The 57,671-nt window shown below is 44.2% G+C and carries 54 protein-coding genes, 2 tRNA genes and 2 pseudogenes (2 of these 58 running past the window's edge); 15 read left to right on the forward strand and 43 right to left on the reverse strand.

Going from position 1 to position 57,671, the window contains the following annotated elements:
• The 6 genes from J7W08_RS08015 to J7W08_RS08040 form a co-directional block, all read right to left on the reverse strand.
• On the reverse strand, positions 1-117 hold the beginning of the coding sequence (locus tag J7W08_RS08015) for a phosphoadenosine phosphosulfate reductase domain-containing protein (RefSeq protein WP_233084000.1). 1,932 nt of this gene lie to the left of the window's left edge; 117 of the gene's 2,049 nt are visible here — the first part of the coding sequence; the start codon lies at positions 115-117; its stop codon lies beyond the left edge, outside the window.
• A 146-nt stretch (positions 118-263) separates the two neighbouring features.
• Entirely contained in the window at positions 264-1,634 is a 1,371-nt protein-coding gene (gene gltA, locus J7W08_RS08020; protein ID WP_233084001.1) for an NADPH-dependent glutamate synthase, read from the reverse strand.
• Positions 1,625-2,476: a sulfide/dihydroorotate dehydrogenase-like FAD/NAD-binding protein gene (locus J7W08_RS08025; RefSeq protein ID WP_233084002.1), complete on the reverse strand. Its 852-nt coding sequence runs from the start codon at positions 2,474-2,476 to the stop codon at positions 1,625-1,627. Before J7W08_RS08025 ends, gltA begins: the two co-directional genes overlap by 10 nt.
• A 237-nt stretch (positions 2,477-2,713) precedes the next feature.
• Positions 2,714-2,786 (reverse strand) — tRNA-Asp (locus J7W08_RS08030).
• Positions 2,787-2,865: 79 nt separating this feature from the next.
• Positions 2,866-2,974, reverse strand: a tRNA-Tyr gene (locus J7W08_RS08035).
• 252 nt (positions 2,975-3,226) lie between these two features.
• Positions 3,227-4,432 carry a methionine adenosyltransferase gene (locus tag J7W08_RS08040; protein WP_048195367.1) on the reverse strand — a complete coding sequence of 402 codons (1,206 nt, stop codon included), beginning with the start codon at positions 4,430-4,432 and terminating at the stop codon, positions 3,227-3,229.
• A gap of 321 nt (positions 4,433-4,753) precedes the next feature.
• Between J7W08_RS08040 and hisG the strand changes: the two genes are divergently transcribed.
• From hisG to hisB, 3 genes are read left to right on the forward strand one after another with little or no spacing between them, the layout of a single operon-like run.
• Positions 4,754-5,608: an ATP phosphoribosyltransferase gene (gene hisG / locus J7W08_RS08045; RefSeq protein WP_233084003.1), complete on the forward strand. Its 855-nt coding sequence runs from the start codon at positions 4,754-4,756 to the stop codon at positions 5,606-5,608.
• A gap of 12 nt (positions 5,609-5,620) precedes the next feature.
• The gene (hisA, locus tag J7W08_RS08050) at positions 5,621-6,361 is read left to right on the forward strand and encodes a 1-(5-phosphoribosyl)-5-[(5-phosphoribosylamino)methylideneamino]imidazole-4-carboxamide isomerase (RefSeq protein ID WP_233084004.1); all 741 of its coding nucleotides are present in this window, start codon (positions 5,621-5,623) and stop codon (positions 6,359-6,361) included.
• A gap of 24 nt (positions 6,362-6,385) precedes the next feature.
• Positions 6,386-6,961, forward strand: coding sequence for an imidazoleglycerol-phosphate dehydratase HisB (gene hisB / locus J7W08_RS08055; RefSeq protein ID WP_233084005.1), 576 nt, complete (start codon positions 6,386-6,388; stop codon positions 6,959-6,961).
• 49 nt (positions 6,962-7,010) lie between these two features.
• On the opposite strand, the gene J7W08_RS08060 is transcribed toward hisB, so the two are convergent.
• The 10 genes from J7W08_RS08060 to argC all read right to left on the reverse strand — a co-directional run bounded on the left by J7W08_RS08060 (position 7,011) and on the right by argC (position 18,169).
• A complete protein-coding gene (locus J7W08_RS08060) occupies positions 7,011-9,113 on the reverse strand; it encodes a MutS-related protein (protein ID WP_233084006.1) in 2,103 nt (700 codons plus the stop codon).
• A 23-nt stretch (positions 9,114-9,136) separates the two neighbouring features.
• Complete coding sequence (locus J7W08_RS08065; protein ID WP_233084007.1) at positions 9,137-9,970, reverse strand: DUF4130 domain-containing protein; 834 nt, start codon at positions 9,968-9,970, stop codon at positions 9,137-9,139.
• Entirely contained in the window at positions 9,967-11,058 is a 1,092-nt protein-coding gene (locus J7W08_RS08070) for a radical SAM protein (protein WP_233084008.1), read from the reverse strand. The genes J7W08_RS08065 and J7W08_RS08070 overlap by 4 nt, the downstream gene beginning before the upstream one ends.
• A gap of 126 nt (positions 11,059-11,184) precedes the next feature.
• Positions 11,185-11,700, reverse strand: coding sequence for an ArsR family transcriptional regulator (locus J7W08_RS08075; protein ID WP_048195380.1), 516 nt, complete (start codon positions 11,698-11,700; stop codon positions 11,185-11,187).
• A gap of 87 nt (positions 11,701-11,787) precedes the next feature.
• Positions 11,788-12,513 (reverse strand): sugar phosphate isomerase/epimerase family protein, encoded by a 726-nt coding sequence (locus J7W08_RS08080; RefSeq protein ID WP_233084009.1) that lies wholly within the window; start codon positions 12,511-12,513, stop codon positions 11,788-11,790.
• A 108-nt stretch (positions 12,514-12,621) separates the two neighbouring features.
• The gene (locus J7W08_RS08085; protein WP_233084010.1) at positions 12,622-13,965 is read right to left on the reverse strand and encodes an ADP-dependent glucokinase/phosphofructokinase; all 1,344 of its coding nucleotides are present in this window, start codon (positions 13,963-13,965) and stop codon (positions 12,622-12,624) included.
• A 9-nt stretch (positions 13,966-13,974) separates the two neighbouring features.
• Positions 13,975-15,435 (reverse strand): ADP-specific phosphofructokinase, encoded by a 1,461-nt coding sequence (gene pfkC / locus J7W08_RS08090; RefSeq protein ID WP_233084011.1) that lies wholly within the window; start codon positions 15,433-15,435, stop codon positions 13,975-13,977.
• Positions 15,436-15,473: 38 nt separating this feature from the next.
• Positions 15,474-16,658, reverse strand: a complete 1,185-nt coding sequence (gene argJ / locus J7W08_RS08095; protein ID WP_233084012.1) for a bifunctional ornithine acetyltransferase/N-acetylglutamate synthase — start codon at positions 16,656-16,658, stop codon at positions 15,474-15,476.
• 10 nt (positions 16,659-16,668) lie between these two features.
• Positions 16,669-17,133, reverse strand: coding sequence for a CBS domain-containing protein (locus J7W08_RS08100; protein ID WP_233084013.1), 465 nt, complete (start codon positions 17,131-17,133; stop codon positions 16,669-16,671).
• A gap of 22 nt (positions 17,134-17,155) precedes the next feature.
• Positions 17,156-18,169 (reverse strand): N-acetyl-gamma-glutamyl-phosphate reductase, encoded by a 1,014-nt coding sequence (gene argC / locus J7W08_RS08105; RefSeq protein ID WP_233085745.1) that lies wholly within the window; start codon positions 18,167-18,169, stop codon positions 17,156-17,158.
• Positions 18,170-18,577: 408 nt separating this feature from the next.
• Between argC and J7W08_RS08110 the strand changes: the two genes are divergently transcribed.
• Both J7W08_RS08110 and J7W08_RS08115 read left to right on the forward strand, forming a co-directional pair.
• On the forward strand, positions 18,578-19,462 hold the full coding sequence (locus tag J7W08_RS08110) for a DUF1616 domain-containing protein (protein WP_233084014.1): 885 nt from the start codon (positions 18,578-18,580) through the stop codon (positions 19,460-19,462).
• 1 nt (position 19,463) lies between these two features.
• Positions 19,464-20,300, forward strand: coding sequence for a CPBP family intramembrane glutamic endopeptidase (locus tag J7W08_RS08115; protein WP_233084015.1), 837 nt, complete (start codon positions 19,464-19,466; stop codon positions 20,298-20,300).
• Between the two features lie 224 nt (positions 20,301-20,524).
• On the opposite strand, the gene J7W08_RS08120 is transcribed toward J7W08_RS08115, so the two are convergent.
• Positions 20,525-20,776, reverse strand: coding sequence for a hypothetical protein (locus J7W08_RS08120; RefSeq protein WP_233084016.1), 252 nt, complete (start codon positions 20,774-20,776; stop codon positions 20,525-20,527).
• A 350-nt stretch (positions 20,777-21,126) separates the two neighbouring features.
• Here J7W08_RS08120 and J7W08_RS08125 point away from each other — a divergent pair, with 350 nt between their 5' ends.
• Entirely contained in the window at positions 21,127-21,555 is a 429-nt protein-coding gene (locus J7W08_RS08125) for a nucleoside 2-deoxyribosyltransferase (RefSeq protein ID WP_233084017.1), read from the forward strand.
• 18 nt (positions 21,556-21,573) lie between these two features.
• On the opposite strand, the gene J7W08_RS08130 is transcribed toward J7W08_RS08125, so the two are convergent.
• The 4 genes from J7W08_RS08130 to acs form a co-directional block, all read right to left on the reverse strand.
• A complete protein-coding gene (locus J7W08_RS08130; protein ID WP_233084018.1) occupies positions 21,574-22,176 on the reverse strand; it encodes a TIGR00296 family protein in 603 nt (200 codons plus the stop codon).
• Between the two features lie 21 nt (positions 22,177-22,197).
• Positions 22,198-23,442: a phosphoglycerate kinase gene (locus J7W08_RS08135; protein ID WP_233084019.1), complete on the reverse strand. Its 1,245-nt coding sequence runs from the start codon at positions 23,440-23,442 to the stop codon at positions 22,198-22,200.
• Between the two features lie 115 nt (positions 23,443-23,557).
• Positions 23,558-24,625, reverse strand: coding sequence for a phosphotransacetylase family protein (locus tag J7W08_RS08140; RefSeq protein ID WP_233084020.1), 1,068 nt, complete (start codon positions 24,623-24,625; stop codon positions 23,558-23,560).
• Positions 24,626-24,674: 49 nt separating this feature from the next.
• Complete coding sequence (gene acs / locus J7W08_RS08145; RefSeq protein ID WP_233084021.1) at positions 24,675-26,765, reverse strand: acetate--CoA ligase alpha subunit; 2,091 nt, start codon at positions 26,763-26,765, stop codon at positions 24,675-24,677.
• A 222-nt stretch (positions 26,766-26,987) separates the two neighbouring features.
• Between acs and J7W08_RS08150 the strand changes: the two genes are divergently transcribed.
• Entirely contained in the window at positions 26,988-27,551 is a 564-nt protein-coding gene (locus tag J7W08_RS08150) for a flavodoxin family protein (RefSeq protein WP_233084022.1), read from the forward strand.
• Between the two features lie 113 nt (positions 27,552-27,664).
• A complete protein-coding gene (locus J7W08_RS08155; RefSeq protein WP_233084023.1) occupies positions 27,665-29,404 on the forward strand; it encodes a chloride channel protein in 1,740 nt (579 codons plus the stop codon).
• 78 nt (positions 29,405-29,482) lie between these two features.
• Here the strand turns inward: J7W08_RS08155 and J7W08_RS08160 are convergent, their stop codons facing one another.
• From J7W08_RS08160 to cgi121, 3 genes are all read right to left on the reverse strand, one after another.
• Positions 29,483-30,775 carry a tRNA (N(6)-L-threonylcarbamoyladenosine(37)-C(2))-methylthiotransferase gene (locus J7W08_RS08160; protein ID WP_233084024.1) on the reverse strand — a complete coding sequence of 431 codons (1,293 nt, stop codon included), beginning with the start codon at positions 30,773-30,775 and terminating at the stop codon, positions 29,483-29,485.
• 10 nt (positions 30,776-30,785) lie between these two features.
• Positions 30,786-31,874 carry a class II fructose-bisphosphatase gene (gene glpX, locus J7W08_RS08165; RefSeq protein ID WP_233084025.1) on the reverse strand — a complete coding sequence of 363 codons (1,089 nt, stop codon included), beginning with the start codon at positions 31,872-31,874 and terminating at the stop codon, positions 30,786-30,788.
• 88 nt (positions 31,875-31,962) lie between these two features.
• Positions 31,963-32,496, reverse strand: coding sequence for a KEOPS complex subunit Cgi121 (gene cgi121, locus J7W08_RS08170; RefSeq protein WP_233084026.1), 534 nt, complete (start codon positions 32,494-32,496; stop codon positions 31,963-31,965).
• 157 nt (positions 32,497-32,653) lie between these two features.
• Between cgi121 and thrC the strand changes: the two genes are divergently transcribed.
• Positions 32,654-33,862, forward strand: coding sequence for a threonine synthase (thrC, locus tag J7W08_RS08175; protein ID WP_233084027.1), 1,209 nt, complete (start codon positions 32,654-32,656; stop codon positions 33,860-33,862).
• Between the two features lie 42 nt (positions 33,863-33,904).
• The gene (gene leuS / locus J7W08_RS08180; protein ID WP_233084028.1) at positions 33,905-36,787 is read left to right on the forward strand and encodes a leucine--tRNA ligase; all 2,883 of its coding nucleotides are present in this window, start codon (positions 33,905-33,907) and stop codon (positions 36,785-36,787) included.
• 168 nt (positions 36,788-36,955) lie between these two features.
• On the opposite strand, the gene J7W08_RS08185 is transcribed toward leuS, so the two are convergent.
• Positions 36,956-37,564 carry a hypothetical protein gene (locus J7W08_RS08185; protein WP_233084029.1) on the reverse strand — a complete coding sequence of 203 codons (609 nt, stop codon included), beginning with the start codon at positions 37,562-37,564 and terminating at the stop codon, positions 36,956-36,958.
• A 239-nt stretch (positions 37,565-37,803) separates the two neighbouring features.
• Here J7W08_RS08185 and J7W08_RS08190 point away from each other — a divergent pair, with 239 nt between their 5' ends.
• From J7W08_RS08190 to J7W08_RS08200, 3 genes are read left to right on the forward strand one after another with little or no spacing between them, the layout of a single operon-like run.
• Entirely contained in the window at positions 37,804-38,313 is a 510-nt protein-coding gene (locus J7W08_RS08190; protein ID WP_233085746.1) for an ArsR family transcriptional regulator, read from the forward strand.
• Positions 38,310-39,098, forward strand: coding sequence for a DUF7839 domain-containing protein (locus tag J7W08_RS08195; protein ID WP_048195435.1), 789 nt, complete (start codon positions 38,310-38,312; stop codon positions 39,096-39,098). Before J7W08_RS08190 ends, J7W08_RS08195 begins: the two co-directional genes overlap by 4 nt.
• Before the next feature lie 38 nt (positions 39,099-39,136).
• Entirely contained in the window at positions 39,137-39,667 is a 531-nt protein-coding gene (locus tag J7W08_RS08200) for a metallophosphoesterase (RefSeq protein WP_233084030.1), read from the forward strand.
• Positions 39,668-39,708: 41 nt separating this feature from the next.
• Here the strand turns inward: J7W08_RS08200 and J7W08_RS08205 are convergent, their stop codons facing one another.
• The 14 genes and pseudogenes from J7W08_RS08205 to J7W08_RS08270 form a co-directional block, all read right to left on the reverse strand.
• Positions 39,709-39,945: a hypothetical protein gene (locus J7W08_RS08205; RefSeq protein WP_233084031.1), complete on the reverse strand. Its 237-nt coding sequence runs from the start codon at positions 39,943-39,945 to the stop codon at positions 39,709-39,711.
• A 104-nt stretch (positions 39,946-40,049) separates the two neighbouring features.
• Complete coding sequence (locus J7W08_RS08210) at positions 40,050-40,616, reverse strand: RPA family protein (RefSeq protein ID WP_233084032.1); 567 nt, start codon at positions 40,614-40,616, stop codon at positions 40,050-40,052.
• Positions 40,617-41,879 (reverse strand): replication protein A, encoded by a 1,263-nt coding sequence (locus J7W08_RS08215; protein ID WP_233084033.1) that lies wholly within the window; start codon positions 41,877-41,879, stop codon positions 40,617-40,619. It lies immediately after the preceding gene.
• Positions 41,880-41,985: 106 nt separating this feature from the next.
• Complete coding sequence (locus J7W08_RS08220) at positions 41,986-43,824, reverse strand: cation:proton antiporter domain-containing protein (RefSeq protein ID WP_233084034.1); 1,839 nt, start codon at positions 43,822-43,824, stop codon at positions 41,986-41,988.
• Between the two features lie 194 nt (positions 43,825-44,018).
• Positions 44,019-45,422: pseudogene (mtbB, locus tag J7W08_RS08225) on the reverse strand ([dimethylamine--corrinoid protein] Co-methyltransferase).
• Between the two features lie 25 nt (positions 45,423-45,447).
• Positions 45,448-46,116, reverse strand: a complete 669-nt coding sequence (gene mtbC / locus J7W08_RS08230; RefSeq protein WP_233085747.1) for a dimethylamine corrinoid protein MtbC — start codon at positions 46,114-46,116, stop codon at positions 45,448-45,450.
• Between the two features lie 123 nt (positions 46,117-46,239).
• Positions 46,240-46,398 carry a hypothetical protein gene (locus J7W08_RS08235; protein ID WP_160174980.1) on the reverse strand — a complete coding sequence of 53 codons (159 nt, stop codon included), beginning with the start codon at positions 46,396-46,398 and terminating at the stop codon, positions 46,240-46,242.
• Between the two features lie 12 nt (positions 46,399-46,410).
• On the reverse strand, positions 46,411-46,707 hold the full coding sequence (locus tag J7W08_RS08240; protein ID WP_233084035.1) for a hypothetical protein: 297 nt from the start codon (positions 46,705-46,707) through the stop codon (positions 46,411-46,413).
• 1 nt (position 46,708) lies between these two features.
• On the reverse strand, positions 46,709-47,755 hold the full coding sequence (locus tag J7W08_RS08245; RefSeq protein ID WP_233084036.1) for a DMT family transporter: 1,047 nt from the start codon (positions 47,753-47,755) through the stop codon (positions 46,709-46,711).
• A gap of 130 nt (positions 47,756-47,885) precedes the next feature.
• On the reverse strand, positions 47,886-48,536 hold the full coding sequence (locus tag J7W08_RS08250; RefSeq protein ID WP_233084037.1) for a cobalamin B12-binding domain-containing protein: 651 nt from the start codon (positions 48,534-48,536) through the stop codon (positions 47,886-47,888).
• A 43-nt stretch (positions 48,537-48,579) separates the two neighbouring features.
• Positions 48,580-50,166: pseudogene (mttB, locus tag J7W08_RS08255) on the reverse strand ([trimethylamine--corrinoid protein] Co-methyltransferase).
• On the reverse strand, positions 50,115-50,414 hold the full coding sequence (locus tag J7W08_RS08260; protein ID WP_233084038.1) for a hypothetical protein: 300 nt from the start codon (positions 50,412-50,414) through the stop codon (positions 50,115-50,117). Before J7W08_RS08260 ends, mttB begins: the two are co-directional and overlap by 52 nt.
• A 474-nt stretch (positions 50,415-50,888) precedes the next feature.
• Positions 50,889-52,511, reverse strand: coding sequence for a methylamine methyltransferase corrinoid protein reductive activase (locus J7W08_RS08265; protein ID WP_233084039.1), 1,623 nt, complete (start codon positions 52,509-52,511; stop codon positions 50,889-50,891).
• Between the two features lie 221 nt (positions 52,512-52,732).
• Entirely contained in the window at positions 52,733-53,338 is a 606-nt protein-coding gene (locus J7W08_RS08270) for a hypothetical protein (protein WP_233084040.1), read from the reverse strand.
• A 336-nt stretch (positions 53,339-53,674) separates the two neighbouring features.
• On the opposite strand from J7W08_RS08270, the gene J7W08_RS08275 reads away from it, so the two are divergent.
• Complete coding sequence (locus tag J7W08_RS08275; protein WP_233084041.1) at positions 53,675-53,989, forward strand: DUF6951 family protein; 315 nt, start codon at positions 53,675-53,677, stop codon at positions 53,987-53,989.
• Positions 53,990-54,044: 55 nt separating this feature from the next.
• Here J7W08_RS08275 and J7W08_RS08280 read toward each other — a convergent pair whose 3' ends face one another.
• Positions 54,045-54,908, reverse strand: coding sequence for an RPA family protein (locus J7W08_RS08280; protein WP_233084042.1), 864 nt, complete (start codon positions 54,906-54,908; stop codon positions 54,045-54,047).
• Between the two features lie 5 nt (positions 54,909-54,913).
• A complete protein-coding gene (locus J7W08_RS08285; protein ID WP_233084043.1) occupies positions 54,914-56,215 on the reverse strand; it encodes a Single-stranded DNA binding protein in 1,302 nt (433 codons plus the stop codon).
• A gap of 221 nt (positions 56,216-56,436) precedes the next feature.
• Between J7W08_RS08285 and J7W08_RS08290 the strand changes: the two genes are divergently transcribed.
• The gene (locus J7W08_RS08290; RefSeq protein ID WP_048195467.1) at positions 56,437-56,658 is read left to right on the forward strand and encodes a histone family protein; all 222 of its coding nucleotides are present in this window, start codon (positions 56,437-56,439) and stop codon (positions 56,656-56,658) included.
• Positions 56,659-56,674: 16 nt separating this feature from the next.
• Here J7W08_RS08290 and J7W08_RS08295 read toward each other — a convergent pair whose 3' ends face one another.
• Both J7W08_RS08295 and J7W08_RS08300 read right to left on the reverse strand, forming a co-directional pair.
• Positions 56,675-57,181, reverse strand: coding sequence for a COG2426 family protein (locus J7W08_RS08295; RefSeq protein ID WP_233084044.1), 507 nt, complete (start codon positions 57,179-57,181; stop codon positions 56,675-56,677).
• 7 nt (positions 57,182-57,188) lie between these two features.
• A protein-coding gene (locus J7W08_RS08300) for a replication factor C small subunit (protein ID WP_233084045.1) crosses the window boundary here: on the reverse strand, positions 57,189-57,671 show its final stretch. 489 nt of this gene lie beyond the right edge of the window; only the last 483 of its 972 coding nucleotides appear in the window; the start codon falls outside the window, past its right edge; it ends in the stop codon at positions 57,189-57,191.

Below are 57,671 nucleotides of genomic sequence, written 5' to 3' on the forward strand. Positions count from 1 at the left end.
CTCCTGTCCGGCAGGTTTCCTGAAACCTTTTTTCTTTTCACGATAACCTTTGTTGCTTTTATTGCCTTTTTTAGAAGGAGATTTATGCATCTGTGAGTCGGCCTTTTTTAAGTGCATTGACATAAAAATGGGAGTTGGTGTTCATAAATACTTCCATAACACATCATTAATACCTGCATTTAATCGAGACTTGCAGTTCATTACTGATAGAAAAATAAAAAGAAATGCAGATCGTTATGACCTGCTTCAAGTATTCCTCAAACTTATTTTGAAAGGTAATCGTTGATGGTCTCTGCAGCCTGTTTGCCTGCACCCATCGCACTGATAACTGTAGCCGCACCGGTCACAGCATCCCCACCTGCGCAGACCCCTTCAAGGGAGGTCACACCAGCCTCGTTCACAACAATGGTTCCCCATGGAGTGACCTCAAGGCCTTTTGAACCATCAAAGATTATAGGATTAGGAGAAGTACCGATCGCAATGATCACAATATCTGCATCGATCACATGCTCAGAGCCTTCCACTGCCACAGGTCGCCTACGGCCCGATTCATCCGGTTCGCCAAGCTCCATCTTGATACATTCCACACCATTGACGGACATGTTCTCACCTTCAAGGATGCGAACAGGGTTGTTCAGAAGACGGAAGATGATACCCTCCTCCTTTGCATGCTCGATCTCCTCGCGCCTTGCAGGAAGTTCTTCATCACTGCGTCTGTACACAATGCTGACCTCATCAGCACCAAGCCTTCGAGCACTGCGTGCTGCATCCATTGCAACATTGCCGCCACCAACCACGATGACATGGCTTCCTCGTTTGATAGGAGTATCAGATTCAGGGAAACGGTATGCTTTCATCAGGTTAACGCGGGTCAGGAACTCATTTGCAGAGTAAACACCGTTCAGGTTCTCTCCCTCGATACCCATGAACTTTGGAAGACCTGCACCGGTTCCAAGGAAAACTGCATCAAACTCATCCTCGAGCTGGTCAAGGGTCTTTATGCGACCGATCACATAGTCGACCTTAAGTTCCGCTCCGAGCTTCATGATGTATTCAACCTCTTCCTTTACAATTGCCTTTGGAAGCCTGAATTCAGGGATACCATAGATCAATACGCCACCAGCCTCATGCAGAGCTTCGAACATGGTCACAGAATGACCTGCCTTTGCAAGATCCGATGCTGCAGTAAGCCCGGCAGGACCGGTACCTACGATAGCAACTTTCTTGCCGGTTGACTCGGCTACCACTGGATCCTTTACACCTGCCTCGCGCTCACGGTCCGCACAGAATCTTTCAAGACGTCCAATGGAAATAGGTTCACTCTTCTTGCCAAGGATACAGAGCTTCTCACACTGCTCTTCCTGCGGACACACACGGCCGCAAACTGCAGGAAGGGTGTTCGTTTTCTTGATAACACCGATAGCTTCCTCGAAATTGCCTTCTTTCATCTTAGAGACAAAGCCAGGAATGTCGATGTTCACAGGGCAACCTTCCACACACTTTGGTGTTTTGCATTCGAGGCAACGTTCTGCTTCAAGCATAGCCTGCTCTTCGGTGTAGCCTAATGCAACCTCTTCAAAGTTATGAATACGTTCATCAGCAGGTTGTTCAGGCATTTCCTGTGTTATTGACATTTGCAATCATCCCCGCAGCCTTTTTTATAAGTATCAAGAGATTCCATTTCCTCTTTGCGATATAATGATAAGCGGCTCATGAGAAGGTTGAAGTCAACATCCTTTGCATTGAACTCAGGACCATCCACACATGCGAACTTGGTCTCGCCACCAATGTTCACACGGCATCCGCCGCACATACCAGTACCATCCACCATGATCGGGTTAAGGCTTACAATGGTCTCCACATCATAAGGATCAGTGACACCTGCAACTGCACGCATCATTATAGGAGGACCAATGGCTACGATCCTGTCTATCTTCTCATCACCATCGAGGAGTTCCTTGACAAGGTCTGTGACAAAACCGTGGTGACCTTTAGAACCATCATCCGTTGCCACAAGAAGCTCGTCACTTACAGCCTTCATCTCACCTTCAAGGATAAGCAGGCTTTCGTTGCGAGCACCAATTATGGAGATCACCTTGTTACCGATCTCGCGGTATGCCCTTGCCTGAGGATAAACAGGAGCAATTCCAACCCCTCCACCCACAAGCACTACAGTGCCGATTTTTTCTATCTCGGATGCTTTGCCCAGAGGACCTACGAAGTCCTGAAGCTCATCCCCTGCAGCCATTTTAGCGAGTTGTTTTGTTGTTTTGCCCATTTCCTGGAAGATAATAGTAACAAAACCCTCGTCTACATCATAATCTGCAATTGTCAGAGGGATCCTTTCACCCTCTTCATCAATACGAAGAATAATGAACTGACCGGGCTTTGCAGCCGCAGCCACATCAGGAGCCTCGATATTCATCAGGTGCACATCCGGCACCAACTGACGTTTCTCTACTATTTTGTATGCCATTAGATCACTTTCATAATGCAATAGGAAGTACGCGTACTTTTCACCAATATATTAATGTTACCCAAGAAATATTCATCTTATTTTAAGCTTTCTGTATTACTCAGAAAACAGTACCCTAAGACTCGTTCAGGGAATAATTAAAGGATGAACTGGAGGTTAATAGTAATAGTTTAAAGTTGATAAACATTTGTAAAAATTAGAAAATGTTTACCGACAAAAATTGCCGGTAAAATTGTACGCCCGAACCGGGATTCGAACCCGGGTCGGAGCCTCGACAGGGCTCCATGATAGGCCTCTACACTATTCGGACATTGCGTTTGATTGCTGTTGTGAGCACACCCTAATACGCTGCCAGATATATATACCTTTCGCGTTTTTAGGATGTTTAGTCCCGCCTCCCAGACTCGAACCGGGGACATCGCGGTGCCTGCGCGGTATGTGCGACAAGTCGCATGAACCATACTACAGCCGCGCACTCTACCACTGAGTTAAGGCGGGCCTCGCTGAACTTAGCATCCATTACACCCCACCACTGTGAGATGCAACCCCTCCATATCCATAATCATACTTATTCTTTTCGCCGCCTGAGCGAAAACAAGCCAAAGAATGGAATAAATAACATGAAATCTCGCAAAAAAGAGTATTAAGTACAAAAGAAAAGGACCACAAATACAAAAAACAAAAAGAAATGGCAGTTACAAGACCTTTTCCCGGTAACTGCCCACTTTTTAAAGAATTATTCAGATATTCTCAGAAGGTCATGACGTCGCCGTTGACGACCATATCAGTGATCTTTGTAATGTTCTCAAGCCAGTCATCAATGACAACTTCTGCCTCAGACCTTATGTTAGCGAAGTTTGCACCTTCTTCAGGAATAATACGGGCATTTGCCACCAATGGCTGGTCAATAGGCTGTCCTATCTGAGAGAGCAACTTCACATGAACATCGCTGACCTCATCCACTGCACTTACGACATCTCTTGCCATCTGTGTGGACAGGATATTGTAGATCTTACCAATGTGATTGATCGGATTCTTACCACTTGTTGCTTCCATGCTCATTGGCCTGTTTGGAGTGATGAGACCGTTAGAACGGTTTCCACGTCCGACTGAACCATCGTCACCCATCTCTGCAGAGGTTCCTGTAACGGTAAGGAAAACACAGTCGCATCCACCTTCAACATCATCCGCAGTATTGATATGGGCGAATACATTCCTTTCAGTATACTTGGTAGCAAGGTCAAGGACATACTCGGTCATCTCTTCCTTTGCATTGATATAGTGGTCCATATCATCAATGTGCTTTCCCACCATACCACAGCAGATGGTAAGGGAAATATCGTCTTTGTCCCTCAGGCCCATTACTTTGATATCTTCACCAATTCCAGGGATCTTCTTCTTTTTAAGATCGGTAAGAAGCTGCCTCTCGGTATTGTAAACGATCTGCTCAAGTTCTGAGAAAGGAGCATGACCTACACCAAATGATGTGTCGTTTGCCATGGGCACATGGTCCCTGTGGAAAACATCCCTGAGATCAGAAGACCCGGTTCCAAGCTTACAGTCGATGATCATGTCGCGCTCCATATCCATGTCAACAATGGTGTTTCGGACATAGTCACGTGCAGCTTCAAGAGCAACTGCCTCAACAGGGATCTCCATGCCATCGAATGTCTTGGTTGCCCTTCCTACAAGGAGAGTATAGATAGGCTTGGTGACCTCTCCGCCACCGAACTGAGGGTTAGACCTTCCTGCAACGATCTGAGTCTCATCAGTGTTGTGGTGAAGTACTGTACCGCACTTGTTGATGTATTCCTTACAGAGGGCACGGCTTACAGCCTCTGCCAGACCATCACTGATACTGTCCGGATGACCTATACCTTTTCTTTCTACAAGTTCGATTTCCTGCTTCTCGATTGGGGTCTCGTGAAGGTGTTCAACTTTGATATTTCGTATCATATTTAGCCTCTTATAGTAAGTTTAAGACGAACAAGATTGAGATTTATATAAATTGAATGGTCTTTGGAATTAGCCTATAAGATGAATAAATTATATAAAATCATTACTACCCGGGTTTTATTTAATTACTATTGGTTATAATGCCACATATATACAAGGAATATGACAAATGAAAGAAACGAGAAAGAGGAAAGTAACTCAGGACTACCCATGCAATACTTATAAAGGATAAATGTGTTTCAGAACATAATTCCCAAAAAAATTAGACTAATCGATCATTATCAAAAATACAGATCGTTCCGATCTTCAGAAGGACTTCAAATGATACGTATTGCAATACCCAACAAAGGGAGATTACACGACCCCACAGTAGAACTGTTCAAAGAAGCAGGACTTCCGGTACTCGGAGGATCTAACAGAAAACTGTTCGCAAAGACCACAGACCCGGAAATAACCTTCCTTTTCGCAAGGGCTGCAGACATTCCTGAATATGTACAGGATGGTGCCGCAGATGTAGGCATCACCGGACTTGATCTTATATCTGAGACCGAATCAGATGTAGAGATCCTGCTTGACCTGAAATATGGAGGAGCAGACCTTGTACTCGCTGTTCCGGAAGATTCGGAGATATCATCTTCAAAGGATCTCGAAGGCATGCGAGTAGCAACTGAATTCCCGGGAATCACATCCAGATACTTTGAGAACATGGGAGTGGATATCGATGTTGTAAAGGTTAGCGGCGCCTGTGAAATGACACCACACGTAGGCATTGCTGACGCAATTGTGGACATTTCAAGCTCCGGAACAACACTCACCATGAATCATCTGAAGATGATCGAAAAAGTATTTACTTCATCCATCTACCTCATAGCCAACCATAAAACACTGGAAGCAGAGGAGAAGATCCAGCATATCAAGACAGCTCTTGAAAGCGTCCTCCATGCCAAGCAGAAGAGGTACCTGATGATGAATGTGCCATCTGACAAGCTTGAGAAAGTAAAAGAAGAACTTCCCGGACTTGCCGGCCCTACGATAATGAAAGTGGAATCCAAGAAGGATATTATGGCAGTCCATGCTGTAGTCGATGCAGACATTATATTTGCCACTATCAACAAGCTCAAAACTGCAGGCGCATTTGACATACTGGTCGTACCTATTGAGAGAATGATTCCCTGATGAGGCTACAAAATGAGCTTTGAAGTTATCCCTGCAGTTGATATGAAAGGTGGGAAATGTGTCCAACTTGTCCAGGGCGTCCCCGGAAGCGAAATGGTTTCCCTTGATGACCCCGTACAAGTTGCTCTTGATTGGGTGTCACAGGGAGCAAAGACATTGCACCTTATCGACCTTGACGGTGCGATCGAAGGAACTCGCACAAATGCACCAATCATCAGGAACATCGTAGAAAAATGCAAGCCACAGGGCATCTACATACAGGTCGGCGGAGGCATACGTTCCTTTGAGGATGCTACCACACTACTCGAGATCGGTGTTGACAGGGTCATCCTCAGTACTGCTGCATTAAAAGATCCCGAACTTATCAGCAAGCTTTCTGCTGAATTTGGAAGTGACAGCATCAATGTTGCCCTGGATTCGAAGAACGGGAAGATCTCCATCGAAGGCTGGACAAAAGAGTCCGAGCACACAGCAGTGGAGATGGGATCCCTGTTCGAAGAGAAGGGAGCTGGCACCATATTGTTCACCAATATAGACACAGAGGGGCTTTTGAGCGGAGTTGACCCTAAACCAACTGAAGAGCTTGTAAAAGCCGTTAACATACCAGTGATCGCATCTGGCGGAGTCACAACACTTGAGGACATAATAACCCTAAAGAACACAGGAGCAAGCGGGGTTGTTGTAGGAAGTGCCCTCTACAAGAAAAATTTCACATTGACGGAAGCAATAAATACGATCACTAATGAAATTTAAGTACAGATCGGCAAGAGGAACACTATGAGAAATGCAAAGATCGAACGAAAGACAAAAGAGACGGACATTCGCATGGAACTTGACCTGGACGGCACAGGGTTATCAGAGATCAATACAGGGATCGGGTTCTTTGACCATATGTTCACGTCCTTTGCAAGGCATGGAAGTTTTGATCTGAAGATCGACGCAACCGGCGACCTGATCGTTGATGAACACCACCTCATAGAAGATACTGCTATTGTCCTTGGCCAGGCGATCGCAAAAGCAGTCGGCGATAAGAACGGGATCGCAAGATTCGGAGAGGCACGCATACCCATGGATGAAGCCCTGGCAGATGTGGTCCTTGATCTGGGCGGTCGAACTTACCTTGTGATGAATACCGAATTCGAATCAGCACGCGTGGGAGAGATGAATACACAGCTGGTCAGGCATTTCTTTGAGTCTTTAACAGAGAATGCAAAAATGAACCTGCATGCAACTGTTACAGGCTACAATGACCACCACAAGATAGAGGCACTTTTCAAAGCCTTTGCCTATGCACTACGCCGTGCAGTAAAAGTCGAAGGTGAAGGTATCAAAAGCACAAAAGGCGTGCTTTAAAGTTAATTATCAAAATGTACTTCCCAGATAAGCCCTGAGTAACAGAGGCTTACTGGAACTTTTCTTTTAATTTCCCATAGAACTCTTGTTCAATGCCATCAGACCTTCTTGAGAGTCTTTCAACTATGAGCTCAGGCGTACTCTTTGCCACATAATTGTATCTTGGAGTCCTCTCCACGATCAAATTAAGGTCCTTGTCAAGACCACTTGCTTCAATTCCATCAACACGTACAGGGCATTCAGTGTTCTCAAGAATCAGCTCCGAAAGATGTGATACGAATATAGACATACTATTGGTGTTCTCTGAAAGGACCTCAAGAATACCGCCGATTATCTTTGCAGAAGCACCCGGCTCAGTAATGGATTCAAGTTCATCCGCAAGCACGATCTTGGGAGAGTTGTTAGCAACTACCGAAAAATCAACAAGCGTAGTTTCAAATGCACCTGCATCAAGTGTTCCCTTAGATTTTCCAAAATAATAGAAACCTTCTGTAAGACCTATCTCAAGATATTTTGCAGGAGTCGGGAAACCCATGTGAGCCAGAATTATGCATTGTGCCACCAACTCGAGCATAGATGTCTTTCCACCGGAATTCACACCACTCAATAATACAACGCCACTTTTGTTCCCATCAGGATCGCGTGTAGTCCCTCCAACTGAATAATCAATAGGTACCACCGAACCATGCCTTGTTTTTATGAAAAGGTTCGTAGCATCTTCAAATGCAATGCCGCAACTTTCGATCAGGTCCGGCATCTGGAGATCGTAATTCCTGGCAAAACAGCCTATGGAAAAACCAACATCGAAATCCAGGGCTTCACGCACCATTTTTTGTGCAATGTCATGGTATCTGGAAAGTGCCTTTGCAATATTGCGTTTGTGCTGGACCTTCTTTCTCTTTATCTGGTTGGCGATCTGTTGCTTGAAGGCATAAAGGTGTTCCTGCTGCACTTCCAGCGGATGCGAGATCTCTTCCGGGAAAAAGGATTCCAGGAGCAATAACTCACCTTTCTCAAGATAAAGTTCATTTACAAGCCTCGCCTTTGCATCCTTTACAACAGAATTATAGGAATGGTAAAGCTCCTTTTCAAGCAGGTCCTTTATCTCTATTTTACCATTCATGACCTTCAGCATATCCTGACCGCTGAGAGTGAGTTTACTTTGTTCAAGACAGGAATCAAGGGTTGTGTTTGCAGCGGATATTACTTCCGAAACACATTCATCCAATTTATCAGAGATCAGAACAAGGCGATCGATAGCAACATCTGACCCGGCTTTCACATCCCCGCTACTATCAATAAGAGAAAGTGTGCTTTTGAGATCCTCAAGGTCATTGTCTCCGATCTCCCCTACAAAGCCGATCCCTGATGCACGCAACATCTGTGCCATTTGGATAGTACTTTCAAGGGAAACGAGATTCTTTGCGAAGAATGCAACCTCTAGTTCAGGGACCATATACCACATATCAACTTTCTGAACATCCATTAGAAATTCAGGATCAATGTCTTCAGGAAGATCGAAAGCCATGCATTTATCATCTGCTGCCACAACATGTGAATAACCTCTTGCGACATCCACAAATTCCCCCCCGCCCTTTACAAGCTGGACGTCCATCAGATCACCATATATCTGCTTTGCGACCTGATACTGTTTGCTGTCGGTCGTCAATATGGCACGATCACGTATCTTCGGGACCGCACATTTGCATTCAAGTGTCTTGATACATGACAGCAGGGATAAAAGATCCTCATTATCACCCATTATGCGAGCTGTTTCCATGTAGCCTGCTGTAGCCGTGCGTACTTCCTCGATCTTATCCCTTTTACTTTCCGGATAGGGTATATAGACATGCAGCTTGTCCTTTGCATACTTTGTATGACTGAACTGCTTAATGATATCAAGAAGACGTTCATAGATATCAACACCCTCTTTTGTCTTTAGAAAATCATTCATGGTAACCCCTTCGAACTGCGCCCGAACCTCATGCACCAGGGAGATAGCATAACGCTGACCGACACCTTCAACTTCGGATATACCTGCAATATCCCCACCCAGAATAGCTTCAAGGGCAGCATCTTCACTGCCAAAATGCTCTTCAAACCTCTTCGCCATCTTCTCCCCTATACGCGGAATATCCTGTAGACCTTTCATAATGTCACCTTATATTCAATCGATCATGCAAAACTGTCCAGCCTGCAACTGGATATACCTCTCTCGACCTTGTACCGGTCCCTCTTCGCCATCTTGCTCATGGAAGCTGAGAACTTTGGCTGCACCTTCTTTGCAAGACCGATATTTCGACGTGACTCTATCATCTGCGAATCGTAATAGACATCCCACAGATCATCAATATTATCTGATTCTGATGTTGACTGGAGACTTTCAATAAAAGCTGACGTTATCTTTGCAAAGCGATCAAGTCCTATGAGATCACCATTGCCTACCCATGCCACGGAATTAACCATAACAGCAACAGGAACATCAGGATTCTTCCTTGCCAGCCAACCGCAGAAAAGTTCGCCTATATCGTGTGGCGAATCGATCACAACAGATAATATCCCACCTTTGAACTCCGGTCGTGAGAACATGCATAGTCTTTCATATGCCCTTGACACATCACGCATGTAATTGTAGTACCTTTTTGCAAGCCGTCCCTTGCCGGAATAAAGCTGATCAGTATCCCCATTGCAGGAAATGATCAATTGTACCAGTTCAACCGGGTCACAGTCCTTGTGCCTGAGAAGAAGATCAACATAACGTTTCGGGTTCGGATCAAAGCGTGCCATTCGTGCCTTTCGTTTGCCAAAGATCTCTTTTGAAAGAGATTCGATTCTTGCGCAAGGAGTAAAACCTAATCTTTGGACTTGCTCATTAGAACCTGAAAAACTAAGTTTGCGATCAAGTTCCGGTACATCCTTTGCAAAAACCAGTTCAGCACCAGGATTATCCCTGAAACAGGAGCAGGCAAGCAGGACACCATCCACAGTAGGACTGAAAGCTATTATCATGAACATGCCCCCATGAAAGATGTCAGATTTGCCTGTCTTGAACCGTTTATCGAGATGTAGGGGCGTGCATGGGTTACAACAACACCCATGCGTGCGAGTTCCTGTTCAGAAGCTATGGGACGTGTACGTATGATCCTGTTCGCACTTATCGGACCGATTCCTGGTACCAGAAGCAGATCGGACATATCCGCAGAATTGATATCCACCGGAAATCGATCAGGTTGTGATTGTGCCAGCATTACTTTAGGATCGGAATTTCCAAGAAAACCATTTTCATCATAGACATCATCAAAATCATTTGCATTCAACCCATAATCCTTCAGCAGGAAAGACATCTGATACAATCTCTGTTCACGCCATTTCGGTGAGGGATTGCCGCCCTCAAGCGGAGTATCAGGAACAGGGTCAAAGCTCATAAAATATGGTCTTCGAAGCTCATATTTATCCATGAACTTATCGACAGTTCTCACAATATCCTTGTCAGATTCCGACACTGCACCAACCACGAACTGGGTATCGTTGGCTCCGACCAACCTGCCCATCCCGGAATATTCTTTCCTCTTCTTTTGTATGAGGTCCTTTGTCCATTTGAGTCTCTGGAGAACATCGTTCTTGTAATCGAAATTCGGGCAGATCTCCGAATAGTTAACTGAATTTGTGGTCTCTGCATTTACACCGAACTTGTTTGCATGTTCAGCTATCTGCTCAAGTAAGTATTTGGGAGTACCCGGCATCACTCGTATGTTGATGTAACCTTTGAATCCCTGCCCCCTCAAAAGCTCAACAACTTCTAATTGCTTCTGCGAGGTTTGCTCGGCATCACCCATTATGCCGGAAGAAAGGAACAAGCCCTCTATAGCATTCCTTCTGTAAAAGGACCAGGTAATCTTTGCGATCTCCTCAGGAGAAATTGTTGCTCTCAGAGTATCCCGTTCACAGCGATTCGGGCAATAAGCACATTCGCCTGCACAGGAATTTGATAATAAGGTCTTATAAAGTTGTATGCATCTTCCATCGGGACCGAACGCATGGCAGACTGCACTCTGGTTGCAACTGTCATATTTAGTTCCTGAGGAGAGTAATTTCATTCTCTCCGATAATGTCAGGTGTTGTTCGTTCCTTCGATCAGCAATCATCAATTGATAGATTGCAGCGTAGCTATATAACCGCCAGCCAAGCGGAGTGAAAGTATTATTACCAAAAAAAAGAGAAGATCATTCCTTCACATGTATGTCAAGCTTGATCTTTGTGACAGGCTCCAGCTTCTTCCATTCTATTGTCGTGTCTTCATCAAGGACACAGTTCTGAACAGATTTTTCCGAGAACTCACCGTTTATCTCATAGACATAAAGGCCTTCTTCGCCATCGGTAGAAACGATGACTTCACGGTCACCTTTCTTCTGGACCTTGATAGCCGCAACCCCTCTAAGAGCATCAAGTAACGTTGTACCTTTTTCGACCTCTATTGATTTTGTAGGTGCGAACACATTCATAGCAAGGTAGATATTCTCCCTGTTTGGCTTCAGTACATGTGTTTTCCCGAAGATCTTTCGCTCAACAAGGTCAGCCTCTTCCAATATCTTAACATGTTTTGCAGCCACAGGTACAGAAATACCTAACATCCTGGCAAGTTCAGATATGTGCTTCTCCCCTTCATCAAGCAATTCAAGCATCCTGACACGTGTATCGCTTCCCAGGGCATGGAAGACTTTATTATCTAACTGACTCATAAGTTTAAAGGTAGTTTTATCATATATAAACTTGTTGTCACGGCGTGAACTCCACGGTTGTTTTTCTAATGTCCATTGAGCAGAGTTTCATTTAATACCCATAATATGAAGTGCTTCCAAACTTTTGAGAACATCCTCTTCACACTTATTTTCTATGACCTTAATCGCTTTATTTTTGTTAAGCAAATCTGAAAATGATGGGAAATCAATATTCCCCCCACCAATAAAGAAATGCTCATCAATTGCCCCATTGTTGTCGTGTAAGTGAAAATGTGAGATAGAGTCCCCCATTTCAAGGAAATCATTCAGGTTTCCCAGTGTGTTCGCATGCCCGACATCCAAAGTGAAACCATTGCCTCCCAGATCAAGATCCGGATTTCTGAGCAAAAAGCAATCCCATTTTGGCATGTTCTCAATACACATCATGACACCCGTATCCCTTGAGATGTCCTCAAGATCAACAATTGACCTCTCAAATGCCCTCTGTGCATGCACAAACTCCACAGGATAGGAAAAATATCCGGGATGAATAACCAGAACATCAGAATCCAGCTCATTGCACATGTCAGCCATCTCTTCGACCAGACCAATGGCTGCAAGGCGTATAGGTTCTCTCAGGCTGGACAGGTTCATATCAGTACTTGGAGCATGGACAGTATACTTCAGATCATATGAATATGCCATTTCTTCCTCGCGGAAGAGATCATGTGCACCTTCAGAGAAGATCTCTGCACAATCTGCAATCGGTTCGATCTTTTCAAGTGCCTCTGAAAGTGGAAGCTCGTGAAAAGCAAAGGATGATATGCCTATCATGTTAAAATTTACTCCTTATAGACATCAAAACTGTGAACCTACTTATGATTAGTGAAAATTAAATATAAAAAGTTAATACTTTCTAGACTAAATTGTTAAAAAAAGACGTTATCTGAATCGATGAAGTTCTAGCCACCTCAAAAAAGTAGCTGAAGACACCGTATCCCCAAGCCCCACAGTGGAAACCGGATCTTCACAGATGATGGTCGGAAGGATGCAAACCGAATAACCCTTGTACTCCCCGCATACACCATCCTCGAACTCATCGCCATGGATGAGGTCCTGCACTTTACCTGCCTGTATCATTCCCTCTTCACTTCTGGCAAGATCACTAACAGAATCCTCGAGTTGTGATCGCCCAGGCAGTTTTCCTGATGTTGCAAAAGCTGCCGCGCACATAACACCGAACTGCATGCCCTCCATCTCATGAACCGGAGTTGAAGCCCCTTCAGCAAAAATACTCATCATGAAATCACGGGTATGCAGGATGATCTTCTTCAAGCCCGTTGATGAAGCACACCTCACACAGGCATCGAGGATCGCACAGGCATCCATTTTTCGTATCATGTCCAATGGAACACCATGCAGTTCAGAAAGCATGACCAGTTCATCCTCGTTCATTCCAATGCTATCCACCGTGCCGGCAAGTTCGTTGAAGATGAACACCCCCATTTCCATGCTCATGAAATGGCCCAGTTCAACATGGATGGGGAGATCAGTATTAAGTGCTTTCCAATCCTTTAATTGCGAATGTGCCCTTTCAAAGCGCTCTCCGTATCCGGAGCCATCAGAATATTCATCCTGCAATTGGTTGAAACCTGAAACGATCGCACCATCCATCTCACTTACATGCTCACGGCTGTATTCCTCGAACTCAGGCGTGATGGTAAGCTCCGTATTGATGTCATCATACGTGGCAATGAAGCGGTTCTCCCGGGGTACTATCACCTCTTTCCTGAGTATCTCGAATCTGGTCCCACTGCTAAAATCAAAAACAAAATGAATTATCTCATTTGAATCTTTGGAAGTTGAAGCATCCTGTGGAGCAGAACCACCTGCAAAAACAAGGTTCTCACCTGACATCAATGGCCTTATTGCACCGATATCACCAACCGCATTCATGACGACCTGCTCTGCACCCATATGGGACATGACGTTTGCCATTATCCCCATATTACCCCCTAGGCGGACCTCGCTTTTCTCGTAATAACGGTCTTTCAGGAAACGGAAGATATCATCCGAATAAATGAACCATTCCCCGCCTGTGCCCTGCTGCATATGAAGCACCAGTCCTGCCACAAGATCGGGAAGCGATCTGATCTCACCCGGAGGATCAAAAATACTGTCAACCATTTCCCCCTTATCCACAAGATCCACAAGGCCGGTGATCTCTTCGGCAGTCATCCGATACACAGCATCGATGTTCACATTATATCCGCAAAGGACCTTCATGCAAATCCCTCACTTAAGCTTAGAAAGAAATCCCACAAATGAAGCCGCAGAAATAGCATCTCCAATACCCACGGTTGCAACAGGTTCACTTACCACCTTTGTCGGGACAATGATCGCATCATACCATGGAGTGCAGATACATCCGTTCTCGAAATCCTCCATGCTGGACATACCGCTTCTTACAAGGTGTTTCTCAAGCTTTTCAAGCTCCCTATGCCCTTCGTCGGATACAGGAACCTTAAGACCTGACTCCGTACTTTCCAGGGAAAGGATCTCACCTAGGGATGCCTTTGCAGCTGCAACCGTTGATCCGAACAACAGGGCATTGCGATGGTCCTCAACGGATACCGGACAGTCTTTCGATACAAGACATATGTAAAACCCAAGGGAATGGATGTGCACCCTTTCAAGTTTAAGGTCTCTCAGGAGCTTCACCGCACCCTCGTAAAGGGAAATGATAGCATTCTCACCCTTATTGATGACAGAATAGGCCAGCTCCTCAAAACCGAGAACGTTAAGTGCATTGGCAACCTCAACGGTGTCAAGTCCAAGGGAATGCACATGCTTCCGGACGATATGGTTGAGTATTGCCGTCCTGATCACCTTGTTCTGTATCGAGGTGAATTCCACATGTATACGGATGTCAGGATTGCCCTCCTTGAGCTCTTCGATGACACTTACGGCCTTCTCAACATAGTCCATGTAGGTGGAACCGTCTTCGTATTCTTCCCTTATCATTTGGTAACCTGCAAGTATGGCACCGTTAATATCCGCCTGCAACTGGGGTATCCTCTCGTAAAGCTCAGGGTCCATCTCGATACGGATCCACTTTGGCCGGGAAGAGATGATCAGACGATTATCCCTTGGAATGACGAAATGCTCTCCCGCGAACTTCACCTCCATTCCCTTTGAGAATTCCAGTATCCAGTTGACCTTTGGACTGTTATCGGGATCAAAGGCCTCTTTTGGATGCTTTAGAACAAGCTCCCCGTTTTCCACCACAGGAAACAGCAGGTTCTCAGAATCAACAAAGTACTCTGCCTGCTCCTCAGAAAGCCATGGTACATAGGTAATGACCTTTTCAACTCCCAGGGATGCAAGAAGATTGGAGATGATTCCTGCCTGCCCACCCATTCGTGCAGAATCAAATACCAGATGGTCAGTAAGCCAGTCATGGATGTCTGTTGTATTCGTCGGCACCTCTGCAGCCTTTCCGTCACGCATAGCGATTATAAGTCTTGCAACAAGATCAGAAGGAGAATCGATCTGGCGCGGATACTCGAAAACCTTCTCCCGGACCTCTGATATATCCACATTCATCAGCAGATGCTCAATATCCTCCGCACCGATGTGCTTGACGGCATCGATATTGCTGTTATATGCAACAAATATTCCCCTGACATTTCCAATAGACGAAAGAATGTCCTCATAGGACTTATGATAAACAGAATCCCACTCCCTTATTTCCATAAGATCACCTTCAAATTTAAAAAGCCGGAACGGCCATTTTACGTAGTATATTCGGCATTGATCTTCACATAATCGTATGTAAGATCACAGCCCCATGCTGTTGCACAGTAATCAGCCATATGGAGACCTACTTTAATAATTACCTCCGGGCTACCCATGATAGAACCAAGCTTTTCTAGCAGCTCATTGTCCTCTGATACGATTTTTCCGTTATCAACCAGAACTGCAGAGTCCGGACCATTAGAAAATGCAAGCGATATCTTACCCTGATCCATCTCTGCACCGGAATAACCTGCTGCTGCCACAACTCTTCCCCAGTTAGGGTCCTTACCGAAGATCGCGGATTTGACAAGTGGAGACCTGACAATAGCCTTTGCAACAAGCCTGGCATCTGCCTCAGAAACCGCGCCTTTTACCTGTGCCTCTATAAGTCTTGTAGCACCTTCCCCATCTTTTGCGATCTGTTTTGCAAGATCTGTCAGGACATGCTCAAGCCCATGCTGGAACTCGTCCATATCAGGCTTTATTCCGGAAGCACCTGTGGCTGTAAGCAACACCATGTCGTTGGTACTGGTATCCCCATCCACCACAACCATATTGAAGCTCTTGTCCACAGCTTTTTTCAGGCAACTATCAAGGACATCGGTAGCAACTTCAGCGTCCGTGTAGACAAAACCGAGCATAGTACCCATGTTCGGTTCGATCATTCCTGAACCTTTGCCAATACCACCAATACAAATGCCAGAATTAAGTTCAACAGCAGCCATCTTCGGAACGGTATCCGTCGTCATAATAGCACGTGCAGCCTGGCTGTTTCCCTGAGGAGATGATGTAAGCGAACCCACAACTTCATCGATGTTGTCCTTTATCCAGCCAACATCAAGTTTTCTTCCGATCACACCTGTGGATGCCACGCCAACAAGCTCACTGTCAACCCCAAGTTTCGTCGAAAGGACAGATGCCATCTCCCTGGCATCGGCCAGACCTTCCTCACCGGTAAAAGCATTTGCGTTGCCACTGTTAGCGATTATAGCAACCAGTTTTCCATTCTTCTGAAGTGCTTCGCGGGTCACGACCAGAGGAGCAGCTATCACTTTATTTCTGGTAAAAACACCTGCTGCATTCCCTTCACCTACGATCACCGCAAGCCCCATCTTTCCCGGCTTGATACCGTAAGAACGTACACCTTTTACTGAACATATCCCGCCATCTATAATTTTCATTTAAACCACATTAAATACCTGCAAGACCGCGAATTATATCCCCACGTGTGATTATACCCACAAGCTTATCGCCATCGAGAACCGGAAGCCTGTTGATTTTATGTTTTGTCATCAATTTGGAAGCATCTTCAACGGAACTTTCAAGGCTCACCGTGAAAATATCTTTCTCCATGATATCGCTGACCGGTTTTGAACCCACATCTGAAAGCATCTTCTTGGTATCCTCCCAGCTGATGAGTTCACGTATGGGTATCTCAATAACCTCAAATGGACTGGGAAGCCACAGACCGCCATGTTCAGGGATCTCCAGAAGTTTTAGAAGGTCGCCTTCTGAGACAATACCCATGACATTACTGCCAGAAACAACAGGAACGCCACTTATGTCCTCTTTCTTCAGCAACTGTGCGACACTACTGATGGAATCTTCAGGACTGCATACAATAACACTGCTGCTCATAATATCCTTTACTTTCATGATCATATCTCCTTTTCGTTATTTATGGTGAAGTTGCCGGAGTCCAGATACCTGTGGTCTCATCAAATCCACACATCACGTTCATATTCTGGATCGCCTGCCCTGAAGCACCTTTTACAAGATTGTCTATCGCTGAGATCACAACAATGCGACCATTATTAGCGTCCACTTCAAATCCGATGTCACAGAAATTAGAACCCCTTACAGCACCAAGGGATGGGATGTCATCCAGTACCCTGACAAAGGGTTTGTCCTTGTAGAAATCAGTATAAATATCTCTGACATCTTCCACTGACAAGCTGTCATTTACGAACAGGTGGGCTGTTGTCAGAATTCCACGAATGGATGGAATAACATGTGGAGTAAAACTAACGTCAGTAAGTTTACTGTCCAGACGATTCAGTTCCTGGAAGATCTCCGCCCTGTGTCTGTGTGTCGTCAACTTATATGCCTGCACATTCTCTGCCATGTTAGGATAATGGGATGCTGGTGTTGGATTGATACCCGCACCTGTAATTCCTGATTTGGAATCGAATATAGCCATTTTGAGAAGCCCGCCAGCAGCAAGTGGAGCTGCAGATAGAGTTGCCCCTGTGGGATAGCATCCCGGATTTGCAATGAATGACTGTTCCTTTATCTCAGGATGAAGCTCGACAAGCCCAAACACCGCATCTCTGGGATCAGCATGTTCCATTCCATAGACCTCTTCGAAAATATCGGTCTTCAAACGATAATCTGCACTCAGGTCAATGACCTTCACATCGTTGTCGATAAGCTCAGGGACTATGTTCATTGCGGTTCCATGAGGAACGGCCACAAAAACAACATCACACCGCTCTTTGATCTCTTCCGGACCAAGATCTTCGAACTTAAGGTCAGAAAAACCACGCAGGTGTTTGTGAGTATCACTTACAGCATCCCCGGACAATCTGCGGGACGTTGCTGCTTCAATGTTAACTTTAGGATGGTTCAAAAGCAGGCGCATCAGTTCGCCACCTGTGTAACCGGAGGCACCGACTATTCCTGCATTGATCATATCGGTCATGCATTTATGTATAGTTCCAAGATTAATTAAGGTTGTTATTTTTACAGTACTTTTATCCAGTTGTGCTTAATCTCTAATCTGGAAATTTATGTCACACATACAACCATGAAAGCAACTGAAAACTTTTGTGACTTGCTTCTTTGAACCAGATAATCAAACCACTTTTCTTTACTTCAACCTACACACGAATATGTAATCTGCTTTTGACTTTATTTCAATTATACAATAATTATAGATAATGTAGTCAAAATGTTTATAATGTAGAGATTCAAATGTACTAGTACCTTTTTGCATTTGAACTGCAAACGCTAAATGCTGTCCAAAACTTTTCAACCATATTTATAAGGCATGACACATAAATTAGGTATGTAGCAAAATACAATCCATTGAGAAGTAACAATGAAATATCGAAATAATATACCCTCTGATATACAGGTTGTCATAGCACTTGTTCTACTTACCTGCATATTCATAATGGTCCCCACTTTGAGCAACACGCCCATACGAACTGCCCTTGGGCTTCCAATAGTGCTGTTCTTACCAGGTTATGCATTGATAGCAGCACTTTTCCCAGCCAAGGATGACCTGGATGGGATCGAGAGATTCGCACTTAGTTTTGGCCTGAGTATTGCAGTAGTTCCCCTTATTGGCCTTGCACTCAACTATACAACATGGGGAATCAGGCTTTACCCCATACTAATATCACTTTCTGCATTCACCATCATAATGTGTATAGTAGCAATGTTCAGGAGAAATTCCTTGCCTGAGGAAGATCAGTTCAATGTACCTTTTTCCTCAGCATATATTTCATTGAAAGATGAGATCTCAAAAAAGCCGGAGAACAAACTTGACCAGATACTGACAATCCTTCTGGTGTTATCAATAGTAGCCTCAATATTAACTCTTGCATACGTGGTTGTCACACCAAAGGAAGGAGAAAAATTTACTGAATTCTATATCCTTGGACCTGATGGAATGGCTGATGGATATCCCACAGACCTACAGCTTGGTCAAAATGGTACCGTAATCATTGGAATTGTAAACCACGAATATGCAGATACTGAATATTCCATAAAGCTAATGCTTGATAATAAGTCACAACAAATTGATCAGGAATTGTTTCACATAACCATTCCGCACAACGAAACGTGGGAGAAAGAAGTAACTTTTACACCACCATCTGTAGGTAAAGACATGAAACTGCAATTCCTGCTCTACAAAGATAAGAACATGGCAGAGTCATATAGAGACCTCCATTTATGGATCGATGTAAGCGAGGTTTGAAATGGAAATTGAAACTGAAGTTGAAGCTATTGTTGTAGAGAACAAACTCCTTAACAAAATAAGGAGAATGGACCAATTACAGATTGATCTTCTTGTTATAGCAATCCCTTCATTGATGATAATAATCGCGGAAATGTCATTGTTTTCTGGCATGACAAAAATCACGATATGGACACATTTGATCCTGCTGATAATGTTAACGTTGTCCACAATGATATTTAACGATAAGAACAGACAGCATATAGCATATGCATTTATTCTTCTGTCCTTACTGAGGATACTCAATCTATCAATGCCAGTGTTCTTTGAGATGACACTTCATTCCTATGCATTCATCTATGCAACTCTAGCAATACCGATATATATTCTTGTAAAGGATCAGGACATCTCACTTTCACAACTTGGCATTAACAAGAATATAAGGTACTATGACCTCCCTCTTGTCCTGATAGCAAGTATTGTGATTGCAGCAGGAGAATTCGTTATCATCAAACCCGGTTACCTCATACCGGATATATCATTATTGAACTTGCTTAAAATATCCATCATCATGATATTTTTTGTAGGTCTTATCGAAGAGCTTGTATTCAGATCAATACTGCAAACGAAGCTTGAAGAAATGATAGGCAAGTACCAGGGACTTATCCTTGCAACTATACTTTTCGCAGTTATGCATTCCGGATATGGTACGCCATATGAAATAGCATTTTCCGGGTTTGCAGGTTTTGTGCTTGGAACCATGTATTTAATAAGAAGAAATCTATTCCTTGTGACGATGACACAGGGATTTGTGAACATACTACTCTTTGGACTGCTCCCTCACATCGTAACTCCCTAATTGAATACTCCAGAGTTAGCTACAGAAAATACCAAGTTGATAGTTGAGCTAGTATTTTTGATCATATCAATTGCTTCAATCGGATTTATTGAATTAAGAAGAAATATATCAATCAAATAAGAACATTCTTTTGACATATCATAGATATATTTTAATTAATGATAAGACATATAATAACAAATATAATTTCATAAAATCCTTATAGTATACTACCAATGATTTAATTAGGAGATAATGTACCAAATGCTAACGAGCATAATTTCAACTACTAGTGTTGTATCATCTACTGTGGTATCAATGATAACAGATATAGGATTAACTGAATATGATATACCAACATTCATTGTTTTTATATTTCTAGTGTCCGCAAAAGAGATCTTATCTGCTTCAAAGTACTGGAAAAAAGCGTTAGCTACATCTCTTAATATGAGCATATTCACACTTCTCGTAGTCTTTACAAGCATTGTGATCTTCAAGATCACAGAAATAATTTAAAATTGGTATCAAATTAGCAGGAAAGTTTTCGCCCCAACTTTTCGACTTTCTTTGCTATTTCTTGCACATGAGCATCTTGAGAAATAGTCCCTACAGGTACATCTTCAAAGGAATTTTTAAAAATAAATTTAACCCTATTTTTAACTACATTTCAAAAATTTGAACGCTCGCCTTGCAAAAGAGATTCAGATCAATAACATCAGTAATCAACTAAAACTAACGATCGGAAATTGAGTTTATCAACAAAAGTTCAACTACAGTTAAAGTCTCCAGAATGATTATGAATCTTAACTTACATTATTAGAGGGCAGAATTAAGACAAGGAGATAAAATGAGCATAACTAAAAAAATATATCTTGCAGCACCCCTGTTCTCTGAAGCTGAACAGGAATTCAACAAAAAGCTGGAAACTGCACTGGAAGAGATTGGATTCTCGGTATTTGTACCACAGGAGGATTCGAACGACACAGAAGCAGCAAGAGAGGACATGGATTCCAGTAATATCTTCCAGTTAAATGTTGAAGCCATCGATGCCTGTGACATAGTGGTCGCTGTTCTTGATGGTGGTACTGATGTCGATTCCGGGACAGCATGGGAGATCGGATATGCCTATGCAAAGAACAAGACGGTAATAGGTATTAAAACAGATTTCAGGACACTGGGGCCAGAAGGTCTTGTAAACCTCATGATCGGAGAATCTGCCAATGAGCTTGAGACCAGTGTCAAAGCTCTTCTGAAAAAGATGGAAAAATACAGTTAAGAGGAATCCACACCCTCTTCACTTACAACATGAATTGAACTTTTCTTCTTCAACGTCGCCCCGCGGGCGCATCTCTTTGAAGATCTGACCCTCGAACCAGTACATCTGTGCACCTGTAAGCCAGGCATCGTGTGCCAAACCAGCCTTTAAGCAGGTGTGGCTCAGGAACTCGATTGCATCAAAATCGTTCTCAGGTGCCACCTGTGGAAGCAGTAAACCCTGGTATGGACCGTCCTTAGCAATAAGACCGTGTCGGCCGACTTCTATAACTTCCGGTAGCTTTTGAGGAGGCACATCGATAAGCTCAGGTTGTGTCAGTATAGTGACCTCCACAACAATGTCACCCATCTCTGAGATACCCACTGCAGGGAAACGAGGGTCCCTTGTTGCTGCCGAGATAGCAGAATCAATGATAGCATCACTCAAAGGAGAATCCGGATACGGATGACCGATACATCCTCTCAGATCACCTTCGATGGTCAAGGTCACAAAGACCCCGCGCAATTCATTGAAAACTTCCGGCAAATCGGATACCTGCATTTTTTTTCCATTCTCAAGGAACAGTTCAATAGTATCCCTTGCAAGACTTACAGCCTTTCTACCTTCGGAATCACTGAGCATACTCAACCCCCATGCCAATATTCATTCAGTTTCAAGATATCTCTTTGCAGCCACCTTTAAGGCCTCTATACCGGGTAGTGCATCCCCGGCAAGGAAATCGATACATGCACCGCCGCCAGTACTTATATGGGAGAACTTGTCCTCATAACCCATATTGCGCACTTCAGCAGTAATATGGCCGCCGCCTGCGATCGAATATTCAGCATTCGCCGCAGCCTTTATTATCTCAAAGGTCCCGATCTCAAAACCATCGATCTCCGAAACACCTGCGGGACCGTTCAGGACAACGGTCTTTGCGTTCTCGATCTCACTGGAATATGCAACGATCGTTTCAAGACCAATATCGTTTATCGGAAGGGTCGTTGAAGCTACCTTTTCAATGCTTACATCGATCCGGTTGCCACCGTCATTCAATGCAGCATCCCGAGGCAGACCGATCCTCCCTTCGAACCTGTCAAGGACCTGTTTTGCCTTATCGATCTGATCAAGGTATCCCTGGGATTCTATGAACTTCATATTGGGTTCGCCAATATCAACACCTGATGCAGCAAGCATGACGTTTGCCACAACACCTGTGACAAGAACCCTGTCAGCACCACCACTGGAGAGAACGTTCTCTGCAACTTTGATGGAATCATCCGCTTTAGCACCCCCAAGTACGAATATGCAAGGGCACTCATTCCCTTTCAGGCTCTTGTCAAGAGCTGTGATCTCACGCTCCATCAAACGCCCGGCACCACATGGAAGCAGTCCGGTAAAGCCAACGATGGACAATTGTGACCTATGAGATACTGCAAAAGCATCATTGAGGAAAATATCAAATAGCGGAGCCAGTTGTCGTACCATGTGAGTGCCCTGTTGTTCGCTTACAGGTCTTTTCAGGGATTCTTCCGAATAGAAACGCACATTCTCAAGAAGTATAACATCCCCATTCTCCATCGTAGATATACTTGTCCTTGCATACGTGCCAAAGATATCATCAACATAGGTCACCTTGCGACCAAGTAGTCTGGACATTATCCGTGCATGTGCCTCCATAGTTGAAAAATCGTTCTTCCCGGGCCGGCTCTGGTGGGCGAGAAGTACGACCTTAGCGTTCTCAAGGGCCCTCAGAGTAGGAATATGGCTATTGATCCTCATATCATCAAGAATGCCACCCTCCGGATCCATTGGGGAGTTCAGGTCAACCCTCACAAGAATTGTTCTATCCTCAATGTCAAAATCGTCGATCGTGAGAAAATCTTTAGCAGTCAAGGTATTCATCACCAGTATAAATATTTGGATTCGTAAGATAATATTGTTTTTTATCGAAATGAATGCGATGCACGACACTATATACCAATTTTATATTTATCTATATCTATCTGAAATTTACCAGATATCATAGACCTATAATTGATAACAAGTTATTAATGTCCACATTGTTCTCGATAAGCTCGACCATTCGATCAAGTTTATGCTCTTGTCTGAACCTTGCATGTCCGATCAGACCTTCCATCCTGCCTATGGTTGACATGGTATCACCACGAACAAGCACCACAGGAATTCCTGCTTCATCCGCACTTCCCAGCACCGCACCACTCGGCTGGAGATTACCAGTAAGTACAAGGCATTTCACACGCGCTTCAATGGCAGCCATCTGAATATCTGCCCTGTCACCTCCGGTGATGACAACTGAGCCGGGGTTGCGTCGGAAATACTTGATAGCCGAGTTAACCTCCATTGCACCTACAAGATAATGCTCAACAAGCTCTTCAAGGTGCTCTGAACCAGCAAGGACCTCAGCATGTAGATCCTCCACGATCTCGGAGATAGGAACTGAGCGAAGTGTTGAGTCCTTTGGTAAAACACCAACGACCTTGATACCCTTGCTCTCCAGGAAAGGGACCACCAGTTCGCAAACATACGTCATCTGGCCCTCATCGACCTCGTTGAGTATAATGCCTGCAAGCATATCAGGATCATTTATCAACTTAATGTCACAGAGAATGCGATCCACAGCATAGACAGAATCATAACGCGTCACCAGAAGCATCTTTGTTCCAAGTATAGAACTGACCTGAGGATCAGAAAGACCATACATCGCGCCTCCCCCAATGCCACCCGTACCTTCAATGAGAACGACATCTTTGTCTTTCGAAACTTCAGCGAATGCATTGCTAAGGGTCCTGTCAAAATGTTTCTCAACACCTGCAAGAGCATCTTCTGCAAGATTGTCGGTCAGCAATATAGGAGTGATACTATTGATATCGTCCTTCAGATCGAAGACCTTTCGCATCTGTTCTGCATCCTCATCGGAGAGAACACCATTAACATCCACCAGCATGTTACCTATCGGTTTCATGTAACCGACAGAATGACCCTTGTTCCGGAGGATGATACCAATTCCCGTACAAAGGGAGCTTTTACCCGAGTATTTTTCAGAGGAACTTATCAATATAGATGCCACAATAACCACCTTTGTCGTTCAATTATCTCAAATGTCAATGCCAGCATGTTCATTCACTCCCGAGGGTCAGCCTGATGTCCATTGCAACGCAACCCTGACCTTCAGATAACACCATCAGCGGGTTGATCTCAAATTCAAGGATCTCCGGGAAATCCATTACAAGCTGTGATACCTTACAAAGAGTATCAACTATTGAATTAATATCAGAAGAACTTTCACCACGCACACCCGTCAGGATAGGATAGGTCTTGATCGAAGAGACCATCTTTCGAGAGATATCCTTCCCTATGGGAGCAACACTGAAGGATACGTCCTTAAGAACTTCCACATAGGTACCCCCAAGACCGAACATTAGCAGAGGACCAAACTGTACATCCCTGTTCATGCCAATGATAACTTCTTTTCCACCTGTGACCATCTTCTGTATCTGCACACCCGATATAACGGCGTTTGGCATATATCGCCTTACATCCGACATCATGGTATGGTATGCTCTTTCAACATCATCCCGATTCTCCAGGCCAATACGAACACCTCCGACATCGGTCTTGTGGGAAATGTCAGCAGACAGTACTTTCATTACCACAGGATATCCCATATCCTCACAGGCATCGATCGCCTCCTGCAAGGTCTTCACGTTGGAAGTTCCCACAATAGGTATGCCATATGCTTTCAGGATATCAAAGGATTCCAGTCCAAGAGTATGCCTGTTCTCAGAAAGTGCTTTTTTCAATATGGAAGATACCGCGTCCTTATCCGCAGCGACCTTCTCGGGTTCCAGATGAACACGTTTTTTTATCACACCATAGTTGCATAGCGCTTCCATGCTTGAAACTGCCCTTTCCGGAAAAGCAAAGTTAGGGATGTGATTCTGATCAAGTATATCCTCGCCTTCCTCGATCCTGGTACCACCGACAAAGCTGCACAGGATGGGCTTTTTGGAAGCAACAGCCTTCTCTGCAACCACTTCAGCGATGTTCTTAACATCCGTCATTGCCTGTGGTGATGTCAGTACGATTATGCCATCAACATTTGGATCATCAAGGATCGTTTCAAGTGCATATCCGTAGATATCCGAAGGTGCATCACCAAGCACATCCACCGGATTGTAGAGATTCGCCGCAGGAGATAGTTTCTCTCGAAGGCGATCTATCGTAGATTCATCAAAGGAAGAAAGTGAAAGACCTGCATAATGACAGGCATCTGCTGTCAGTATGCCCAGGCCGCCAGCATTGGTAACTATGGCAATGTTCTTACCATCCGGAACTGGCTGGCTGGAGAATGCACGTATGTAGTCGAGCATCTGCTCAACGGAATCTGCCCGCATCACACCGCTCTGCGCAAATGCTGCATTGTAAGCCTCATCTGAACCCGCCAGCGTACCGGTGTGAGAAGATACTGCCCTTGAACCCACAGCAGTCCTTCCGGATTTTACCACAATTATAGGCTTCTTGTGTGATACCGCGCGGGCGATTTCCATGAACTTTGGTCCGTCCTTCACACCTTCAAGATAAGCTGCTATTACCGATGTGTTATCATCATCAGCCATCTCCAGAAGGAAATCGTTCTCAGAAAGGTCTGCCTTGTTCCCAAGACTGATGAATTTTGAAAAGCCGACACCTCTGGAATCGGCCCAGTCAAGCGTAGAAGTGCATATCGCACCGGACTGGGACATCATTGCAATATTACCTTTCTTTGCCATGGATGCAGCAAAGGAAGCATTCAGACCGGAACCTGTGTCAATGATACCAAGACAGTTGGGACCGACCATTCGCATGCCATGTTCCCTGACGATATCAGCACACCTTCGTTCCAGCTTCGCTCCTTCGATACCCGACTCCTTGAAACCTGCAGAGATCACAACAACATTACTTACACCTGCAAGGCCACATTTTTCCAGTGCATCAGGAACCATTGATGCAGGCAAAACAACTACTGCAAGCTCTGCTGCATTGGGAGCATCCAGAATTGTCGGATAGCAGCGCAGGCCAAGGATCTCATCAGCCTTCGGATTTATAGGAATTATCTCGCCGTTATAGCTCTCGATAAGATTATCAAGTACCGCCCGCCCCACTTTGCCCTTAGTACGGGAGGCACCAATTACCGCCACAGAAGTTGGTTCAAATAATTTTTCAAGCATTGTTATACCTGTAATTTTCTAACTAATATTGACGATAAAGGTAGATAATGGTTTTTATTAGGTCTTGCTCAAAATATTATGGACGAATGATGAGACATTCAGCAAAGAAGAAGAAGAAGAACTTCTGTAAAAACTGTTAATCAAAAGGTTTAAGAAGTTACAGCCCGGAAACGATACCAAAATGCTAGTAATAAAGCACTACCTATGCATATCGGTGATCATATGAAGATACTAGGAATATCCGGAAGCCCTACAAAAGAAGGCAACAATGAGAAGATCATAAGCGTAGTTCTTGAGATCGCAGGAACAAAAGGTTTTGAAACAGAAAGCATACTGCTCTCCGAAAATAAGGTCAACCCATGTATCGCATGCGGGACCTGTGCACGCGGAGAGAAATGTCCTATCAATGATGACATGCAGGACATATACACCAAGCTCGCAGAAGCAGATGCTATCGTGTTCTCATCCCCGGTCTACTTTGGTGGAATGACAGCACAGCTCAAAGCACTGTTCGACAGAAGTGTCCTTCTCAGAAGGCAGGGATTCCAGCTCAAAGGCAAGTTCGGTGCAGTCATGGCAGTCGGAGGATCACGTAACGGCGGACAGGAAAAGACCATCCAGGGCATTCATGACAGCATGCTTGTTCACGGCATGATGCCTGTGGGAGACGGTGCTCACTTTGGAGGCATTGCGCAGAAACCAGTGGAAGATGATGAGATCGGAATGAAAACGGTCATTGATACCATCGAGAACCTTTGCGAGACACTGGGAAGACTGGAAGCCTGAACAGGCGTTGTCCACATATATTAATTGTACAAAAGAGCAGGGATTCCTGTTCTTTTTAATTCATTCTTGATGGCTCTTCCAAAGAACCATTTAGTGTTTCTAAGAGGCGCTTCTTGAACAACAGGTTCTCAAAATCGAACATAAAGGATGCAGTATTCAAAAGATTGCATTCAGAACCAGGGATCTCAAATAATCTGGCAGTACTGATAGGTATCTTCACAGGCCTTACTATCGTTGCCTATGACCTTTGCTTGAAATATGTAGAAGGAGTGTTCTGGAATGGAGGAATTTCAGGCCAATATTATGTGATATTTATCCCTGCAATCGGAGGATTGTTCGTAGGGATTGTTACCCACCTCTACAAAGATCTGAAACGATGCAATGTAGCTGAAGTTATCGAAGGTACTGCATTACACGGAGGAAGGATCCGGATACGTGAAGCTTTCCGGGAAGTCCTTTTGTCCATTGTCTCGATCGCAACAGGCGGTTCCGTAGGAAAGGAAGCACCAGGGATCCTTGCCGGAGCAGGTATCGGAACCATTTTTGCAAAAGCGATCAATGCACCTGACAACCGTTACAGGATATTTCTTGGCTGTGGTGCTTCCGGAGGCATAGCTGCGGCATTCAACGCCCCTCTTGCAGGAGTTGTCTTTGTCGTAGAAGTGATATTTGGAGAACTTGAAACGAGGACATTCATACCCATCGTACTTTCCTCGGTCTTTGCGACACTTGTTGCAAACCTAATTTTCGAAGTACACCCAATCGAAGTTTCCTATTACGGGCTTGTAGACCCCATCAGGGAATCCGGTCTGTATCTTGTATTGGGCATCCTTTGCGGCATCGCATCTGTTATACTGATACGAACCCTCTACATAACTCATGATACATTCCAGAAAATCCCGGTACACCCTGCATTCAAACCTGCTATTGGCGGACTTTTTGTGGGTATCATTGGATATTCCTACCCACAGGTAAGAGGCATAGGATATGATGTTATCACAGAAGTTTTGGCTAACAACTTCACCCTTCAATTGCTTCTGATACTTCTTGTCCTTAAGATCCTGGCTTTTTCGTTCACCATAGGATCAGGAAATGCAGGAGGTTCCATAGTCCCTTCAATGTTCGTAGGTGCCATGCTGGGTGGTGCATACGGAACCATCGTACATGAACTATTTCCCGCAAGTACAGCTGTTTCCGGAGCCTATGCACTGGTCGGAATGGCAGCAACCCTTGCCGGTACCGCCAGAGCTCCCCTTACATCCATGCTGATCCTTTTTGAGCTCACAAAGGACTATAATCTAATACTTCCGCTGATGTTTGCCTGCGTTGTTAGTAATACGATCGCAAACGGTCTTCATGAGGAATCCATATTCACAGAAGTACTCAAAAGACGTGGGTTCACAATTCGCCGGGGAAAGGAGATCAACGTAATGGAATCAATGCTTGTAAGAGGAAACATGAGAACCGATGTCCATACGATCTCAATGAACGATACTGCAAAAGACCTGCTTGACCTTATGCAGTCAAGCCGTCATGCAGGATTCCCGGTCCTTGATGATGATAAAAAGCTACGCGGCATTGTGACCCTGGAAGATATGCGTGAAAAAGTGAATTATGGAGAACTTGACACAAAGATCAGTGACATTGCAACCCTTGATCCTGTGGTAGCATATCCAGATGAATCCCTGGATATTGTACTCAAAAGACTTGCAATGAAGGACATTGGAAGACTGCCGGTGGTTTCCAGAACTGATGAAACTAAACTGCTTGGAATAATCACAAGAAGTGATGTTGTCAAATCCTATAACAAGGAAATAGTCAAGAGCGTTCACGAGAAAGATGTTATAAAATAAAGGAACATCGACCAATTGGTCGAAAAATAATTCAACAAAGAATCAATCAATCAATCAATCAATCAATCAATCAATCAATCAATCAATCAGCCTTGCAAGGAAATATCCTGATGTTGTATCGTAGATCTCAACATTGCATGAACTTCCAGGCTGAACTGATCCTTCGGGAATTACCACAGGCTTATAGGAAGCTGTGCGTGCCATCACTCCTTTTACCTTTGCATCCATGGATACGAAGACCTCACCTTTCCACCCGACCATTTTTTGTTTAGATCCTAACTTGACCTCATCGCACAGAAGGTGAAGTTTGTTAGATCTGTTCACAACGATCCGGCTGTCTATATTACGATATTCAAGTGCCTTTGTCAGAGGGCGTGGGGTGTAGCGGGAGATATTCACCTTATCCGGCCTGATCTCTTTCACCCATTCAAGTGTCCTGTCAAAGTCCTCATCGGTCTCTCCGGGAAAACCGACGATAATATCGGTAAATATTGTAAGCTCCGGGAAGACTTCCTTGAAGCGTGCAATGATAGCGTTGGTTTCCTCTATACTATGGAAACGGTTCATTCTTTTCAGGACATCATCCGATGCAGACTGTATTGGAAGGTGAAGTATCTTGTAGATCTTATCCGACCTGAATACCTCAATAAGGTCCTCGAGTATAGGCGTTACTGAAAAAGGATTCATCATACCTACACGCACCTTAAAATTGCCTGGTATCGCCACGATACGCCTCAAAAGTTCTGGCAGCAGTACATCCCTGTCAGTACCATACTGACCATTATCCTGCGAGGTCAGCCAGATCTCACGGCATCCTTCCGAAACTGCCATGCGAACATCCTCTACTATTGAATCCGCATCAAAGGATCTGAGCTTGCCTCTTGCAATCGTCACAATGCAGTAAGCACAGCTGTAATCGCAACCCTGCGAGATCTGGCAGATATGAATATTTGGATTGAACCTTGAATGAGCAGTCTTAAGGAAACCTTCCGGTTCGGTACTTAATAACTGCACCCTTTCACGTGAACCGCCATTACGGGAATCTTCGATGACATTCAGGACCTTGCCGATCTTTGCAATGGAATTAACGCCAAGGATATGTGCATCAGGGTTCTTCTCAAGTATTGCTTCCAGTTGCACTTGTGGCATGCATCCGGTAACCACCACATCTACACCTTTGTGTCCGAGATCCTCGATCTTGAAGAGGATCTTCTGTTCGGTGGCATACTTAACAGTACATGTGTTGATCACAACCACATCGGCATCCTTTTCATCAACAAGCTCATGCCCAAGATCTCTGACCGAAGCGATCATGATCTCGGACGATGCCTGGTTTGCCGAGCATCCGTATGTTAGGACATGTACTTTCATTTTTTAAAAATTACAGACGCAGTGGAGTATCCTCTTTGTCCCCTATGTAGATAGAATCGGTGAACTTTACAACACCGGAACTTCCCATGGAAATACTGTTCACTCTTGCATCGCCGCCACCAAAGAGGTTGACCTGATGCAGGAACTGACCTGGAGTAATACCTGATGCTGCAAAGATAACATCTTTACCGGGCACAAGTTTGTCCGTGTCAAGTACATCATTTATGTTCTCTTCGGTGATTCCCATGGTCTTAAGCCTTGGCATCTTCTCTGCCTTTTCCTTTTCGATCTCTTCATCAGACATTCCATTAGCAACTGATGGAAGGACAAGCCTTGCAAGGACCTTGCCGCCGAGTATCTTTATAGCAGAGGCCGTAAGGACTGCCTCACCTGAGCCGCCTGAACCCATGACAACATGCACACCTGAACCCCTGATCGCCGTTGAAACACCAGGCATCAGGTCTCCATCAGTAACAAGACTCACACGTGCACCGGTTGCACGGATCTCTTTGATCTTGCTCTCGTGGCGTTCCCTGTCAAGGATGACTACGACCAGTTCCTCGATGTCCCTGTTAAGTGCCTTTGCAACAATCTCTAGATTCTGCTTAACAGGAGCATCAAGATCGATCTTCTCATCAGGGTGTTCCTTCTCGTACTTTACGACCTGGGAACCTACCACGATCTTGTCCATATAGACATCCGGACCGTGGAACAATCCACCTGGTTCTGCCATTGTCATGACCGAGATGGAACCAGGTGTTCCGTCAGCAGTAAGGTTCGTTCCCTCAAGAGGGTCCACTGCAATATCTACTGCAATGTCACCTTCACCGGTACCGACTTCCTCACCTATGTACAGCATAGGAGCCTCATCGCGCTCACCCTCACCGATCTTGATAACACCTTTGAAATCAAGACAGTTCAGCATCCTGCGCATGGCTTCCACAGAAACGTGATCGGCATAGTTCTTGTTTCCTCTTCCCATTTGATAGGAAGCGGCAATCGCTGCAGCCTCTGTAACGTGAACGAGGCTGGGTAACAAGGCAGTCTCAATAGGACCTGCACTTTTCATCATGTTTTCTGCTGTCTTTGGGTGAGGCAAAATATCATCTCCAATAAATGTATGTAGCGACTAATGTTCCAAAGTTATTAATATTTTCCACCGGCCCCACTTTTCTGCCGGAGTATACTTATTTCAGGACATCCACAAGAGCAACGCGTTCCAGTACCAGCTCAGGGATCTTTTCATCCCCCACAGCATCAAGCTCATCCCTGGTTATGCAGAACTGTGAAACGATAGCATCCTTTTTGGAATCGGAATAATCCAGTACCGATGCGGACTCCATTGAACCAGAGAGACTTTCCACAGCACATTCTACTGAAAACGTTTCCCCGATGACGATAAATAGCACATTCATCTGGCCTTCCGTAAGACCAATTGAAAAGGCTTCACCGATCTGTCGTTTTCCGGAAGCATAGCGCATGATCTCAACACCAATGTCCTTGGCGACATTTGTACCGTTGTCCATAGAACGCATGGCTTTTTTGATGGCACTATCCACATGTTCCTTGCCTGCGATCCTGTCTGCATTGATCCCCTGTATGACAACATCATGTTCTGATGCCATTGCGGAGAGACTCCCTAGATATGAGCGCAGATCATCAATGAAAAGTGAACCTTCTACAAGCCGGATATCCATAGGTGTAAAGGATGATATTTTCATACAATAAGTATAACGGTCGGGACCGCGAAATGAAAAGAGCAGACCTTAAAGCAAAACGTTTATTCCGCTTCTTTTATTTAGGTTGTCATTTATTAAACACATTATAATTAGACACTATAATGAGACCATTGATGCTCTTATTTTGAGGAGACCTTTGATGTACCATCTGGAATGCATAGAATGCGGTCAAAAGTATACAAAGTCAGAAATTATCTATACCTGCAAATGTGGCGGGTTGCTCGATGTTATCTATGACTATTCTGCTATTGAGATCGATATGCAAAAGCTCCGGACTGAAGCACCATCTGTATGGAAATACAGGGTATTATTGCCGACTGGGGCAAACCCTGTAAGCATCCAGGAAGGTGGCACACCACTCTACCGTTGCGATCGGCTTGCTGAAAAGATCGGAATCAAAGAGCTGTACGTCAAACATGAAGGCTTGAATCCAAGCGGTTCTTTCAAGGACAGGGGAATGACTGTCGGAGTCTCAAAGGGAATAGAGCTTGGTATGAAGACGCTGGCATGTGCATCCACAGGGAACACATCTGCATCCCTTTCCACCTACGGTGCTAAAGCAGGACTGCCTGTTATCGTATTACTTCCGGAAGGGAAGGTAGCCCTTGGAAAAGTAGCACAGGCATTGATACACGGCGCGAAGGTCTTGAGCATCAGGGGAAATTTCGACGAGGCAGTTGTCCTTGTGCGTCAGCTTTGTGATGAAGAGAAGATCTACCTGCTCAATTCTATTAATCCATACAGACTTGAAGGCCAGAAGACCATTGGTCATGAGATCGTTGACCAGCTTGGTTTCAATGTTCCTGACAGGGTCGTTGTTCCTGTAGGTAATGCAGGAAATGTTGCTGCTATCTACAAAGGCTTCAAAGAGTTCATGACACTTGGGATTACAGACCGTGTCCCGAAAATGACGGGTATCCAGACCGAAGGAGCATGTCCGGTCACAAAAGCATTCAAAAAAGGTACTGAAGAAATAATCCCTGAAAAGAACCCGGAGACCATTGCAACGGCAATACGCATAGGCAACCCGGTCAATGCAAAAAAGGCCTTAAGGGCGATCTATGAGTCAGGTGGAAATTCTGAAGCAGTGTCAGACGAAGAGCTTGTAGAGGCACAAAAGGACCTTGCGCAACTTGAAGGGATAGGTGTCGAACCTGCAAGTGCAACTTCCGTGGCAGGACTTAAAAAACTTGTAGATGCAGGCGTCATTGGTCGTGATGAAACGGTCGTATGTGTTACAACGGGTCACCTGCTAAAGGACCCTGAAGAAGTCATTAATATATCTGCAGAACCAATTACAGTAGATGCTAATATTGAAGCTGTCCGCAAGGCGGTTTTCTCCAAGTAACAAAATCTCCGGATTACAAAAATTGTTGGAACGGTGTTATTCATGCAACAAGATTATATTTCACGTGATATCGAACAGAAATGGCAGCAAAAATGGAATGAAAGCGGCGTATTTGAAGCTGAACCTGATGAACGCGAAAAGTTCTTCATCACAATTCCATACCCCTATCTGAACGGGAACCTGCATGCCGGACACACAAGAACATTCACCATTGGTGATGTTGTTGCAAGGCACAAGAGGATGCATGGATATAATGTCCTGTACCCAATGGGATTCCACGTAACAGGAACACCTATAGTCGGACTTGCCGAACTAATCCAGAACAAGGATCCTGAGACCATGAAGGTCTATTCCCAGTTCCACGGCATACCAATGGAAACATTGACGGGACTTGACACACCTGAGAAGATCGTGGAATACTTCAGTGTGGAAGCTGAGAGATCCATGCGTTCCATAGGTTATTCTGTTGACTGGAGACGCAAGTTCACGACAACCGATCCAACTTACAAGAAGTTCATTGAATGGCAATTCAACCTCTTATATGAAAAAGACCTCATTGTAAAGGGTTCCCACCCTGTAAAATGGTGTCCTAATGACAACAACCCTGTGGAAGACCATGACATTCTCCACGGTGAAGAGGCAACTATTGTCGATTATACCCTTATCAAGTTCAAGTTCGATAATATTGTACTGCCCTGTGCCACCCTAAGGCCTGAAACTACCTTCGGTGTAACGAACCTCTGGATAAATCCTGACCTGGAACACGTTAAGATCAAGGTCACATTCGAAGGAAGGGAAGAGTTCTGGGTCGTCAGCAAGGAAGCATACCACAAGCTCACTTTTACTGACAGGGAAGTCGAGTTCATCGAAGACGTGGATGCAAAGTCACTTATCGGTATCAAAGTGAAGAACCCGCTTACAGGAGCAGAGGTCATCACACTTCCGGCATCCTTTGTAAAAGGAGAGAACGGAAGCGGTATCGTCATGAGCGTACCATCACATGCACCTTATGATTATCTCGCTGTACGTGACCTTTACGACAAGGACCTCACCGAGTATGGCATTACAGAAGACCTTCGAGACATTAAGTTCATTTCACTTATCAAGGTCCCGGAGTTCGGGGAGCTTCCAGCTATAGAAGCTGTGGAACAGTTCAACGTTAAGGACCAGAAAGACCCCAAGGCAGAGGAAGCAACAAAGATAGTCTATCGCCGTGAGTTCCACGGCGGTGTGCTTAAAGAGAACACCGGAAAGTATGCAGGAATGCCAGTCTCCAAGATCAAGGATGTGCTAACAAGAGACCTCATCGAGCAGGGACTTGGAGAAGTTTTCTATGAGTTCAGTGAACCTGTTGTCTGCCGCTGCGGAACTCCATGTGTTGTCAATATGGTCAAGGGACAGTGGTTCCTGAACTACTCCAGCCCGGAGTGGAAGGATAAGGTCTACCGTTGCATCGAGAACATGGACATCATCCCCGAGGAACTAAGGGTCGAGTTCAATAATAAGGTCGACTGGCTCAAGGACAAAGCATGCGCCAGGAAGAAAGGACTTGGTACACTTTTGCCTTTTGACAAGGACTGGCTTATCGAATCCCTTGGAGATTCCACCATCTATATGTCCTACTATATCGTTGCCAAGTTCATAGCACAAGGCATTGGAACGGAACAGTTGGTTCCTGAACTATTCGACTATGTCCTTCTCGGAAAAGGAACTATTGAGGATGCCGAAGCAAAGAGTGGTGTCAGTTCAGATATCCTTGAGCAGATCCGCAGTGATTTCGAATACTGGTACCCTGTTGACCTGAGATCATCAGGAAAGGACCTGATACCAAACCACCTTCTGTTCTTCCTGTTCCACCATGTTGCGATCTTCGATGAGGATAAATGGCCCCGTGCAATAGCCATCAACGGCTTTGTATCGCTGGAAGGAAAGAAGATGAGCAAGTCCAAGGGACCTTTGCTTACCCTCAATGATGCAATAAGTAACTACGGCGCAGACATATCCAGAATGTACATCCTATCCAGTGCTGAACAGATGCAGGATGCAGACTGGAAGAACAGCGGCATCGAGTCTGCAAGAAAGCAGATAGACAGGTATTACAAGCTTGCAAAAGACATCATAGAGTCCGGTGCCGCATCAGGCACTGGTAGTGACATGAAAGGCATCGACAGGTGGATGCTGAGCCGGCTCCAGCAGCGCATCCATGAGACAAATGAAGCCCTGGATACCATAAAGACAAGGAATGCTTTGCAGAACTCTTTCTTCCTGCTGCTCAATGATCTGAAATGGTATCAGAAGCGTGGCGGAAGCATACTTCTCTACGATGTACTTGAGACATGGGTACGCCTTATGGCACCGTTCACCCCTCACGTCTGTGAAGAGATATGGGAAGCAATGGGCAAAGGATCAATGGTTTCTCTTGAAGCATATCCGGTATATGATGAAACGCTTGTCGACAACCGTGCTGAGTTTGCAGAAGAACTCATCAGCAGCACAATATCAGATATTGACGAGATCATCAGGGTTACAAAGCTCACACCACAGAAAGCTATCCTTTACACAGCACCGGAATGGAAAACAAAAGCCTTCAAGACAGCACTCTCAATGCAGAAGGAAGGCTCTCTTAACCCCGGTGTACTGATAAAAGGATTAATGAGCGATCCGGAAATGAGACGCTATGGAAAAGAAGTGTCCAAGTTTGCACAGAAACTTGTTACAGATATCACATCCATGAGTGAGGATACATTCAACACACTGGCAAACTTTGATCTTGATGAGAAGGTCGCCCTTGAAGAGAACATAGAGTTCTTTGAAAAGGAGATAGGATGCCCGGTAGACGTATATTCAGCTGACAATGCAGAATATGATCCCGAGAACAAAGCAAGATTTGCTTTCCCATTAAGGCCAGCGATCTATCTGGAATAAGGTGAAAGGGGCATCCCTTCACCACTATTTATTTTTGCAGAACGTATTCTTACAGAAAGTATTTTTACAGGATAAGCTACAGAGAAGATCGACCTGTCAATTGGATCGACTTAGAGAAGTTATTTTGGCAAGCTCTATTTAGATAATAGTTGCTTAAATAAAACATATTTAAATGAGAGTTACCTGTTTGGTCTTAGGTATAAGGCCGCTCAGATCGGACATGTCCTTTGCCAGTGCAATGAGAACAGAACCTTTCAGTGAAATGAACTCTTCAGTGGCTGAATATTTGTCCGCTTCATATGCAGGATCATGATCAGGAACCGCTATCCGTGTAATAGACCTTCGAAGATCACGAATGTCCTTCCCGGTCGTTTCTTTGACAGTTAACAGAGAACGGCGATAATTCCTTACATGCGAATCGTTTATCCCCATCATCTTTAGCTCTTCCTTAAAAACAGGTCTCTCAAATATGGAAGATAAGATACAAACGGCTGTCGGAAAACGAACATCCGGATCAAGTGTATGAAGATGTTTAGTCATCAGGGAATAAATATCATTATTCAACGATTCAGAACCTTCTACACACACATAGATCTTTGATGGAGGTATTTCCACCTCATTGAGCTTGTGCATATCCCTCAGTGCACGAAGATAACCTGTCAGGATAAGGCGATGCTCATCAAACCCCTCTGCTTTCAGCTCCCTGCTAATCCCACTGATGGACAATTGCTTCTTTTCAAGTATCCTGCATATCTTCGTGTAGAGGTCTTCAGACATAATATCTAACCAATATTGGTAACAAAATTGGATAAATGTATCGGTCAATTAAAATGATGTAGAATTTCTAACAAAACCACTCCACAACAACAAAAGATCCGTCCTGTAAACACCCTTGCCACAACACATTTATTTAGTTAGAGTTGCATATGTACCAAAGCTAAGTTAACAATCGAACTGGATTCATATCTATCATATTGTATTATCCCCCCTAAGTACCCTAATAAGAGGTATTAATGATGCCCAAAAGGACTCGAATTATAAATGATCCCTCAGAACTAGTTCCCCTTCTCCAAACCTTTCAGTCAGGACAACATAAACAGGTCTTCAACCTTCTTTTGGTTGAATGGATGACAAAAGGAGACCTGGAAGATAAAATGGGTTGTGATGTTTCTGAAAGTATCACAATATTGAAAGAATGTGGCTTGGTCGAAAGCCAGTGGCATATGCCAGAACCAGGTAAAAAACCTGAAAAGGAGTACCATTCATCCTATTCCAAAGTGCAGACAAATTTCCAGTGTTCTTTTGAAGATCTAAGTGAAATTATTATGCTAACATTCCACCCTTATGAAGAAATAAAAGACGTAATAGAGGAACTGGAAGAACTTGTGGAAAAGGGCAATCACTCAATGAGCAGCTTGACACGTGCAATGAACAAGAGTCCAATATATGTTCGTTCTCTGGCAAGAAGGTCACCCAAACTCACTGTAATGGGACAAAGACTCAAGATCAATGAGGAAACTGAATGATAGATATTCTCCAAAGCAAAAGCGGCATTACTAAATTTCAAATCCTGACAGAAGTTGCTGCCCATCAGCCTAACGTTCGTCAAAAAGAAATTGCTGAAAAGATCGGTGTGACACCACAAGCAGTATCCGAATACATCAAGGAACTTACAGCGGAAGGTTTCATTTATTCAGATGGAAGGGTGAGATATCGGATCACGAAAAAGGGCGTGGAATGGGTACTGGAAAATGCTGCTGATATGAAACGCTATGCTAATTTTGTCATGAGTGATATCATCAGCCATGTTTCTACGTGGACGGCTATCGCAGATGAAGATATTGAAAAGGGAGAAAATGTATATCTTCAGATGAGAAACGGATTGCTTTATGTGAGCAAAAGTATTGAGACCGGTGCAACGGGAATGACCATATCTGCTGCTGAGAAAGGCGATGATGTCGGCGTTACCAACCTTTTAGGCATGATCGATCTTGAAAATGCCAGTATTACTGTCTGCAAGGTACCACGTAGCGAACGTGGTGGATCACGCAATGTCGACCTGGAGAGGTTACAAAAACTTGCCAGTTCAAAATCCTATATAGCAGCCATAGGTGTCGAATCCCTCGTTGCGTTGAAGAAGATCGACATTACCCCGGATGTCATGTACGGAGCAAAAGAATCCGTTGTAGAAGCAGCTTTCCATGGATTATCATCCCTTGTGCTTGCCATTGATGAAGAAGTGCCCCAGATCATGAGCAGATTGGAAATGGAAAATCTGGATTACGAACTAGTTGACCTTAACCTGCAATGAAATAGCAACAGCAGGTTATGGATAGATAAGGAATCGATATGAAGATAATTGCTCTTTCTGATACTCACCTTACAAGAGGGACCATCCCTCCTGCATTCAAACACCTTCTTGATGACTGTGACATAATAGCCCATGCAGGCGATTTTACAACCATGGAATGTTATCAGGCCTTTGCCGACACTGGCAAGCTCAAAGCGGTCCATGGGAATTCCGATGATAGTGAACTAAAAGAACTATTGCCTGAAAGATTGATCTTTAATGCTGATGGTGTTAAAATAGGTCTTGTACATGAAGGAGCCCTGTCAATTATGGATACCACCGCATTACGCTATCTTGCACTTGAGATGGGAGTGGATGTTTTGATATTTGGCCATATCCACAGACCACTGGTGGAAACTAGCGATGTGATACTTATCTGCCCAGGATCTCCTACAAGCCCCCGTATGTCAGACCCTTCCATAGTGAAGATAAATATTGATAATGGAAAAGTCTCTGCAGATATAGTAGAAATCGAGGGACATGCATGCGGTTTTATTGATTTTTCCCGTAAGCTCGAAGGCACAAACTAAAAAGAAGAAGAAGAAGAAGAAGAAGAAGACAAATCTTATTTTTATTCATTCGCCCCGTTGATAGTCTCGATCTTGAACATTGTGCCGGTATCATGAAGACTTAAGTGAACCTTGTCACCAAACCTCAAGATCTCATCAAGATCAACATTGTTACCCCAATCATAGACATAATCATATGCTCCCTGAATTGGTTTGAAACCCATTGACATCAATCTTCTATTGACATCTGAAGGACTGGTACCATTACTACTGAACCATATCAATAGGTATGTCTTCATGTTATCACCCAATTAATAACAAAGAGAGACCACCTTATTATTTTTGTGGTTAAAAAAAGATAGCTACTGCACGTAATGTGCAGTATTAAATATCAGAACATATATCAAATATCTTCCTTTAATGACTTTAGTGCTTCCTTTACCATTGAAGCATATTGAGTATTGTCAGCACCATAGTGCTCTTTTGCCTTGATGACATTTGGATCCATGCTGTCAAGGTCTTTAATGCGTTCAAGTGTTCTTTTTGCAGTGTCTGCAACCCATAGATCACGTGTAGTACCATCCACCAGAGAAATTGATTCAGGTCTGACAGATGTTAGTACAGTACCTTCTGCTGTTGTGTAGGTACTTGGTTTCCCTACAATGGCTACAAAGGCAGGTGTTTCACATTCCGCAAGGAACTGGGCTGCTTCGGGTTGATACTGTCCGGCATATATCATGAAGGAACCTGTAGGATCAGACACCCGCCCTCTCCAATATTCAGAATCTGTGCCAATATCTTCCTTTTCAATAAGTGTTCCCACAATAAAGAGACGATTTACTTTTGCACCGGTAGGCGTTAACAGGTACTGTGGAGAATATTGATCATCCCCGTCCTTGAAGGTTAAATTGGATTCCCTGAACTCCTGTGCAAAAATACGGCGTGAAACTTCTCTTACATATCCGGCCATTTACAACACCTCCGCCTCTGAAATAAGTTCATCAATTGTTTCCGGACTCAATTCTGCCTGCTCTTCGATAGAATCTACAAGGATATTGCGATCCATCTTGGAACCAGTGACAGTAAAATATTTTCCAAGAAGCTTAAGCTTCATCTGGTCAAGAACAACACCCTGATCAAGAGCATCTGCTGCCATGGAAATTGCATCGTCAAGAGTCATATTGGAGACCTGCTGTGCAAGTTCTCTCCTAAGGAGAGATTCCTGGGCAATGTTCCCGTCATCAAGAACTGCTTTGATGCGCAGGTCATAAACACCATCCACCTTCCCATGTTCCATGCATGCCCCCTTGGTCAGCGCCCTGTTACATTCAGGACAGCGTTTTATCAGACCTGATCCGGACTGAATATCCACCATCACTCCACTAAAGGTAACAGAAGATGTGCCGATATCCACGTCCTCATCAAGCTCCTCTATTGTACTGTTCTTATTAAGAGTAACTTCAAATCGGTCATTCCATTCCTGAGCGACCACATTGTTGAACAGATAGCTTTTCTCTTCTTCGATATCCGGAAGACCGGCACTTGTCCACTTTATGAATTTGATAGTACCCGTTCCATCCCCTATCAGGCCGACCTGAGATATGGATTCATGAGTATTGTCCCAGAGCTGTGATACCCTTACTTTAAGGGAAATCCACTTACCATCCTCAGTAATGTCAGCAACACTTACCATAGGTGCAGGCTGACCATCTGTCGGAGAAGACAGTGCAGTGGATACTACATCGATATCCTCAGAGACCTCTTCGATAACAGTGTTCTTGTTAAGTGTTATCTCGAACCTTCCGTTCCACTCATTGATGACAACATTGTTGAACTGGTAGCTTTTACCTTCCTGAACATCAGGGATATCATCGCGTGCCCACTTAATGAATTTGGTCGTTCCGGTATCATCGCCTAAAAGACCTACCTGAGACACGGATTCATGAGTGCTGTCCCAGAGTTGCACGACCTTTCCCCTGATATTTACCCATTTACCACCCTCGTTGACCTCATTGATCTTTACAAGAGGAGTTGACCCCTGCCCTGTGAAAAAATCATTCCTGTCAATATTGTATTCTTTCAGGAAATATGCTATAACACTCCTGCGGGCTTCATCCAAAGGAACCTTGAACTTTGTGACAAGTTTGTCAAGCCTTTCGGTAATGTTCTCAATGGGTATATCTACACCAAGTTCCAAAAATCTGTTCTTGATATTCTCTGCTGTCTTATCCATATTAATTCCTCAAGCCTCTTGTTTGTATCTGATTTGAGAGGCAAATCAAGTTATACATCATAACTATATAAAAGTAAAGTTAGCAAGGTGAAAGTATTCACCTTACTTATCTGCCTAAAAGGTCCGCAACGATCTTTGCAGCATCCCCTTCGCCTATGACCGTTACCATATCATCGAACTCAAGCACAAGGTTTCCGTTTGCAATGAACGACTCATCGCCTCTTCTTACCATCAACAACAGGCTATCCTCAGGAAGTGATAGCTCTTTGATGGCCTTGCCGGAAACCTTTGGGTTTGTGACCTTGACCTCAAGGATGTCACCGCCTTCGCCTACCTCGCACATAGAGAACATATGAGGCCTTCCCACCATATTGTCAAGGAAAAGTGCAGTACTCATGGCCGGGCTCATGGCACGGATCTCAAGGTCCCAGAACGCATGAAGGTTCTCCATGTTGTTTACCCTTGCAATTATCTGGTCTTCCTTGAAACCAAACTTGGTCTTGGCTATCTGGCAGACCAGCAAGTTGGTATTATCCTGATCGGTACTTGCAATGAAATACTTTGCATTTTCGATGCCTGCTTTCTTAAGCACATTGACATCTTCGGCATCACCATGAACCACGCGTATTCCGGATTTCATCAAACGCTGGCAGTTCTCTTCAGAGGATTCAATAACAACAACATTTTCACCCCTTTTTTCAAACCTTTCAGAGAGGATCCTTCCGACTTCCCCTCCGCCTACTACAAGAATTTCCATAGGTATCACTCCTAAAAATCTAGCTACAGGTTTTGACAGGAAACCTGTCATGAACACAGTAATAATTACAGTTAAGAATACCAGACCAACAAGTTCCTGACCACCGGTTATATTCAGGCCATTGAGCTTAATTGCAAAATAAGTTGCAATTGATGCAGGAACAACACCACGTGGTCCTACAAATGAGATGAACAACTTTTCTTTTGTCCTGAAAGTTGTCCTTGCAGTGCTGGCGAACACGGAAAGCGGTCTGACAAAGAATATCAGCAGCAATACAACAATGATACCGACAGCTCCGATCCTGAATATATCCTCGAACTTTAGCATTGCCGCCAGTAGAATGAAGATCAATGATAGCATCATGACCACAAGGTCTGATTTGAATTCCTTCAGCGCGGCTTTGTAAGGAACATTAGAAGTTCCTACAATAATACCGAAAAGCGCTACTGCAAGAATTCCTGATTCTGCACCCAAGGACTCAGATATGACAAAAGTTGCTATCACTGAGGTAAATGTCACAAAACGAACCACCTGCTCAGAATGGACTGAGCGTGACAAAAATCGAGTTAGTAAAAAACCACTCGCTAAACCCATAACAAGACCGATCATCGCCCTGTAAAGCAAAAATCCCACAACTTCAAATCCTGAAAGTTCGGAAATAATTACCTCGAACACAAGTGCAGCCAGGATAACACTCACGGCATCATTGAGCACTCCTTCAAGTTCAAGCGCTTTGCTTACCCTGTGATTTACACGCACCTGCCTTACAACAGGAGTGATCACCGTTGGCCCCGTTGCAGTAACCAATGCTCCGAATACGGCAGAGATATCAAGCGGAAGACCAACTATGTAGTAAGTGAAAAATGTTGCACAGATGAATGTGATCATCACACCCACCGTAACAAGACTGAGCACACCCTGCTGGATAGACCTAATAGACTTTACATCAATGTGAAGACCACCATCAAATACGATCACTGCCACAGATAATGAAACGATCGCCGTCAGGCCTTCCCCAAGAAGTGTCGGGTCCAGTATACCAAGAACTTCAGGTCCTATGATGATACCTTCAACCAGGAGGAAGATAAGAACAGGCATCTTGAACAATTTGCTCAGACTTTGGGCCAGCAGACTCATTATCAGAACAGCAAGTGCGATCTGCAACAAATATATTGATTCCACGATCATTCTCCAGAGTGTATGTAATTTAAGGATTACCAAATAACGTCATGAAGATAACGCAATTAAAATATAAATTGTTTTTGAAAAACTGACCCTGATTGAGGTCATATTATAAAATTGACAGACCTTTGAAATGGTCTTAATAGACTTATAAAAAAAGAAAAGTACAGACCGGGTAAACCCGGGTCTGTTTATTGAAATTATGCGATGGTTTCCCTGAACTTGTCACAGCAGTTGATGTTGATACCGAGGAGTTTCTCGATGTTCATCTTAGCTGCAATACCCTTTGCACAGCCAGGAACTGATGTGATTACACCAATGTCGAGCTCTTCTCTGATCTCTCTCATGACGTACTCGTCGGAAAGGTCTGCGTTCTCGACACCGAGTTTCTTTGATACGAAGTCCTTTGCTTCGTTGATCCTCATGTTCTTTGTGAACTGCATCCTTGCAACAAGGTCACCAGCTGCTCTCATTCCAGTCATACCTGATGCCATGATGTGTGCAATTGGCATACCGAGTGGGTCGCCCACACCGATCTATATACCGTCGACGCCTGCGATCTCGACCATTGCCTTGCTTGCCCTGGTTACTGCATCTATTGGTGGTGTCTCAAGCATTGGGATACCGCCGACACCCATACCCATATCTACGTGACATGGTATTGGAGATGCCTCAACAGCTGCCTTCATGAAGGTAACTGAGCGACCAAGGTTCCATGCGGAGGTCTTGCTGGTGTTGGTGTTACATACAGGACCGAAGGTGTTTGCTCCTGCCTTTGCTGCAAGTAAAACCTGCTCGTGTGGCCAGAGACCTGCAAGTACTGTACCATCGTACTCAAGCTCTCCGTGCATACCGAGAACGAGTTCTCCTGCCATACCTGCATTGATGTACATGTTAGGGAATTCTTTCCTGAGTGCTTCAATAGCATTGAAGGATGCATATGCATCACCATCACCAGCTGCACCGATGGTATCGAAGTTGACACCGTCGCAACCGACGTGCTGAAGTCTCTGCATGATCCAGACCATGTCACGGATTCCGTGGTCACCAGCTTTCTGGATGGATTCCTGAGCTTCAGAGATCTTGAATGCTTTCATGAGGTCACCAGGGTTCTCGAATGGACCATCAGGAGTGTAGTACAGACCCATGTTTGGCATTGCACCGTAGAGCATAGGGATGACCATGTTCTGCTGGCAAACTTCCATTGTCTGCTGTTCCTGGGAGATAACTGGCTTGACAGGCTTGTAACTGTAGTCGATGTGACCGAGTTCCATTGTGTCTGCACCGAATGCGCGCTCGTGGATCATGGAACCGACGAGTCTGCTTGCAGGAATACCTACACCGCTGTTACCCTGGTCACCATCGATCCTGATTGCACCGATGTCGTGTGTTACCGGAACTTCCATTCCTGGCTCTACACCGACGATCCTGTCAGGTGATGTGATGATATCGAGCATTTTCTCCATTTCATCTTCTGAGAGGGATGCAATGCTACCAAGGTCTGCTGCGTCAGCACAACCTGCTTCGATGTCAGCTCTGATATCTTCCTTTGTCATGAAGATCTTTGCGCCGTCACCCATTCTTAAGAAATATTCTGTTGCCATGTTTACACCTTAGTATTAGGGGAACTTATAAGAGGAGTTCTTTTGCTTTTACTACAGCTTCACTTGCGTTTTCTGCATAGCAGTCTGCGCCGATCTTCTTTGCCCATGCGTCTGTTGCTGGAGCGCCGCCGACCATTACCTTGATACCATCTCTCATGCCGTTCTCCTTGAGAAGCTCAATGACTTCTTTCTGGCCCTGGAGGGTGGTTGTCATAAGTGCGGAGAGACCGACCATGTCAGCGTTGGTTTCCTTGATCTTGTCGATGAAGTTCTGGAGTGGAACATCCCTGCCAATATCGTGGACTTCAAAGCCTGCTGCCTGGAGCATGGTTGATACGATTGCCTTACCGATGTCGTGAACGTCACCCTCGACGGTACCGTTTACAATTACACCGAGCTTGTTGCCTGCGCCTTCACCGGATGCAAGTTCGTCCTGGAGTAACTCTACACCAGCGGACATTGCGTCAGCTGCCATCATAACGTGTGGAAGGAAGAGTTTTCCTCTCTCGAAGAGTACACCGACTTCGTTCATACCTGCTGCGAGACCGTTGTCGATAAGTTCTACTGCTGGAGCCTGGCCCTTTGCCTTCTCTACTGCAGCGATTACACCATCTTTCTTGCAACTTACTACCGCATCGGATAGTTCTTTGAATAATTCTTCTGTTGTCGTTTTAAAACCTCCTTTGAAAACAATTCTATGACGATCCCAGAGGGATCTTATAGAAAATGTAAATGTAGTTGGCGGATATGCCCGGGAATACTACCCGGTGCTTACCCAAAAGCCCAACTACATATATATATTTTGTGTTTCGCGTCCTTAGAATTGGGACACAAATGTCCTTGCCTGCCACAATGCGATCAAACCGATCACAATGACTGCAATCATCCAGGTGTATTCTGCTGCTGGCATAGGGGCGGTGGTCATATCAAAACCAGGGCCATAGTAAGCAACTGTTAAATCGTTCATTACTCCCATAATCAAACCTCCTTATACATACTCCAGACATGCATCTGATGAACGAACCTTTCCGAAGTCAGTGATCACATACTTGTGCAAGAGGAAGCCTTTCTTGTATACGCCATCCTCATCCACTTTTGACTCCACAGATTTAAGCATACCACCTGAAGCGAGCTCGAGGATATCGAAGTTGATCGAATCCCTGCCGAAATTGCTGTTCATGTTGTATTCTTTCTGGATCTGTGTTACGATCTCATTGTTCCAGTGCTCCTTCTCATCAGTGAAAAGCTCAAGCAACCTAAATTTTATTGGGCGTAATCCTGCCATTTTACTCACCTCTCAGAGATTCTGCATCACCTGTTTCTTCGGAAATCATTACAAAGCTACCGAGGACACAAAGTGCACCACCGACAAGTACAGTCCATGCTGGCACCTGTGCCATGAACAGGTACATGAAAATTACAGCACAAAGACCGTAAAGGTTTCCGATACCCTGACCTCTTCCGACACCAATGAGTGGGAATGACTTATACCAGGAAACGTAGCAGTAACCGAATGTGATACCTGCGAATCCAAGTACAATGAGTGACAGTGGGTTGAATGCAGCAAGTGCATACTCAAACATTGGATAACCAATGAGTGCGAAAATTGGTATGAGAATTATCCAGTAGATAGAAGCCTCTCCGAGGAACCTGATAGTGATACCAACATCAGGCTCTGCGATGTCAAGACCTTTACCAGCAATTGCACCTTCAATACCCCATCCGAGTGCTGCCATAAGACCACCAATGTATCCAATGTAATTGATACTACCGGATGTGATCTCAGTGATTGCTCCACCGACGAAGATAGTAAGACCACCAACAATGATGACAAGGATACCCATCCAGGCCCTCTTGGAGATATTTTCACCATACCATTGCCTTGCAAGGACGGAACCGATCACAGGATACAACAAAGCTGCGACTGCTGCGAATCCTGCTCCAATAAATCCAATTGCGATGAATGAACCAAGGATAGCAATAGGTCCACCAAAGATAGATGCAAGGAAGAACCATTTACTGCATGGGTGGAACTCTTTAAGTGTTCTCTTCATCTCACCAAACTTACCAAGCACACCGTTCCATACCAACAATGCGGCTATAACAGTTAATGCATTAAATCCGGATATCAAAAGAGCTACAGCAATGGTTGCCATTGAACCACCGTGTGTTGCATCAATAGCTACCCACATTGAATCAAATGGAGGTACTGCCCAGATAATAGTACCTGGAATATACCATATACCCCATAAGATTGCACAGAATAGGGCCCACATATAACCCTTGTTCATTTTCCTTTTATTTTCTAACTTCTTCAATTCTCTTATATCCAAAAGGACTCCTCCTCCAACTCTTTTTATAATGATAATAATTGATACAAGTTATAATATATACAGATAAATCAGCTTAAAGAATTACAGTGAAGAGTTCTTACGAACACTCCACTGCTCTTCCAAAGCAGATTTACTCAGCTGCTGCGTTACATTTAACGACTGCGTCTGTTGCGTTCTCTGCGTAGATGTCTGAGCCGATCTTGTCTGCCCAGTCCTGTGTGACAGGTGCGCCACCGACCATGGTCTTGACTGTGTCACGGATTCCAGCTTCCTTGAGCTGCTCTTCGATCTGCATCTGAAGGACCATTGTTGTGGTCATGAGTGCGGAAGAACCGATTACAAGTGGCTTGTGTTCCTTGACTGCATCGACGTATGTAGCGATTGCAACATCTCTACCAAGGTCAACTACCTTGAATCCAGCGATCTTGAGCATTGTTGCGACAATGTCCTTACCGATGGAGTGGATGTCACCCTCGATTGTACCGATGACGATTGTTCCCTTAGATGCTGCTGCGCCACCCTGTGCCTCAAGGACAGGTGTGAGGACTGCTACACCAGCGCTCATTGCTTCAGATGCTGCAATGACGTGTGGAAGGAAAAGAGTACCCTGTTCGAACTGGTCTCCTACTTCGTTCATACCTGCGGTAAGACCATCCTCAATAAGGGATACTACATCGACACCTGCGTCGATTGCTTCTTCACATATCTCTTCAACAAGCTCGTCATCGAATTCCATGACTGCAGCTTTTGCTTTTGCGTTAATTTCATCCTGTGATACCATTTTTAAAACTCCTTTATTTATTTAGATAATTTATAGAGCCAATTTACATGCTAGCTCTGAAAGCCTCATCTGCCTTGTCAACTACAGCCTGCATGTCCTTTAAGAGGTCAGCGTCGATTGCCTTGACAGTGTGGTTCTTCATGATGTCGACATACTTCTCGTGTGCGACGGTTGCGATGTCCTTGGATCCTGCTGCTTCCCAGTCACCGAACATGTCTCTGTCGAAGAGTTCTGGGTCAGATACGATGCCGATGTTGTTCCTGGTTTCCTTGTGTGCAAGGAAGTTGTTACCGATTCCTACCTTCTGGATAGATGGTACAGCAAGTGTTGCGTCTGATACTGGGACACCACGCATTGCGGACTTTGTCATCCTGATGATGTCGTTGTCGATGATCAACTGCTCCATGGAGAGTGTCATACCGAGCTCGAGCATACCTGCACCGTAGATGGTGTTACATCCTGCGAATGCTGGAAGGAGGGTGGTCATTGTCTTTTCGTGGCCTGCCTGCTGATCTGGGACCTTAGCATCTGCCTAGGTACCTGCAACCCATGTTGGGAGGCCATAGAACTGACCCATCTTACCTACTGCTGCGCTGATAAGACCGAGTTCTGGTGCACCGACTGGAGCTGTTCCTCTCTTAAGGTCGAAGGTTGTGGTTGAGCTACCGTAGTATACTGCTGCGCCTGGCTGGACGAGCTCTGCGAGTACGATACCTGCAAGGATCTCTGCGTTGTGTGTAACGAGTGTACCTGCTCTGAATACTGGGGATGATCCACCAGACATAGCCATACTGAGTACGTTTACTGGCATACCGAAGCGTGCACCTTTGATGATGACCTGGCATGCATTGACACTGAGCTCGAGTGGGCTGGTTGGGCAGAGAAGCATAGAGAAGATAGGTTTCTTGCGTGCTTCCTCGGAGTCGCCACCGTAGTATGCGTCGACGATTCCCTTGTAGTACTCTACGTTCTCACCGACAGGGTCGATGTGGTGGTAGTGTTTTGAGGTGTTAGCGATAGGTGTGAGTGTCTCGTGGACATCCTGTGCTCCCTTACCTGCCCAGTCCCTTGCGGAAACGGAGAGTGTGAAGTAGCTGATATCATCGAGGTAGTCAACGACCTTTGCGGAATCTGCAATGTCCTGCTCAACGGAGTCAACTGTCTCGTACTTGCCTGGTGAGACGTAGTTGCACATCTTGACACCGGTACCGAAGTTAACCCAGTGGACCTTACCCTTGTGCTCCATTGCAAGGTTGTTCTTCTTGTCGCGACCGTAAAGCATGAACCTTGATGGTGCGTCCATAAGTGCCCTGTTTACAAGGAACTCTGGGATCTTTACTACCTGGGTCTTCTCGTCGACTTCACAGCCAGCTTCCTTGAAGATTGCCCTTGCTTCTGGGTCAGATACCTGGACACCAGGGTTAAGGAATACTTCCATTGAAGCGTAGTGGATTGCTCTCATATCATCATCAGAGAACAACTCTAACTGTACACCCTGAAGTGGGGATCTAGCTGGATAAAATGTTTCTGCAATTACCATTTTCTTTACAACTCCTTTATTTGTCTTTTTTAGTAAGGTCAGGTCACACCCAGATCGAATGATACTGACCATAATACTGACAGTTCGCATCCAAAAGCGATGAATGCAGTCATGCCAACATTAAATGTTTCGAAATGAAAACCTGCAAAATGTTTCATGCATGCAGTGCATAAATGCCAATCCCGAAGGAACACATACAGATCCATCATACAGCATTTCAGATGGTGCATTACAACATCCAATGGAAGCCCAATGTCGCACCCCAGGCAAATACCTACAGGAGATACATGCCAAAGGATGTCTGTTTGAGTTGTTCCACCATCCGTTGTCAGACACACTTTCGATTTAACTGATACTACCCTGTTTTCAACACGAATATATATATTTGCTGGTTAAGTTATCGAAAAATATATGATATAAAATGTCCTTATGCGGACAGATTTTAGGGTTTTGGACCTGATCTTTTTTTTACAATAATAACAAATCAAGAAGATTTGCTCATCAAATATATACCATACAAATAGCCCGATTGAACCAAAAAACAACATCAGTCGAACCATATAGAGAATATATGAGGAATATAGGCAAAATAACACAAGAAAAGTTGCTCCTATATATCGAATATACACATGTGCCAATTGACAGTTATGATTTATTTATAAATAAAGATTGAATGAAACATCTTACTCTCAAAAGACATATAATAAGCAAAAAAGAAACACATATTTGCAAAAGGCTTAAATAGCAAAAAGAAACGTCGCCCTGACTCAGGGCGACAGACAACAATACCATAACATGTGGCAAAATGCCGATCATTCCTTAATAGAAATGGTCTTATAATGGATCGCAGACACCGGACAGATCGAAACACACCGCCTACAGCTGGTACCAAGACACCTTTCACTGTTATAGTTTGCAAACAGCTCCCCATCACGTTCGATCATGGTGATAGCATCTTCAGGGCATTCTTCCTCACACTTATGGCAGAGGATACATTCCGGAGCTTCCTCTTCAATGATGATTCCAAGATCACTGACGATCTTCAACCCTTCCTTTCCAACCTCGTCAATGTCCTTTGCAACCCTCTTCTCGATACCAGGATTCTCGAATGTCTCTGGAAGGGGTGGAAGCTTGTACATACCGAGCATCTGATTGTACATATCTATAGGCATACCCTGGGTCCAGTAGGAAAGCTCACAAACATAGATGTTGGAGAATGTGTCGCTTGTAGCCATCATCAGGTGATCTGCCTTGATCTTCTTTGCGACCTCAATAACCTCATCCAGTTTGGACTCATCCATTACAAGATCTCTTGCAAGAGCAACTGAAGTATTACCAAATTGTACAATATTGTGTGCGAAGTTCGGACATGAGCCCAGCTTTCTTGCCTTGTCTGCATTCACATACGCACCTGTAGCACCAGCCATGTACATATTCTCAAGGTCCTTGTACTCAACACCGGATGCCAACAGAAGAGTAAGCTGTGCAGCCCTGATAGCACCAATTGCTTTTCCTGCTTCCTCAATATCCTTCTCAGTAATTTCAATCCTATCCCCAAGTACAAGTTTACCATTTGGAATCTCGGGGATCTTTGTAATGATGCCAGTCTCAATAGCCAGAGAAAGTGCAGCGATAGCACCTGTACCAGTCACACCTTTTGCAACAATTTCTGAAGGCTCCTTGATCACACCGGTAACCGGATCTATCAAATGACCTTTGCGTTCGGTCATAAGCCCATCGAGGATCGTGACCCTCCAATAGTCACCTTCTAAATTCACATCAGAGATAGCCCCGGGGCTTGCCAGCATACCACAGCTCATACCCTGACCTTCTATTGCCGGTCCTGCTGCAGCACTTCCGGTTATGATCTTGTCACCTACTTTAATGGCCATTTCTGCATTTGTACCATAATCAGTTACCATCGAAGGGACTTTCATATCCATGAAGTCTGTCTTGATCATCATAGCCAGTGCATCTGCACCGATCTCGTGTTTGATAGCAGGAGGAACGATCAATGTACAATTGGGAAGGTCCACGATACCCTCGAACAATTCGCTTGCAGGAAATACCCTTGCATCACGAGAAACATTCTCAACACCAAGTTTCTTTTGTTTGTTCTCACCAGCATAGGCAAGGTCCCTGATCTCTATATTCTGGAATAAGGATAACTGTATAGGATTACCACACACAGCGAGCCTCTTGATAAGAGTAGTATCAACATCCAGTTCTTCAAATATCCTGCTAACAGTGTCCAGTATGATCTCGTGTGCAAGATCAGCACCCACCTGAATAGCAAAGTCCAGATGATCCATTACATTCCCACCAGGAAGCGGGTGCCTCATGGTAATAGCAGTCTTTAAGACTTCCTTAGCTTCCAGATCGATCAATTGAGCACGAAAACCACTTGTTCCCAGATCCAATGCAATACCATACATTTTGATTACCTCTGACTTGTAATATTTAATTTCAGTAATAGATAGACATATGCATTAAAAAAAACAAGTTAATGATATATAAGGGCTTTGTATAAACCATACAAAACCCCTTGGAATGCGTTAACATGCGTTAACATTCGATAGCAAGAGAGAAAGAATATTGCACTAAAGAAAATAAAAAAGTTAAAAGTCAGAAAACTTTTAAAAATACAAAAATTAAATCACTCACAATTACAGTTACAATTGCAACCACACTCAAAGTCAAAACCCAGAAGGAAACTTCCGGTACCATGTTCACTTTCAAGACCCATCCTTTCCTTCAGATACTCATCTGTTGGTGGAGAAGGTGATGCAAGGGTCGCATTACAAATATGAGGCAGTTCCTCGATCTCATCACAGGGCTTTGGAGGTAATACCACAACAAGAGGCTCGGATTTACAGTTCAGAGATGTCAGTACAGATTTATCATATATTACAATGTTACCGATCACAAGGGAATCATTACTTTGTTCAAGTGATTTTATTTTGTCCTCATCAGCAATGTCCTCACCAACAACCTTGTCATCATGCATAAGGATAACATTCGGACCACATGGCCACTTATACTCCATTGTTGTCTGGAAAGGTATAATGACATCACGCTGAAGAACGGCCTTTACGCCTTTATTGTCACCCCTGCCAAGTCCCATCAAGGTCATTTGGTCTGCTTTTTCCTCAAGTTGAGCTATGGTCTTACGGTCCTCCTCATTAAGTACCAGTGTTTTACCAACACCGACCATACATTCTAATCCTTCTCGTACCGTTTTGATAATCTCATCTTTTTCCATGACAATCCCTATACCTGCTTGTAGGTTCAAATTAACATGATCACAGAGGCAATTTGAAGAGATACAATAGCGAATTACCTATTCCACTTTGCTTATATAAGCATATCGAATATACTTCAAAAAAAATCAAAGTAATTGATTAGTAACTATCAAGTGGAAAAAAGAAACAAAGAACAGGCCTTAAATATACTTCAAATTGATCAGGACATGACGGTTTTGCACCTGATTCACAAAACCCTTATATACAAAGTTTACTATAATAGATAGTACAGGATCATCAGAATAACGATAAATATTGCTTCTAATTGACTTTCATTACCCATATAGAGGATCAACATGACAGACATCACAGTGAATTCAAGAATTTGCGGTTTTACACACAAGATACACGGAACCAAGGACGGAAAGAACGTTAAGATAAAGATCGAAACCCAATGTCCAAAGGTCAAGAATATTTCCGAGCTTGAAGTGCCAATGATGCAGCTCTTTGGGATCAAAGAGAATATAGTCACCGCTAAAGCACAAGAAGGAAACTGTTGCGCAACATGCCTGGTACCATGCGGAATCCTTCATGCATGCAATCTTGAACTGGGACTTATCTCTCAAAAACTTGCAAAAGATGTAGGCAACCTTAGTATCGAGTTCGAGTGAACCGGAACAGATAGAAATGATATGATCTGACTGAAATGATCAGATCAAAAATGATTTATGAGATCGGCCTGATGATGCCGATCTTTGGTTCATAACATTGCCCCTTTGCAAGCAAAGACCTGACTGCTGAGTCCACTGCCTTTTCATTTATGTTGCGGGAATTCGCAACTGAAAGAAGATCCATATACTCCACACCTTTTCCTTCATCAAGCTCTTCCAGCAATTCCATTACGACAACATCTAGATCTTTATCGCCATCTGCAGAAGATGCAAGATCAATAGAAATAATACACCTTTTAACTACGGACCTCAGTTCATTCAGATAATCAGCGCCAGTACCATAATTATCAATGGCCAGACAGATGCCCTCTGATAAATTCGAGGGAATTTCCATATTTTCCGTGCAATTGAACGAATCAGGATCATTTTCGCATAAGGACAACATTTTTGAAAAGGCATCGATCCTGTCAAGAGTCAGTTCTGCAGTATCAATTACCCAGCAATTGCGCATAGCTTCATCGGCCAGATGGATCTCTTCAGGCCGCAGGGATATGATCGGGCTTCCGGCGTCCGGCTTATATACACGCACCTTCCCAACTACAGAAACAAATGCAGGAGTTTCTACGGAAGAGAGGAATATAGCTGCCTGTGGTTGATACTGACCGGCATATACTGTAAAGGCACCTGAAGGATCAACCACACGGGCTTTCCATGTGTCCGTGTCAGTGCCTACATTATCAACCTCCGTGATAACACCAACAATGAAAACACGATTTACCATTGTTCCCACCGGAGTGAGAAGGTAATTTGGAGTATGACCCTCTGAATTTATCGCTTCTTCGATAGTAGAATGTATTGTAGAGCTTGAATCGTTCAACTCTTTTGCAAATATCCTGTGTGCAATTTCACGCTCAACCATAAAGATCACTCCACCCCTTCAAGTCGCTCCAGAAGAGCCGATACACGCATATCAAGATCTTCAGACGGAACCCATACTGATTTTGCTACGAATGTTACACCATACTCGACCTTCGAAGTATTCCCACGCACACCGAGATAATGTCCTGTAAGAATATTTTTCATATCATCATAAACAACATTTGCAGACATTTCCTTACCCATAAGAGACTCAGACTCCTGAAGTGTCTTACCATAAACTATCTCGGAAAGTTCCCGGTTCAGCATAACAAGAAGAGAACCCGTCCCATCATCGAGGATTAGCTTGATACGCATATCCTGGATCCCCTCTACCACACCATGTGAGCGACACGTGTTCTTCATAATAACACGATTACATTCAGGACAGCGGGCGATCACGCCGGAACCCGGACGTACGGAAACAATGTTCCCTTGCACTGACACATCGAACATACCCTCATTTTGTAAAACATCGCCTATAGGCAATGGTTTTGGCGGCAGGTTCACTGATGCGAAAGTGAAAGGCAGGTGTTCTTCAGGCCCGACAATATGAACCGAGGTTGATTCATTCAGGTGTATGGAAGGTACACCCCGATACATGCTAACCGATGCATCCTCAAACCGCACAATGGTACCGATGTCCACACCATCAAGAAGAGACCATGAAACAAAAGGCAATCGACTGGTCTCATCAGCCATAACACCTTCTATAATTGTAAGGTCCTTTCCTTTTACATTAACATCCCTGTGATATAGCTCAATGACTGCTGCCACTGAACTTATGAACATGTCCGAATAGCCAACCTCACCCAGTTTTTTAACAGGAGTTACTGAAAGTTCTGAGATATCAGGAAGATATGTTTCCTCAAGAAGTTCTACTTCCGATCGATCCCCTATACTAACTTCTGCCCTATTATGCCAGGCCCTTACGCTGGCATTCCGGACCCTTACAGCATCCCCGGGATTTAGTGAAATAGGCTTCCACGATGTGAAAGAGCACAATCCGGATTCATCAGCAAGTGCACCGGAAAAGATAGTTACACTATTACCGCGTAAATTGACATTCTTTTCATTGATATTAAGAATGCGAACCTCAAGCGCTATTCCTTTGTCACCGATGGCAAGCTCGTGTACCTTTTTTAATATCGGAGAATCGTTTTGGAATTTCTTAAGAATTGATCTTTTTGCTTCATCTATAGGTACACGGTACTTTAACAACAGCTCCAGTTCATCTTCAATAGTTGATCTGCTTATATTTCCTAGCGCCTTTGTTAGCTCTTCAATATGAGGCGCAAATTTCTTGTCCATACTGTCTTCCCTCACGTGTGAGATGTTTACATAATCTAAGCTATACACACATAAATAAGGCATACCTAAATTATTAAAAGGAAAATAAAGGACTAAATTCCAAAAAACATAGTATTATGGCTTTTTCAGATAATAGAAACATATTTATAGATTTTTAACTAAATTAAGGATACAAATCCAGTCAATTAGACATAATATATGTATAAAGAGGTTATAAAAAAATGCCCATATTACCATTGGCTTCTGTAGAACGTTTAATTCGCAGTGCAGACTCAGAAAGGGTCAGTGAATCTGCAGCATCTGCCCTTTTAGATATACTGGAAGATTACGGTGTGAAAATATCAAAAGAAGCTATAATCTATGCAAACCATGCCGGAAGAAAAACTGTAAAAGCTGAAGATATAAAACTGGCATATGACATGCTCACAAAGCCTCGTGATTAATGCCATATTCCTTTTTTTAATTTAACAGGTCGATAGCACCCATTCCTGCAAGGGTCACCAACGTTACTACAATACCTGAGATCATAACACCTGCTGCTATCGCCATCATTGCATGCCTGAACTTAATGCCAAACACAAAAGCAGCTGCACAGCCAGTCCATGCGCCTGTAACTGGCAATGGAACTGCCACGAACAAAGTAAGTGCGAGTGTGCCATACCGTTCCATATTCTGAGAATGTTTTTGACGGGTCCTTGTAAAAAGCCAGTTGAAGAAAGAGTCACCTATCCGAAACTTTCTGAGAAAAGAAGACACAGGATCCAAAAAAAGCAAAAGAGGGATCACAGGTAGCATATTTCCCACAATTGCAAGCAAATAGGCATCTATTGGATCAATTCCATAGACCCCGATAGCAATAGGGATCGCACCACGAAGCTCTGAGACCGGCAATGCACTGAGAACTACTGTAGCCAGCCACGAGGGAACACTTGCGAGTGCATCCAGTAATTGCTCTTCGAAAGGCATTGCCTTATTACTCCTTTGTCAACGCAAAATGTGCCAGCAAAGCATCAAGCTGTATTCTTTCGTTGGCACCTTCAGTAAGCCTGAAATCAACTTCTCCGATCATATCCATAAGATCAACCATACGCTGACCGGACACATCCATATCAAAGATAGCGCGATATATCTGCCCGACGACATCTTCTCCTGAAAGACCTTTTTCCAGCATCAAAACATCAAGTTTTTTGCGTGCCAGTACAAAATTACCGGATAGTGCAGTCTTGAGCAGTTCCATGATCTCTTCCGGATGAGCTGTTGCAGTTATCCTGTATATAGCATCCTTGTGGATCGTTTTATCAAAAAGAGCTGCTGCCTGAAGAGCATTTATTGCTTTTCTCATGTCACCCTGGGCAACATACTTCAATGCATCCATACCATCTTCAGCAATTGAGAGACCTTCCTTTTCTGCAATATGCCTGCACCTTTCAGCTACAGAATCTTCAGTAAGGTGACG

This window comes from Methanococcoides orientis (assembly GCF_021184045.1).
In the GTDB taxonomy this organism is placed as follows: Archaea; Halobacteriota; Methanosarcinia; order Methanosarcinales; family Methanosarcinaceae; genus Methanococcoides; species Methanococcoides orientis.

Bases quoted from the DNA above. Each gene is read 5' to 3' on its own strand.
- gltA (WP_233084001.1), bottom strand. From the start codon at position 1,634: ATGTCAATAACACAGGAAATGCCTGAACAACCTGCTGATGAACGTATT.
- J7W08_RS08025 (WP_233084002.1), bottom strand. From the start codon at position 2,476: ATGGCATACAAAATAGTAGAGAAACGTCAGTTGGTGCCGGATGTGCAC.
- J7W08_RS08040 (WP_048195367.1), bottom strand. From the start codon at position 4,432: ATGATACGAAATATCAAAGTTGAACACCTTCACGAGACCCCAATCGAG.
- hisG (WP_233084003.1), top strand. From the start codon at position 4,754: ATGATACGTATTGCAATACCCAACAAAGGGAGATTACACGACCCCACA.
- hisA (WP_233084004.1), top strand. From the start codon at position 5,621: ATGAGCTTTGAAGTTATCCCTGCAGTTGATATGAAAGGTGGGAAATGT.
- hisB (WP_233084005.1), top strand. From the start codon at position 6,386: ATGAGAAATGCAAAGATCGAACGAAAGACAAAAGAGACGGACATTCGC.
- J7W08_RS08060 (WP_233084006.1), bottom strand. From the start codon at position 9,113: ATGAAAGGTCTACAGGATATTCCGCGTATAGGGGAGAAGATGGCGAAG.
- J7W08_RS08065 (WP_233084007.1), bottom strand. From the start codon at position 9,970: ATGATAATAGCTTTCAGTCCTACTGTGGATGGTGTCCTGCTTGCCTGC.
- J7W08_RS08070 (WP_233084008.1), bottom strand. From the start codon at position 11,058: ATGAAATTACTCTCCTCAGGAACTAAATATGACAGTTGCAACCAGAGT.
- J7W08_RS08075 (WP_048195380.1), bottom strand. From the start codon at position 11,700: ATGAGTCAGTTAGATAATAAAGTCTTCCATGCCCTGGGAAGCGATACA.
- J7W08_RS08080 (WP_233084009.1), bottom strand. From the start codon at position 12,513: ATGATAGGCATATCATCCTTTGCTTTTCACGAGCTTCCACTTTCAGAG.
- J7W08_RS08085 (WP_233084010.1), bottom strand. From the start codon at position 13,965: ATGAAGGTCCTTTGCGGATATAATGTGAACATCGATGCTGTGTATCGG.
- pfkC (WP_233084011.1), bottom strand. From the start codon at position 15,435: ATGGAAATAAGGGAGTGGGATTCTGTTTATCATAAGTCCTATGAGGAC.
- argJ (WP_233084012.1), bottom strand. From the start codon at position 16,658: ATGAAAATTATAGATGGCGGGATATGTTCAGTAAAAGGTGTACGTTCT.
- J7W08_RS08100 (WP_233084013.1), bottom strand. From the start codon at position 17,133: ATGAAAGTAAAGGATATTATGAGCAGCAGTGTTATTGTATGCAGTCCT.
- argC (WP_233085745.1), bottom strand. From the start codon at position 18,169: ATGATCAATGCAGGAATAGTCGGTGCCTCCGGTTACACAGGTGGCGAA.
- J7W08_RS08110 (WP_233084014.1), top strand. From the start codon at position 18,578: ATGAAATATCGAAATAATATACCCTCTGATATACAGGTTGTCATAGCA.
- J7W08_RS08115 (WP_233084015.1), top strand. From the start codon at position 19,464: ATGGAAATTGAAACTGAAGTTGAAGCTATTGTTGTAGAGAACAAACTC.
- J7W08_RS08125 (WP_233084017.1), top strand. From the start codon at position 21,127: ATGAGCATAACTAAAAAAATATATCTTGCAGCACCCCTGTTCTCTGAA.
- J7W08_RS08130 (WP_233084018.1), bottom strand. From the start codon at position 22,176: ATGCTCAGTGATTCCGAAGGTAGAAAGGCTGTAAGTCTTGCAAGGGAT.
- acs (WP_233084021.1), bottom strand. From the start codon at position 26,765: ATGCTTGAAAAATTATTTGAACCAACTTCTGTGGCGGTAATTGGTGCC.
- J7W08_RS08150 (WP_233084022.1), top strand. From the start codon at position 26,988: ATGAAGATACTAGGAATATCCGGAAGCCCTACAAAAGAAGGCAACAAT.
- J7W08_RS08160 (WP_233084024.1), bottom strand. From the start codon at position 30,775: ATGAAAGTACATGTCCTAACATACGGATGCTCGGCAAACCAGGCATCG.
- cgi121 (WP_233084026.1), bottom strand. From the start codon at position 32,496: ATGAAAATATCATCCTTTACACCTATGGATATCCGGCTTGTAGAAGGT.
- thrC (WP_233084027.1), top strand. From the start codon at position 32,654: ATGTACCATCTGGAATGCATAGAATGCGGTCAAAAGTATACAAAGTCA.
- leuS (WP_233084028.1), top strand. From the start codon at position 33,905: ATGCAACAAGATTATATTTCACGTGATATCGAACAGAAATGGCAGCAA.
- J7W08_RS08185 (WP_233084029.1), bottom strand. From the start codon at position 37,564: ATGTCTGAAGACCTCTACACGAAGATATGCAGGATACTTGAAAAGAAG.
- J7W08_RS08190 (WP_233085746.1), top strand. From the start codon at position 37,804: ATGCCCAAAAGGACTCGAATTATAAATGATCCCTCAGAACTAGTTCCC.
- J7W08_RS08195 (WP_048195435.1), top strand. From the start codon at position 38,310: ATGATAGATATTCTCCAAAGCAAAAGCGGCATTACTAAATTTCAAATC.
- J7W08_RS08200 (WP_233084030.1), top strand. From the start codon at position 39,137: ATGAAGATAATTGCTCTTTCTGATACTCACCTTACAAGAGGGACCATC.
- J7W08_RS08205 (WP_233084031.1), bottom strand. From the start codon at position 39,945: ATGAAGACATACCTATTGATATGGTTCAGTAGTAATGGTACCAGTCCT.
- J7W08_RS08210 (WP_233084032.1), bottom strand. From the start codon at position 40,616: ATGGCCGGATATGTAAGAGAAGTTTCACGCCGTATTTTTGCACAGGAG.
- J7W08_RS08215 (WP_233084033.1), bottom strand. From the start codon at position 41,879: ATGGATAAGACAGCAGAGAATATCAAGAACAGATTTTTGGAACTTGGT.
- J7W08_RS08220 (WP_233084034.1), bottom strand. From the start codon at position 43,824: ATGATCGTGGAATCAATATATTTGTTGCAGATCGCACTTGCTGTTCTG.
- J7W08_RS08235 (WP_160174980.1), bottom strand. From the start codon at position 46,398: ATGGGAGTAATGAACGATTTAACAGTTGCTTACTATGGCCCTGGTTTT.
- J7W08_RS08240 (WP_233084035.1), bottom strand. From the start codon at position 46,707: ATGGCAGGATTACGCCCAATAAAATTTAGGTTGCTTGAGCTTTTCACT.
- J7W08_RS08250 (WP_233084037.1), bottom strand. From the start codon at position 48,536: ATGGTATCACAGGATGAAATTAACGCAAAAGCAAAAGCTGCAGTCATG.
- J7W08_RS08265 (WP_233084039.1), bottom strand. From the start codon at position 52,511: ATGTATGGTATTGCATTGGATCTGGGAACAAGTGGTTTTCGTGCTCAA.
- J7W08_RS08270 (WP_233084040.1), bottom strand. From the start codon at position 53,338: ATGGAAAAAGATGAGATTATCAAAACGGTACGAGAAGGATTAGAATGT.
- J7W08_RS08275 (WP_233084041.1), top strand. From the start codon at position 53,675: ATGACAGACATCACAGTGAATTCAAGAATTTGCGGTTTTACACACAAG.
- J7W08_RS08280 (WP_233084042.1), bottom strand. From the start codon at position 54,908: ATGGTTGAGCGTGAAATTGCACACAGGATATTTGCAAAAGAGTTGAAC.
- J7W08_RS08285 (WP_233084043.1), bottom strand. From the start codon at position 56,215: ATGGACAAGAAATTTGCGCCTCATATTGAAGAGCTAACAAAGGCGCTA.
- J7W08_RS08290 (WP_048195467.1), top strand. From the start codon at position 56,437: ATGCCCATATTACCATTGGCTTCTGTAGAACGTTTAATTCGCAGTGCA.
- J7W08_RS08295 (WP_233084044.1), bottom strand. From the start codon at position 57,181: ATGCCTTTCGAAGAGCAATTACTGGATGCACTCGCAAGTGTTCCCTCG.